At 66.6% G+C, this 56423-nt stretch carries 54 protein-coding genes and 2 tRNA genes (1 of these 56 running past the window's edge); 25 read left to right on the top strand and 31 right to left on the bottom strand.

The genetic code is table 11. The annotated features are described in order from the left end of the window. Together H4W26_RS00280 and H4W26_RS13575 are read left to right on the top strand one after the other, a co-directional pair. On the top strand, positions 1-466 hold the 3' portion of the coding sequence (locus H4W26_RS00280) for an NAD(P)-dependent oxidoreductase (RefSeq protein WP_192590212.1). Its footprint begins 179 nt before the window's first position; the window shows 466 of its 645 coding nt (coding positions 180-645); its start codon lies beyond the left edge, outside the window; the stop codon is at positions 464-466. A gap of 380 nt (positions 467-846) precedes the next feature. Next, on the top strand, positions 847-1620 hold the full coding sequence (locus H4W26_RS13575) for an Ltp family lipoprotein (protein WP_225939539.1): 774 nt from the start codon (positions 847-849) through the stop codon (positions 1618-1620). Between the two features lie 407 nt (positions 1621-2027). On the opposite strand, the gene H4W26_RS00270 is transcribed toward H4W26_RS13575, so the two are convergent. The 5 genes from H4W26_RS00270 to H4W26_RS00250 all read right to left on the bottom strand — a co-directional run bounded on the left by H4W26_RS00270 (position 2028) and on the right by H4W26_RS00250 (position 7687). Then, positions 2028-2100, bottom strand: a tRNA-Arg gene (locus H4W26_RS00270). Between the two features lie 79 nt (positions 2101-2179). Then, complete coding sequence (locus H4W26_RS00265; RefSeq protein WP_192590211.1) at positions 2180-2506, bottom strand: antibiotic biosynthesis monooxygenase family protein; 327 nt, start codon at positions 2504-2506, stop codon at positions 2180-2182. Positions 2507-2567: 61 nt separating this feature from the next. Further along, entirely contained in the window at positions 2568-4358 is a 1791-nt protein-coding gene (locus H4W26_RS00260) for a gamma-glutamyltransferase family protein (RefSeq protein ID WP_192590210.1), read from the bottom strand. An 85-nt stretch (positions 4359-4443) separates the two neighbouring features. After that, entirely contained in the window at positions 4444-6558 is a 2115-nt protein-coding gene (locus H4W26_RS00255; protein ID WP_192590209.1) for an intein-containing Rv2578c family radical SAM protein, read from the bottom strand. Between the two features lie 61 nt (positions 6559-6619). Next, positions 6620-7687: a YeiH family protein gene (locus tag H4W26_RS00250; protein WP_318779716.1), complete on the bottom strand. Its 1068-nt coding sequence runs from the start codon at positions 7685-7687 to the stop codon at positions 6620-6622. A gap of 38 nt (positions 7688-7725) precedes the next feature. Between H4W26_RS00250 and tgt the strand changes: the two genes are divergently transcribed. Then, complete coding sequence (tgt, locus tag H4W26_RS00245) at positions 7726-9027, top strand: tRNA guanosine(34) transglycosylase Tgt (protein WP_378626053.1); 1302 nt, start codon at positions 7726-7728, stop codon at positions 9025-9027. A gap of 33 nt (positions 9028-9060) precedes the next feature. Here tgt and H4W26_RS00240 read toward each other — a convergent pair whose 3' ends face one another. The 3 genes from H4W26_RS00240 to H4W26_RS00230 form a co-directional block, all read right to left on the bottom strand. Further along, entirely contained in the window at positions 9061-9543 is a 483-nt protein-coding gene (locus tag H4W26_RS00240; RefSeq protein WP_225939538.1) for a hypothetical protein, read from the bottom strand. A gap of 145 nt (positions 9544-9688) precedes the next feature. Continuing rightward, positions 9689-9922 (bottom strand): hypothetical protein, encoded by a 234-nt coding sequence (locus H4W26_RS00235; protein WP_192590207.1) that lies wholly within the window; start codon positions 9920-9922, stop codon positions 9689-9691. A gap of 54 nt (positions 9923-9976) precedes the next feature. Beyond that, the gene (locus H4W26_RS00230) at positions 9977-11587 is read right to left on the bottom strand and encodes a peptide chain release factor 3 (protein ID WP_192590206.1); all 1611 of its coding nucleotides are present in this window, start codon (positions 11585-11587) and stop codon (positions 9977-9979) included. A 213-nt stretch (positions 11588-11800) separates the two neighbouring features. Between H4W26_RS00230 and H4W26_RS00225 the strand changes: the two genes are divergently transcribed. The 6 genes from H4W26_RS00225 to H4W26_RS00200 all read left to right on the top strand — a co-directional run bounded on the left by H4W26_RS00225 (position 11801) and on the right by H4W26_RS00200 (position 18061). Next, complete coding sequence (locus H4W26_RS00225; protein WP_192590205.1) at positions 11801-12736, top strand: CPBP family intramembrane glutamic endopeptidase; 936 nt, start codon at positions 11801-11803, stop codon at positions 12734-12736. Positions 12737-12782: 46 nt separating this feature from the next. Next, complete coding sequence (locus H4W26_RS00220; RefSeq protein WP_192590204.1) at positions 12783-13883, top strand: NAD(P)-dependent alcohol dehydrogenase; 1101 nt, start codon at positions 12783-12785, stop codon at positions 13881-13883. Positions 13884-14083: 200 nt separating this feature from the next. After that, positions 14084-15127, top strand: coding sequence for an iron-siderophore ABC transporter substrate-binding protein (locus H4W26_RS00215; protein WP_192590203.1), 1044 nt, complete (start codon positions 14084-14086; stop codon positions 15125-15127). A gap of 5 nt (positions 15128-15132) precedes the next feature. Next, entirely contained in the window at positions 15133-16167 is a 1035-nt protein-coding gene (locus tag H4W26_RS00210; RefSeq protein WP_318779715.1) for a FecCD family ABC transporter permease, read from the top strand. Then, complete coding sequence (locus H4W26_RS00205) at positions 16164-17267, top strand: FecCD family ABC transporter permease (RefSeq protein WP_378626052.1); 1104 nt, start codon at positions 16164-16166, stop codon at positions 17265-17267. The genes H4W26_RS00210 and H4W26_RS00205 overlap by 4 nt, the downstream gene beginning before the upstream one ends. Further along, on the top strand, positions 17264-18061 hold the full coding sequence (locus H4W26_RS00200) for an ABC transporter ATP-binding protein (RefSeq protein WP_192590201.1): 798 nt from the start codon (positions 17264-17266) through the stop codon (positions 18059-18061). The genes H4W26_RS00205 and H4W26_RS00200 overlap by 4 nt, the downstream gene beginning before the upstream one ends. Positions 18062-18065: 4 nt before the next feature. On the opposite strand, the gene H4W26_RS00195 is transcribed toward H4W26_RS00200, so the two are convergent. The 3 genes from H4W26_RS00195 to H4W26_RS00185 all read right to left on the bottom strand — a co-directional run bounded on the left by H4W26_RS00195 (position 18066) and on the right by H4W26_RS00185 (position 20138). Continuing rightward, positions 18066-18962 (bottom strand): alpha/beta hydrolase, encoded by an 897-nt coding sequence (locus tag H4W26_RS00195; RefSeq protein ID WP_192590200.1) that lies wholly within the window; start codon positions 18960-18962, stop codon positions 18066-18068. Positions 18963-18990: 28 nt separating this feature from the next. Further along, positions 18991-19761, bottom strand: a complete 771-nt coding sequence (locus H4W26_RS00190; protein ID WP_225939537.1) for a class I SAM-dependent methyltransferase — start codon at positions 19759-19761, stop codon at positions 18991-18993. 182 nt (positions 19762-19943) lie between these two features. Beyond that, positions 19944-20138, bottom strand: a complete 195-nt coding sequence (locus tag H4W26_RS00185) for a hypothetical protein (RefSeq protein WP_192590198.1) — start codon at positions 20136-20138, stop codon at positions 19944-19946. Between the two features lie 112 nt (positions 20139-20250). Here H4W26_RS00185 and H4W26_RS00180 point away from each other — a divergent pair, with 112 nt between their 5' ends. Together H4W26_RS00180 and H4W26_RS00175 are read left to right on the top strand one after the other, a co-directional pair. Continuing rightward, a complete protein-coding gene (locus H4W26_RS00180; RefSeq protein WP_192590197.1) occupies positions 20251-20652 on the top strand; it encodes a hypothetical protein in 402 nt (133 codons plus the stop codon). A gap of 111 nt (positions 20653-20763) precedes the next feature. Next, on the top strand, positions 20764-21168 hold the full coding sequence (locus tag H4W26_RS00175; protein ID WP_192590196.1) for a hypothetical protein: 405 nt from the start codon (positions 20764-20766) through the stop codon (positions 21166-21168). A 67-nt stretch (positions 21169-21235) separates the two neighbouring features. Here H4W26_RS00175 and H4W26_RS00170 read toward each other — a convergent pair whose 3' ends face one another. Both H4W26_RS00170 and H4W26_RS00165 read right to left on the bottom strand, forming a co-directional pair. Continuing rightward, entirely contained in the window at positions 21236-22318 is a 1083-nt protein-coding gene (locus tag H4W26_RS00170) for an endonuclease/exonuclease/phosphatase family protein (RefSeq protein WP_192590195.1), read from the bottom strand. A 36-nt stretch (positions 22319-22354) separates the two neighbouring features. Further along, positions 22355-22597 carry a hypothetical protein gene (locus H4W26_RS00165; RefSeq protein ID WP_192590194.1) on the bottom strand — a complete coding sequence of 81 codons (243 nt, stop codon included), beginning with the start codon at positions 22595-22597 and terminating at the stop codon, positions 22355-22357. Positions 22598-22686: 89 nt separating this feature from the next. Between H4W26_RS00165 and H4W26_RS00160 the strand changes: the two genes are divergently transcribed. From H4W26_RS00160 to H4W26_RS00135, 6 genes are all read left to right on the top strand, one after another. Further along, positions 22687-23394 (top strand): NUDIX hydrolase, encoded by a 708-nt coding sequence (locus tag H4W26_RS00160; protein ID WP_192590193.1) that lies wholly within the window; start codon positions 22687-22689, stop codon positions 23392-23394. Then, the gene (gene nadA, locus H4W26_RS00155; RefSeq protein ID WP_192590192.1) at positions 23391-24668 is read left to right on the top strand and encodes a quinolinate synthase NadA; all 1278 of its coding nucleotides are present in this window, start codon (positions 23391-23393) and stop codon (positions 24666-24668) included. Before H4W26_RS00160 ends, nadA begins: the two co-directional genes overlap by 4 nt. Positions 24669-24677: 9 nt before the next feature. After that, a complete protein-coding gene (nadC, locus tag H4W26_RS00150; RefSeq protein ID WP_192590191.1) occupies positions 24678-25610 on the top strand; it encodes a carboxylating nicotinate-nucleotide diphosphorylase in 933 nt (310 codons plus the stop codon). Beyond that, complete coding sequence (locus tag H4W26_RS00145; protein ID WP_192590190.1) at positions 25607-26725, top strand: cysteine desulfurase family protein; 1119 nt, start codon at positions 25607-25609, stop codon at positions 26723-26725. Before nadC ends, H4W26_RS00145 begins: the two co-directional genes overlap by 4 nt. Positions 26726-26807: 82 nt before the next feature. After that, a complete protein-coding gene (gene mgrA / locus H4W26_RS00140; RefSeq protein WP_192590189.1) occupies positions 26808-27845 on the top strand; it encodes an L-glyceraldehyde 3-phosphate reductase in 1038 nt (345 codons plus the stop codon). Between the two features lie 167 nt (positions 27846-28012). Beyond that, positions 28013-28089 (top strand) — tRNA-Pro (locus tag H4W26_RS00135). A gap of 1079 nt (positions 28090-29168) precedes the next feature. On the opposite strand, the gene H4W26_RS00130 is transcribed toward H4W26_RS00135, so the two are convergent. After that, the gene (locus H4W26_RS00130) at positions 29169-29420 is read right to left on the bottom strand and encodes a DUF4287 domain-containing protein (protein ID WP_192590188.1); all 252 of its coding nucleotides are present in this window, start codon (positions 29418-29420) and stop codon (positions 29169-29171) included. A gap of 242 nt (positions 29421-29662) precedes the next feature. On the opposite strand from H4W26_RS00130, the gene H4W26_RS00125 reads away from it, so the two are divergent. The 4 genes from H4W26_RS00125 to H4W26_RS00110 all read left to right on the top strand — a co-directional run bounded on the left by H4W26_RS00125 (position 29663) and on the right by H4W26_RS00110 (position 33462). Further along, positions 29663-30667, top strand: a complete 1005-nt coding sequence (locus tag H4W26_RS00125; RefSeq protein ID WP_192590187.1) for an ATP-binding cassette domain-containing protein — start codon at positions 29663-29665, stop codon at positions 30665-30667. Then, a complete protein-coding gene (locus H4W26_RS00120) occupies positions 30664-31479 on the top strand; it encodes an ABC transporter permease (RefSeq protein ID WP_192590186.1) in 816 nt (271 codons plus the stop codon). Before H4W26_RS00125 ends, H4W26_RS00120 begins: the two co-directional genes overlap by 4 nt. A 112-nt stretch (positions 31480-31591) precedes the next feature. Then, positions 31592-32137 carry an acyl-CoA thioesterase gene (locus H4W26_RS00115; protein WP_192590185.1) on the top strand — a complete coding sequence of 182 codons (546 nt, stop codon included), beginning with the start codon at positions 31592-31594 and terminating at the stop codon, positions 32135-32137. A 95-nt stretch (positions 32138-32232) separates the two neighbouring features. Further along, positions 32233-33462, top strand: a complete 1230-nt coding sequence (locus H4W26_RS00110) for a serine hydrolase (protein ID WP_192590184.1) — start codon at positions 32233-32235, stop codon at positions 33460-33462. A 138-nt stretch (positions 33463-33600) separates the two neighbouring features. Here the strand turns inward: H4W26_RS00110 and der are convergent, their stop codons facing one another. The 9 genes from der to H4W26_RS00065 all read right to left on the bottom strand — a co-directional run bounded on the left by der (position 33601) and on the right by H4W26_RS00065 (position 43324). Beyond that, positions 33601-35097, bottom strand: a complete 1497-nt coding sequence (gene der, locus H4W26_RS00105) for a ribosome biogenesis GTPase Der (RefSeq protein WP_318779832.1) — start codon at positions 35095-35097, stop codon at positions 33601-33603. A 28-nt stretch (positions 35098-35125) separates the two neighbouring features. Continuing rightward, positions 35126-35863 (bottom strand): (d)CMP kinase, encoded by a 738-nt coding sequence (gene cmk / locus H4W26_RS00100; RefSeq protein WP_192590182.1) that lies wholly within the window; start codon positions 35861-35863, stop codon positions 35126-35128. Then, the gene (locus tag H4W26_RS00095) at positions 35842-37011 is read right to left on the bottom strand and encodes a prephenate dehydrogenase (RefSeq protein WP_192590181.1); all 1170 of its coding nucleotides are present in this window, start codon (positions 37009-37011) and stop codon (positions 35842-35844) included. The genes cmk and H4W26_RS00095 overlap by 22 nt, the downstream gene beginning before the upstream one ends. Continuing rightward, positions 37008-38012: a pseudouridine synthase gene (locus H4W26_RS00090; protein WP_225939535.1), complete on the bottom strand. Its 1005-nt coding sequence runs from the start codon at positions 38010-38012 to the stop codon at positions 37008-37010. Before H4W26_RS00090 ends, H4W26_RS00095 begins: the two co-directional genes overlap by 4 nt. Before the next feature lie 100 nt (positions 38013-38112). Further along, entirely contained in the window at positions 38113-38718 is a 606-nt protein-coding gene (gene scpB, locus H4W26_RS00085) for an SMC-Scp complex subunit ScpB (protein ID WP_192590179.1), read from the bottom strand. Continuing rightward, the gene (locus H4W26_RS00080) at positions 38711-39628 is read right to left on the bottom strand and encodes a segregation and condensation protein A (RefSeq protein WP_318779714.1); all 918 of its coding nucleotides are present in this window, start codon (positions 39626-39628) and stop codon (positions 38711-38713) included. Before H4W26_RS00080 ends, scpB begins: the two co-directional genes overlap by 8 nt. Further along, entirely contained in the window at positions 39628-40464 is an 837-nt protein-coding gene (locus H4W26_RS00075) for a ParA family protein (protein WP_192591916.1), read from the bottom strand. Before H4W26_RS00075 ends, H4W26_RS00080 begins: the two co-directional genes overlap by 1 nt. Before the next feature lie 206 nt (positions 40465-40670). Then, on the bottom strand, positions 40671-41324 hold the full coding sequence (locus tag H4W26_RS00070; RefSeq protein ID WP_192590178.1) for a trimeric intracellular cation channel family protein: 654 nt from the start codon (positions 41322-41324) through the stop codon (positions 40671-40673). A 74-nt stretch (positions 41325-41398) separates the two neighbouring features. Continuing rightward, positions 41399-43324: an AMP-binding protein gene (locus H4W26_RS00065; RefSeq protein WP_192590177.1), complete on the bottom strand. Its 1926-nt coding sequence runs from the start codon at positions 43322-43324 to the stop codon at positions 41399-41401. A 160-nt stretch (positions 43325-43484) separates the two neighbouring features. On the opposite strand from H4W26_RS00065, the gene H4W26_RS00060 reads away from it, so the two are divergent. The 4 genes from H4W26_RS00060 (at position 43485) to H4W26_RS00045 (ending at position 47872) form a co-directional block, all read left to right on the top strand. Then, entirely contained in the window at positions 43485-44159 is a 675-nt protein-coding gene (locus tag H4W26_RS00060; protein ID WP_192590176.1) for a GntR family transcriptional regulator, read from the top strand. Between the two features lie 50 nt (positions 44160-44209). Next, positions 44210-45727 carry an MmgE/PrpD family protein gene (locus H4W26_RS00055; protein WP_192590175.1) on the top strand — a complete coding sequence of 506 codons (1518 nt, stop codon included), beginning with the start codon at positions 44210-44212 and terminating at the stop codon, positions 45725-45727. 3 nt (positions 45728-45730) lie between these two features. Beyond that, a complete protein-coding gene (gene prpB / locus H4W26_RS00050; protein ID WP_192590174.1) occupies positions 45731-46648 on the top strand; it encodes a methylisocitrate lyase in 918 nt (305 codons plus the stop codon). 75 nt (positions 46649-46723) lie between these two features. Then, positions 46724-47872, top strand: a complete 1149-nt coding sequence (locus H4W26_RS00045) for a bifunctional 2-methylcitrate synthase/citrate synthase (protein WP_192590173.1) — start codon at positions 46724-46726, stop codon at positions 47870-47872. 189 nt (positions 47873-48061) lie between these two features. On the opposite strand, the gene H4W26_RS00040 is transcribed toward H4W26_RS00045, so the two are convergent. The 8 genes from H4W26_RS00040 to H4W26_RS00005 are packed head-to-tail and all read right to left on the bottom strand — an operon-like array spanning position 48062 to position 56261. Beyond that, positions 48062-49126, bottom strand: a complete 1065-nt coding sequence (locus H4W26_RS00040; protein WP_192590172.1) for a site-specific tyrosine recombinase — start codon at positions 49124-49126, stop codon at positions 48062-48064. A gap of 4 nt (positions 49127-49130) precedes the next feature. Continuing rightward, positions 49131-50834, bottom strand: coding sequence for a CTP synthase (locus H4W26_RS00035; RefSeq protein ID WP_192591915.1), 1704 nt, complete (start codon positions 50832-50834; stop codon positions 49131-49133). 35 nt (positions 50835-50869) lie between these two features. Continuing rightward, complete coding sequence (recN, locus tag H4W26_RS00030; RefSeq protein ID WP_192590171.1) at positions 50870-52633, bottom strand: DNA repair protein RecN; 1764 nt, start codon at positions 52631-52633, stop codon at positions 50870-50872. Continuing rightward, complete coding sequence (locus tag H4W26_RS00025) at positions 52630-53598, bottom strand: NAD kinase (protein WP_192590170.1); 969 nt, start codon at positions 53596-53598, stop codon at positions 52630-52632. The genes recN and H4W26_RS00025 overlap by 4 nt, the downstream gene beginning before the upstream one ends. Before the next feature lie 11 nt (positions 53599-53609). After that, a complete protein-coding gene (locus tag H4W26_RS00020) occupies positions 53610-54425 on the bottom strand; it encodes a TlyA family RNA methyltransferase (RefSeq protein ID WP_225939534.1) in 816 nt (271 codons plus the stop codon). Further along, positions 54422-54580, bottom strand: coding sequence for a hypothetical protein (locus H4W26_RS00015; RefSeq protein WP_192590169.1), 159 nt, complete (start codon positions 54578-54580; stop codon positions 54422-54424). The genes H4W26_RS00020 and H4W26_RS00015 overlap by 4 nt, the downstream gene beginning before the upstream one ends. Further along, on the bottom strand, positions 54577-55416 hold the full coding sequence (locus H4W26_RS00010) for an HAD-IIA family hydrolase (RefSeq protein WP_192590168.1): 840 nt from the start codon (positions 55414-55416) through the stop codon (positions 54577-54579). Before H4W26_RS00010 ends, H4W26_RS00015 begins: the two co-directional genes overlap by 4 nt. Continuing rightward, on the bottom strand, positions 55413-56261 hold the full coding sequence (locus tag H4W26_RS00005; RefSeq protein ID WP_192590167.1) for a tetratricopeptide repeat protein: 849 nt from the start codon (positions 56259-56261) through the stop codon (positions 55413-55415). The genes H4W26_RS00010 and H4W26_RS00005 overlap by 4 nt, the downstream gene beginning before the upstream one ends. Positions 56262-56423: the final 162 nt, after the last annotated feature.

Genomic DNA, 56423 nt, shown 5'->3' with positions numbered 1-56423 from the left:
CTCCAAGACGGATGTGGTGCTCCTGTCGCTGGCGCCGCGCGGTGAGATGCTCGGCAAGGTGATCCAGGTGGCCGCTGTCCTGATCCCGCTCGCGGCTCAGCATGGCGTGCGGGTGGGCGTGCTCGGCGGCGCCGGCTCGCTGAAGGTTTCCGAAGACGGCCCACGGCTGATTGACACCGACGCCTTCCCCGCTGAGTTCAAGCCCGAGTCCATCGAGATGATCGAGGTGCTCGAGGATCTGCGAGCTGCCGATGAGTCGCTGGAGTGGTTCTACATCAGCCCTGCCGCTGGCTTCGGCGGCTATAACCCGGGCGAGCGCAAGGGAACGTACCGCACCGGCAGCGATGTGCTGATCAACGACGACGCCGGCAATTCCGACCTCTCCGGAGCGGACCTGGGCATCGCGTTCATCGACGAGGTGGAGAAGCCCAAGCACCGGAATGAGCGCTTCGCTGTGGCGTACTGAGCCTGTGCAGTCCCGCAGTCACGCGCGGTGGACGCAGGTTAGCCTCGCGCAGGGTCGGCACCTCGCTGAGGTTGCCTACCGAGCGGAACGCGCTGGAATCCAGGGAGTTCCCTATCTCAAGCCACACCAAGAGTGGTGATGGGATTAGCCGAGCGGACTTAATCGGTTTGCACCGCCGCGTCGATTATTTGATCCAGAGTCACTGTCTGTATAGGTCGCCTCCTTCATTCCAATGCGAGGGCTGTCAGAACGCACGGATGCACCATGAACACGTGGCATCAGATACCAATTTCTCATTACCGTTAGCTCGGACACCCCTGGCAAGAAACCCCTTCATAAGGCAGTATTGAAGGCTCGTTCATTCACACCTGAGGGGAATCATGTCTACACCAACATATAATCAGCCCCCCTATCCAGATCAGCAGTCTTCTCCTGCCCCTGGAAAGGGACTGGGCATCGCTGCAATGGTGCTGGGTATCGTCGCCCTGGTGCTCGCCTTCATCCCCGTGATCGCTGCAGTCAGCTTCCTGCTTGGTCCGCTGGCTGTGATCCTGGGCATCGTGGCGTTTATCAAGCGCCGCGGGCGCGGACAGGGCCTCGCCGGCATCATCACGGGCGCCATTGCTGTCGTCGTGGCAATCATTGGATTCCTCATCGCAAGTGCGTTCTTCAGCGCCGTGGACGAGGAGATGCAGAACCAGGATTCGGCGACTACCGAGCAGACGGAGAGCTCCTCGGAACCTGAAGAGTCTGCCGGTGCCGAACCCTCTGAAAGTGCAGCAGAGGAAGAGCCCGAGGCTGTCGAGGAGGAAGCAGATCGGACCGAAGAAGATCTAGCGGAAGAGGTCGAAGAGGAAGCTCCGGAGACCAGCAGCGGACAGGACAACGCGCTCGCGTCTGCCGAGTCTTACCTCAGCTTCTCTGGCTTCTCCCGCTCGGGCCTCGTTGAACAACTGGAGTTTGAAGGTTACTCCACCGAAGAGGCTGAGTATGCCGTAGAAAATGTGGACGCCGACTGGAATGAGCAGGCCGTCCGCTCGGCAGAGTCATACCTGGAGTACAGCTCCTTCTCGCTTCAGGGCTTGATCGACCAGCTCGTATTCGAAGGTTACACGCAGGAACAGGCCGAGTACGGAGCCAACCAGGCGTACTGACTAGCTGCAACGTGCGTGGCCCCGTCCAGGACGCTTCCTGGGCGGGGCTTCACTTTTCCTGACCCAGGAAAAACCCTCGACGCCGAACCGAACTCTCGCAACCGGATGAGTGCACAAGAAGAACAATCACTCGTCGGGAATCCAGTGGCCAGGTGCGGCCGGGCACTCTCTGGTGTAACGTAGATCACCTAGCCCTCCCCCTGAGGACTAGCGCGGCCCGTCTGGTGAGTTGTCCCAGACGGGCTTTCTTGTGGTCATGTACCGTCCGTGGACGCCCGCCCCACGACTGGGCCTTGAGGAACTCACCAACTGGAGACACCGAGCCGGTTTCGGGGCCGCCAAAAGCGGACACAAAAAGGTCCGCATCCCTGCAGAAGCAAGAATGCGGACCCTTTTACCTCGTACTGTGCCCCCGGCGGGAATCGAACCCACGACCTTTGGTACCGGAAACCAACGCTCTATCCCCTGAGCTACGGAGGCCCGCCAGCTCTGCAATTCGAGGAAGCTGGTTCCTCGAGCAACTGACCGATTTAGATTACCAGCACGGCGACGGTTCCACCTAGCCGGTCACGGAGACGGTGTAGCTCCAGAGCTCGGCGGACATGCCCACGGGCTTCTTCGACTGCTCACCGGAGGGAGCCTCTCGCTCCCCGGAACCGTGGGACTTCTGAAAGTCCTGCGAGGTTCGCCAGTTCTCGAAGTCCTCCTCGGTGGCCCAGCGCGTGATGACCAGCCAGGTGGTTCGCTCATCGGTGGGCTGGAGCAGTTCGAAGCCTTCGAATCCGGACGTCCCGACCATGGAGTCGCGGCGCGCAGCGAACCTCTTGCCCAGTTCGTCGCCGGAGTTCTCAGGGACCGTGATCGCGTTGATCTTGATGACTGTCATGCGCTCATCCTCTCAAACTGCGCGGCGAGCAGGCCCCGCAGCCGCTGGAGGTCTGCCGAGTTCACCGTCCTGCGGCGTAGCCCTGCGCTCCACGGGCATTCGCGGCGGCACCCAGTCGCCCGCTCTTGGGATCCCGAGTCACGCAGGAGAGCCGCCCGAGCGCCCAGTCCCCCGCCAGAGTCACGCGGTGGCCGCGGGCGCGCAGTCCGGCGATGACCGCCTCACCGAGACGATCCTCCACGACCGCCCCGCCTGGCTCCCAGGCGCGCGGCCAGAAGGACCCTGGCATCGACGTCGTGTGCAGGGTGGGAGCATCAATGGCCTGCTGGGCGGTATGTCTGCCGATGAGCATGCGCAGCAGCATCGGCAGCTGCCACTGGTCCTGCTGATCCCCGCCAGGAGTGCCCAACGCCATGACGGGCTCCCCGGCCCGAAGGACGAGCGTTGGGGTCAGCGTGGTGCGCGGGCGCCGTCCAGGCTCCAGCCGCGAGGGTGAGCGCTCATCGAGCCAGGTCATCTGCAGCCGGGTGCCCAGGCAAAAGCCCAGCCCGGGGATCGTCGGTGATGACTGCAGCCACCCACCCGAGGGCGTCGCGGAGACGATGTTGCCCCAGCGGTCCACCACGTCGAGATGACAGGTGTCACCCTTCGTCTCCCCCGCCCTCGACACCGTGGGCTCTCCCGCACCGACTCCGCTGGTCGCCTCACGCGCGTCCACCAAGGGCGGGAACACCTTGTCCGCACCGGGGACCTCACCCGGACGGAACTCGACAGAAGCACGATCGCCGATCTGCTTCCGCCGCTGGGCTGCGTACTCCATGGAGAGCAGGTGCTCCAGGTTTACCCCGGTGTCCCCGTAGTAGGTGTCCCGATCTGCCAGGGCCAGTTTCTGGGCCTCCAGAATCAGGTGGGCGCCGGTCTCACTCCCCGGGTCGAGCTGTTCGTCCGGGTACCCCTCAAGAATCTTGAGCGTCTGCAGCAGCGCGGGACCCTGACCCCACGGACCGGACTTGGCAATCGTGTGGCCACGGAATTCGATGGAGACCGGCGGTTCGTAACCTGCCTGGTGGGAAGCAAAGTCCTGGGCAGTGATCACTCCCGCATAGTCACCCCCGTCGGAATGCCGGTGAGGGGTTCGCACGAATGCCTCCGTGGCCTGCGCAGCTGGTCCTGTCTTCCACTCGACTCGGGCTGCCTCGATCCGCTGCACCCGATTCTCGGACTCGTCTCCCGCGCCGATGAGCTCACGCAGGACACCTGCGTATTCCGGGTTCCTCATGATCTGACCCGGTTCAGGCACCCGTCCGCCGGGCATCCAGAGCTTGGCAGAGGAGGGCCAGTGCTCGGTGAAGAGCTGAGCGACGGCGCGGATCGCCTTGACTGCCCCGGGAAGGATCGCATGGCCGTCCTCCGCGTATCCGATCGCGAACTCGAGCACGTCACTGAGCTCCCAGGTGCCGTGATCGCGCAGGAGCACCAACCAGGCGTCGACGGCGGCCGGTATCGCCGCGGCGAGGGCCCCAGCTCCGGGGACGCTGTCCAGTCCGAGATCTCGGAAGTGCCGAATGCTGGCTCCCGCGGGTGCCGGGCCCTGGCCCATCAGCACCTGGGGCGAAGCAGGATCCTGGGCTGTGGCGAAGATTCCCACCATGTCTCCGCCCGGGCCATTGAGGTGTGGCTCCACCACGTGCAGCACGAACCCTGCGGCCACGGCGGCGTCGAACGCGTTGCCCCCGCGCTCCAAGACTGCTTGAGCCGACGCTGTGGCGAGCCAGTGTGTGGACGCGCTCATCCCGAAGTGCCCCTCAAGGGTGGGTCGGGTGGTGAAGGTTTCGGCGTGGGTGAAGGTCATGGCGCTCCTGGACGTCGTCGTGGCCGAGGCGTTGCCCCATGCGCAACATTAGTTGCTCAGTAGAACCACCCTAGAGCAGAGGTGCTCAGAACAGCGCCGGCTGCGCAGGGGCGGAGGCGGCATCAAGGGCGCCCTGACCACTCCCTAGAGCCTCAGACAGCGTGGAGTCAGGATCGCTGCGCTCGCGCCACATCAGATCCGTCGGCTTGTCGAACCCATGGCGACGCCGCGCCGCCCGTGCCGAATCCGCGAGCCAGTGCCGGTAGTCCTTGGAGGCATACGAGCCACCCCCATAGATGCGGCGATATTTGCCCAACAGGCCGGGGTACTCCCGCGCCAGCCACTGCATGAACCATTCCCGAGCACCCGGGCGAAGATGCAGCGCGCCGGTGGTCACGTAGCTGGCTCCTGCTTCGGCCAGCGCGGCGTGAAGAGCGTTGATTCGCTCGTCGCCGTCGGTGAGCCAGGGCAGAATCGGCATCGCCAGCACGGAACAGTCCAGCCCAGCATCGGTGATGGATCGGATGAGGTTGAGCCGAGCACGCGGATCCGGGGTGCCCGGCTCAACCTTCTGCTGCAGCTCTGGATCCAGCACCGCCAGTGAGACCGCGACGGACACCGGCACCTGCTGGGCGGCCTCCTGGAGCAGCGGCAGATCCCTTTTGAGCAGGGGCCCCTTGGTCAGGATCGAGAACGGAGTCCCGGAATCGGCCAGCGCCCTGATGATCCCGGGCATCAGCTGATATCTGCCTTCGGCACGCTGATAGGGATCGGTGTTGGTTCCCAGCGCCACGTGCTCGCGCTTCCAGGAGTGGCGGTTCAGCTCGGCCCGGAGCACCTGAGCCACATTGGTCTTCACGATGATCTGCGTATCGAAGTCCCGACCGGCGTCGAGGTCCAGATACTCGTGCGTCTTCCGCGCGAAGCAGTTGTGACTGACCACTCCATTTGCGATGAAGTCGCCTGTGCTCGTGGTGATATCGATCAGCTTCTGGACTCCATCGAGCGGCTCGATACTGGTGACACCCAAATCGCTCGAAGACTTCAGAGCGCCGCCGAGAATGTTTAGTTTACGGTCGATGCTCGGAGCCACGCTATGGAAAAAGCGCCTGTGGGCTGCCCGACCTCCACGGATCCTTAGTGCTGCGATCCCTCGGGCGTTGGCGGGTTCCACAACACCGTCCAGGTCCAGCGCTTCCAGAGCGGCATGTCCATGGGACAGCATTTTTGCATCTGAGTTCGTGAACCTGAGTGCACCCTGCGAGTACGAACCCTCGGCGTCAAAGAACCCCGCCAAGTACCCCTTTCGCCATTCAAGGCAGGGGTCGTCCGGCCATTCGATCATCTCGGTGATGGCACGATGATTCGCCCGAGTTGAGGTATATATGGCCTGCATAGGCCTCGTCAGTCCGGCCGTGACATACGGCTTGAGAACAGTACCAATACCCTCGAGTTCCAAATACTCCTTGCTGCGAATCAGCGCCTGTTCATCTTTGAGCGCGAGCCGAAAGATCGTCACTCGGTATGGCTTACCGGTCGATGAGCGCAGGTAGGTCCGATCGACCAGCATCCCGTCTCCGCGAATCATCCCCGTAAGGTAGCCACGACGGTACTGATCCGTCTCGCGAGGTGCTTCGTAGGCCTCAGGTGCCATGCCGAGACCGAAGCCCATCATCCTGTTGTTCACCGTCAGATAAGGCCGCTGGCCGCTTCTCTCAGTCGAGGACTCCGGAGACGTGACGTACTTCCACCCCCGATCGGTCAGGAACCGGTGGTCCCCGCTCGCCACGATCTCTGTGCCGTCGCGCAGCGTCACCCGGAATGCTGGCTTCTCCGTACCCCATTTCGCCTGCACCTCGGACTCCACGAAGCGCCGATACTTGCCGTCCAACTGGGTTCCGACCACGCGGTCACCGACCGCGACCTCGCGGAGCAGCTTCTGCCTGCCGTTTGCCATCAGGATCAGCGTCTCGGGACTCAGGCAGTACACACACTGGTGGAGGCACCCCCGGGTGGGGTTCACCGTCCAGGAGAAGGGCATGTTCGACTGCCCGGGCACCTTGTTCAGCGCGGTCTTCGCTGCCACCTCATGGAAGGTCACGCCCTCGAATTCTGGGGTGCGCACGGAACGCATCAAACCCTTGAGCGGAATGAGCGCGGCGCCGTCGCTCTCCTGCACTGCCTGTCCCTGCCACCTCATGAAGCTATTCGAACATAGTTTCGAATGGGTGTCGAGACCAGCGCGCCGAACCGCCAGCCGCTCAGCCCAGCAGCAGCACGCCCACCAGGGCAGTACCGACCGCCACCACCGTTCCCGCCCCGCCCAAGAGCAGGGCCGGTCCGCCCTGGCGCAGGAGCCGTCGCAGATCGACCGCGGCGCCCACCCCGACCATCGCCGTGGTCAGCAGCATCGTGGTCACGTCCGCGGTGAAGTCCAGTGTGCTCTGCGGCAGATCGGTGCCCGAGCGCAGGGCCATCATCGCCAGGAACCCCAGCACGAACAGCGGAACCAGCGGCGGCCTGCGGCCAGCAGTCGACTCCGCCTCGGTGGACCGACCGCGTCGCCCGGCAAGACTGATCCCGGCGACCACCGGCGCCAGCAGCACCACCCGGGCAAGCTTCACTAGAGTCGCCGTCGCCAGCGCCACCGCGCCGATCACTCCGCCGGCGGCGACCACCTGACCCACTTCATGCACGCTGGCCCCGATCCAGATGCCCATCTGCTCCTGGTCGAAGCCCAGGAGACCGCCCAATGCTGGCAGCGCGAGCATCGCCACGGTGCCGTAGAGGGTGACCACGGCGACGGCGGCTGCTGCGGCGGACTGCACCGGGGCGCCGTCGTCATCCTTCCCGTCTCCACGATCGATCGCAGCAGCCGCGGCGGCCACCGCCGAGGCGCCACAGATCGCCGTGCCGGTGGCCAGCAACATGGCGGTTCCCCGCGGCGTCCCGAACAGCCGGCCCATCCCAAGCATCCCGAAGAAGGTCACCGAGACCGTGACGGCGACGACGGCCAGCACCTCCCAGCCCAGACCCAGCAGATCACCCAGTGCCAGCTGGAGCCCCAGCAGCACGATTCCGGCGCGCAGCAGCTTCTTCGCCGCCCAGCCGAAGCCGCTCTCGGCCCACCACGGCACCCAGCCCAGGGTGCGCAGCGCGATGCCGGCGAGCACCGCCACCAGCAGGCCGGAGATCACCGGCGTGAGCTCGGCGATGATCCGATGCGCGGCGATGGCGATGATGAGCGCGAGCGCCACACCGGGGAGGATCTCAGCGGTGCGATGCCAGAGGCGCGACAGCGAGGTGGTCAGGGTCTGCAGAAAGGGCACCGGACCAGCATAGGACCCGCCTGCCCTACACTGATCGGGTGCCGAATCAGCCGAACGAAGATCTCCAGTCCACCGCCGAAGAGCAGGCGTCACGCCACCCATTGGCGGACCGGGAGTCCTTCGGCTTCACGGTGAAGGCCAAGATCGAGGGGGCGCTGGGCCGCACCGGCACCATCCGCACTCCCCACGGCGACATCCATACGCCGGCGTTCATCCCGGTGGCCACCAAGGCGACCATCAAGTCGGTCCGCCCCGAGGAGATCCTCGAGGTCGGCGCGCAGGCCACGCTGGCCAACGCCTACCACCTGAACCTCCAGCCCGGCACCGACGTGCTCGACGCCGCGGGCGGGCTGGGCAAGTTCATGAACTGGCCCGGGCCCACCTTCACCGACTCCGGCGGATTCCAGGTGATGAGCCTGGGCGCCGGTTTCAAGAAGGTCATCACCATGGACTCCTCCGTGGTCCCTGACGATGCCGCGGTCGCCCCGGACAAGGAGCGACTGGCCCTGGTCGACGACGACGGCGTGACATTCAAGTCCCACATCGACGGCTCCACCCACCGGTTCACCCCCGAGATCTCAATGAAGCTGCAGCATGAGATCGGTGCGGACATGATCTTCGCCTTCGACGAGCTGACCACCTTGTTCAACACCCGCAGCTACCAGGAGACGTCGCTGGAACGCACCCGGCTCTGGGCCGAGCGCTGCCTCGCGGCGCACCGCAGCCTCACCGAGGAACGCAGCCACCGCCCCTACCAGGCACTCTTCGGAGTCCTCCAGGGCGCACAGTATGAGGACCTGCGCCGCAAGGCCGCCCAGGACCTGGGGTCCATGGAGATCGACGGTCAGAGCTTCGACGGATTCGGCATCGGCGGCGCGCTGGACAAGGAGAACCTCGGGACCATCGTGGGATGGATGGCGGAGGAGCTCCCCGACGACAAGCCACGGCACCTGCTGGGCATCTCCGAACCAGAGGACATGTTCACCGCGATCGAGAACGGCGCCGACACCTTCGACTGCGTCTCCCCCTCCCGCGTGGCGCGCACGGGGCGGGTGTATCACCCGGATGGTCGGTTCAACATCCCGCAGGCGCGGTTCAAGAAGGACTTCTCCCCGATCGACGCGGACTGCACGTGTTACACCTGCACGAACTACACCCGCGCCTACCTGCATCACCTCTTCAAGGCCAAGGAGATGCTCTACAACACGCTGTGCACCATCCACAACGAGCACTACACGATCAAGCTCGTCGATGACATCCGCGCCAGCATCGAGCAGGGACGGTTCTATGAGTTCCGCGATGCCGTGCTGGGCCGTTACCAGGCAGGCTCCAAGCCCTAGGCTCCGTTGTTTTCCGGTACCAAAGCCTCCGGGCTACAGGCCGCCCAGCAGCTCCCGCCAGAGGAGCTTCCAACGCTCCACCTCTTCCGGGGAGCCCAGCTTGGTGTGGCCGACCCCCACCGAGGCCTTGCCGCCGGGCTTGTCCGAGATGGTCACCGCGACCCTGCTGCCGTCTTTGAGCGAAGCGCGCCAATACCTCCAGCGCTCTGAGCTCGAGGTCCCGGGTTCGCCCTGGAGCGGCACTCCCCCGAAGGACTCACGGCCCTGCACCAGCAGGAGCCAGGCGTTGAGAGCCGCGTCCATGTCTCCGGAGTAGGTCTTCGACACCGAGGCCTGGAACTCCCCGGGCCGAGATTCTCCCGGGCGGCGCAGCCCATGGTGCTGCTCGTAGGCCACCGCCACGCTCTGCGCCCACCAGCCGGGGTTATCGATGCCGGCGGGCATGTGGTCATAGACGAGTCCGACGATCTCTCGGTGCGGCAGAGCATCAGCTCCGGCGTCGTCGAGGACCTGCACCCATTGCGCCCAGGCGCGCCGGGTGGTCCGTTAGATCGCAGCCGTGCTGTGCTTCCTGACCATTCTTCGAGCCTACGCCGCGGCCCGAACGCGGGCCAGGGTCAGCGGGTCGGGACAGGGTGAGTGAGTCGGTGAGGGGTCGGGGTCAGCGAGTCGGGGACGACCCGTCGACCGGCATGTGCGGGAAGTGCTCCCACAGGTCACGCACCTTGCGGAACTGGAGGTCATCCTGAAGCTGTTCCAGCTCCTGGACCAGGGCCTGACGTGCACCAGCTGACTGGGCGGCCACCACCAGATCCTTCGGGAGTGTCGGTGTGGCCGTGTGATCGAATGCGGTTCTGACAGCTTCGACGAGCTCTACTCGTGTGACAGCGTGCATGGTGTTCCTTCCAAGAGGGTTCTGCATGGGTTGCCCGCAGCCCTCGGCGATCGGTCACATCCGTGCTGCGACCGAACCGCTTGTTCTGCTGCCCGGAGGATCCGGGAGCAGGTGCGGATGGTCGCGCTGGACGGTGCGCAACCTCCACGGGTCTCTGAACAGCGCCACGGGGGTCCCGTCGCTGCGATACAGCACTTCACAGTCCTGGCGCTCGCGCAGGATGTCTGCGGCGTCGTCGTCGATGTCCCGAGCCACGGAATAATCCAGCGGCTCGAAGGAGACGGAGGCCCCGAAATCGGATTCCATCCGGGCGGAGACCACCTCGAACTGCATCGGGCCGACGGCGCCCAGCACCGGACGCTGCTGGCCGCGGCGCTCGGAGAAGAACACCTGGATGACGCCTTCGCGGTCCAGCTGCTCGATGCCTTTGCGGAACTGCTTGTGCTTGCTGGCGTCGCCGGTCTTGCCGACCCGGAAGTGCTCCGGGGCGAAGGGTTTGAACGGCGGGAACATCACGCGCTGACCGGCGTAGAGGGTGTCACCCGGTCGGAGTGAGGAGGCATTGACCAGGCCGACGACGTCGCCGGGCCAGGCGGTGTCCACCGTGGTGCGGTCGCGGCCGAAGACCTGCTGCGAGTACTTGGTCGGGAAGGGCTTCTCGGACTGGGCGTGAGTGGCAACCATGCCACGCTCGAAGACCCCGGAACAGATGCGCATGAACGCGATGCGGTCACGGTGGGCCTTGTCCATGCCGGTCTGGACCTTGAAGACGTAGCCGCTGAAGTCCGAGGTGATCTCGTAGGGTGCACCCTCGGCGTCCTCGCGGGCCTGGGGGTGCGGGCCTTCCTTCATCAGGAAGTGCAGCAGCTCCTCGACGCCGATGTTCTGCACGGCGGAGGCGAAGAACAGCGGAGTGGCCTCCTGGGCCAGGAACGCCTCCCGGTCGTAGAACTGGTCGTCGACTTCCAGCAGTGAGGATTCCTCCACCGCCGTCTGCCAGTCCTCGGGGTACTCGGTCTCCGCGACCTCGGCGGAGAGCGGCTCGGCGAGGACCTTCTTCGCGCCACCGGGGGCACGCACGTAGCGATTCATGGTCATCGCATCGGGGTGGAGCAGACCGAGCATGTGCCCGGAGTCCCCGACGGGCCAGTTGCGCGGCATGGAGCGCATGCCGGTGCGGGTGAGGATCTCGTCGACCAGCTCCAGGGCATCCTGCCCGGGGCGGTCCCATTTGTTGATCACGGTGATGACCGGGAGCTTCCGGGCCCGGCAGACCTCGAAGAGCTTCATGGTCTGGGCTTCCATGCCCTTGGCGGCATCGATGAGCATGATCACGGCGTCCACGGCGGCAAGCACGCGGAAGGTGTCCTCGGAGAAGTCGGCGTGACCGGGAGTGTCCACCAGGTTCACGACGGCGTCACCCACCTTGAACTGCAGGACCGCAGAGCTCACGGAGATGCCGCGAGCCTTTTCCATGTCCATCCAGTCCGAGACCGTGCCGCGGCGTCCGGCCTTGCCATGGACCGCGCCAGCCTCGGTGATCGCGTCCGAGTGCAACAGCAGGGCCTCACTCAACGTGGACTTGCCCGCATCGGGATGCGAGATCACCGCGATGGTGCGGCGAGACAAGGCCTCCTCCAAGATCTGCTTGTTGTCTGCTTCCATCACACCTCTGACTCTACGCTGACGCCGGGAGAGAGTTGAATCCTAGGTGTGCCATGAGTGCCCCATCACATTCCCGGTGCCTGACCCCAGCTGGTGTGTCTGCCCTTCTTTTCTGGTTGTGTGGAGAACCTCAGGCACCGAAGTCCGCATACACTCCAGAGTGATCTGGGCGGGCATGAAGAGAGACCCGCTGCCTGCGGGAAGAAGAGAACTTTGATCCACGCGCTGCGGAGCACCCTATGGAACGCCGTCGACGGCAAAGCTCGCGTCCCCTGGCTGATTCTGGTGCCGCTCGTAGGCGCCTATGGCTGCCTGATCCTAGTCTCCGAGGCCGCCATCCTCCTGGAGATGCCGTTGCCACTAGCTCAGCTGCTCATCAGTGGCGCCCCGGTGGTGGCAGCACTCGGACTGCTACGACTGTCCAGTCACTTCCTCGGCGATCCGCGAACGCTCGCCGACTACGACGTCATGGTCAACGCCGGGTGGCTCCGAGAACTCCTGATGGGACTCGGCATCGGTGCCGTAGGCGTGGCAATTCCGTACCTGATCGGCCTTGCCACCGGCGTCCTGCGGGTGAGCGCCACGATGGACGGCGGGGATTTGCCCTTGGGGCTGGGGGTCCTGCTCGTCGTCGCGGCAATGTTGTGCACCGGATTCTGGGAGGAGCTCCTGCTGCGCGGGGTCTTCATCAGCAATGCTCGCGATGGCCTGCGACGCTGGCTGTCCCCCAGTCGTGCCCTCATCGGCGGTCTGACGATCAGCTCGTTGGTCTTCGGCCTGGCGCATCTAGGCCAGCCGGAGATACCCGCCTTCATCCTGACGTGGATCCTGGCTGGCGTCGTCTTCGGGCTCATCTATCTGTTCAGCGGGAATCTTGCTCTGGGCATCGGAGCGCATGCCGCCTTCAACATCACGGCGAACACGGTCTTCGTCCGCACCGACATCAGCGGCACCGAGCACTTCTCGGCCCTGACCCGAATCACCGTCGAGTCCGACGCCTCGATCCTCGGCGTGGGCGGCGCTGTGGAGGCCAGTGGATTTCTTCTCGTCCTGGCGCTGGGGTTGCTGTGGATCCGGCTCTCCACTGGAGTGATCACCCTCCAGGGGCTGCCGCTGTCACATCCGCCTCGGGCTCTGGCGCAGGAGTAGCGTGACGAGTGAAGATCCGTTCCAGAAATCTTGAGAAAGGAAGCACATGAAGACGAGAGCAGCTGTCGCCGTCGCACCGGAGACCGGTCTTGAGATCCGCGAACTGACCCTGGACGAGCCCCGCCCGGACGAGCTCCGAGTGAAGATAATCGCCTCAGGGGTGTGCCACACCGATGCCATCGTCCGGGATCAGTGGTACCCGGTGCCGCAGCCAGTGGTCCTCGGCCACGAGGGAGCGGGCATCGTGGAGCAGGTAGGCTCCGCGGTCTCCGGGTTCGAGGTCGGCGACAAGGTCGTCGTCGGACCCTCCTTCTGCGGCCAGTGCGAGCAGTGCCTCTCCGGTCACCCGATGTACTGCGTCGACTTCTACGACCGCAACTTCGGCGGGAAGCGCGGGGATGACTCCACGGCGTTCAGCACCGACGACGGCGAGGCGGTCGGCTCCCACTTCTTCGGCCAGTCCTCCTTCGCCGAGTACACCAACCTGCCGGCCCACGGCGCTGTGAAGGTCCCCCACGATGCACCCCTGGAGCTGCTGGGCCCGCTGGGCTGCGGCATCATGACCGGCGCCGGCGCTGTGCTGAACGTGCTGCGCCCGAAGCCAGGCTCCTCCGTCGTCATCTTCGGCACCGGTGCCGTGGGCATGGCGGGCATGCTGGCGGCCAAGGCCGCCGGTGCGACGACCATCGTCATGGTCGACATCGTGCCCGAGCGTCTCGAGTTCGCCAAGGAGCTCGGCGCGACCCACACCGTGAACTCCAAGGAGACCGATCCGGTCGAGGCCGTCCAACAGATCACCGATGGCGGTGCGGAGTTCGCACTGGACACCACGGGCGTGCCCCCGGTGTTCTCGCAGATGACCAAGTCGCTCGCGGTCCAGGGCCATGGAGCGCTGGTCGGCGCGGCGAAGCTCGGCACCGAGGCGCCCTTCGACATCGGCACGCTGCTGGTCTCCGGCATCACCGTGAGCATGGTGGTCGAGGGCGACGCAGTGCCCAAGGAATTCATCCCGCGGATGATCGCGCTCTACCAGGAGGGGAAGTTCCCCTTCGACAAGCTCACCAAGACCTACCGCTTCGATGAGATCAACACGGCGTTCGCAGATTCCGCCGCAGGGACCACCCTGAAGCCGATCATCACCTTCTGATCGACTCCAGCTCAGGGCGGCGCTCCACATCACGTGGGGCGCCGCCCTTTTGTGTTTCTGGACTCCATTAGGCATTTAGCCAACATTTGTATAGGTTAATTCTGCAAGGGCCCCCTTGCCCGAGAAGCGGAACCGTCGGCAGCCTCGAGCGCCCTCGCGTGACACGCCCTCGACCTCGACTCTGAAGGAGACCCTTACTCGTGCGTACATCAGGTGTGACGTGGATTCTGGCGCTGTCTGCGTTGACCGCTCTGGTCCTGTCCGGCTGTGGCGGGGATTCCGCTGCGGCGCCAGAAGAGTCGGCCTCGCCCTCCTCGGCGGCCACGGATGAGTTTCCGGTGACCGTGGAGCATGCTTTCGGCGAGACCGAGATCACCGAAGCCCCGGAACGCGTGGCGACCGTCGCCTGGGCCAACCACGAGGTTCCCCTGGCACTCGGGATCGTGCCGGTCGGGATGGCAGAGGCGAATTTCGGCGATGACGACGGCGACGGAGTTCTTCCCTGGGTCGAGGAGCGTCTCGAAGAGCTCGACGCCGAGACTCCCGTGCTCTTCGACGAGACCGATGGGATCGATTTCGAGGCAGTATCAGACACCGACCCGGACGTCATCCTGGCCCCCTACTCGGGGCTCACACAGGAGGACTACGACACGCTGACTGAGATCGCACCCGTGGTGGCGTTCCCCGAATCGGCCTGGGCCACGGAGTGGCGCGACGTCATCTCCCTGGACGCCAAGGGTCTGGGAATGTCCGAGGCCGGTGACGAGCTGATTGCGGATCTCGAGACGGAGATCGAGGAAGCTGTCGCCGAACACCCCGCCCTGGAAGGCAAGTCCACGATGTTCCTGACTCACGTGGACACCACGAACCTCAGCGAAGTGAACTTCTACACCTCCCACGACACCCGGACGGCGTTCTTCGAGGACCTCGGCATGACGATGCCGCAGAGCATCCAGGACGCCTCGGCCGACACCGACCAGTTCTCCGGCACGATCAGCACCGAAGAGGTGGACACCTTCTCGGATGTCGACATCATCGTGACCTACGGCGACGAAGAACTCGTCACCATTCTCGAAGAGGATCCGCTGCTCTCGCAGATGCCCGCGGTGGCCGACGGAGCGATCGTTCCGCTGCCCAGCGACGGTCCCATCGGCACCGCATCGAACCCCACTCCGCTCGCCATCTCCTGGGTGCTCGATGACTACCTCGATCTGCTGGACGAAGCAGCAGCACGCTCCGAGTGAACTCGGTGACGGCGACGGATACGCTGCGCAGCGCCACCCTTGATCGCAATCGACGCAGGCGCATCTCTTACCTGCTCGCGATCACGGGCCTGCTTCTCGTGCTTGCCACAGCCTCCGTCGCCGTCGGTGTCCGGACCATTCCACTGAACGAGGTGCTCTCAGGAATCCAGGGTTCGGCGGAGGACCTTCAGCAGGCGGTCATCGACAAACGCGTCATCAGAACCGTGCTGGCGATCCTGCTCGGCGCAGCCCTCGGGGTCGCAGGGGCGGTGATGCAGGGCGTCACCCGCAACCCTCTGGCAGATCCCGGCATCCTCGGGGTGAACATGGGAGCGGCCCTGGCGGTGATGGTCGGCATCGCCTGGTTCGGCATGTACCAGCCTGCGAGCTTCGTCTGGGTAGGGATCCTGGGAGCCGGCGCGACCGCAGTGTTCGTCTACGTGGTGGGCTCGCTGGGACGCGGAGGCGCCACCCCGTTGAAGCTCGCACTCGCCGGCGCGGCGACCACGGTCGCGTTCTCCTCCTTCATCAGCGCGATCGTGCTGCCGCGCAATGACATCGCCGACGGGGTCCGCTCCTGGCAGATCGGCAACGTCTCCGGCGCGACGGTGGACAATGTGCTCACGTTCCTGCCCTTCTTCCTCGCAGGCATGGTGCTGTGCTGGGCGTCGGCACGCGGGTTGAACTCACTGGCGCTGGGCGACGACCTCGCCGCCGGCCTGGGTGAACACGTCGTCCTGACCCGGGCCGCGGCCTCAGCGGGCGCCGTCATCCTCTGCGGGGCCGCCACGGCGATCGCGGGTCCCATAGGCTTCGTCGGGCTCGTGATACCGCACGTCGTGCGACTCATGGTGGGCGTCGATCACCGGTGGATGATGCCGTTCTCCGCGCTGGGCGGCGCCGTGCTGCTCAGCGCGGCTGACATCCTCGGTCGGGTCGTCGCCAGACCGGCAGAGATCGACGTCGGCATCATCACCGCTCTGATCGGCGGCCCGTTCTTCATCTACATCGTCCGAAAGCACAGGGTCCGCGAACTGTGAACAGCCTCTCTCCAACAACCTGGCCCACACCCGCCGCCACCAGCCTCAGCGCCACCTCGAGCCCCGCCTCGAGCGTCACGGCCGAGACCATCGCGGCGTCGAGGCGCCACCGCATGCGCCGGCGCCGGAGTGTGATCCTCGCGCTCGGCGTCGCAGTCCTCGCCGTCTATCTGCTCTCACTGATGGTGGGGCGCACGTTCTACCCGCTGACCGACGTGATCCAGGTGGCTCTGGGGGCCGACGTCGAGGGGGCGAACTTCACCCTGGGCACGATCCGGCTGCCCCGGGCCACTCTGGCCGTCCTGGTCGGATTCTGCTTCGGCCTGGCCGGGGTCTCCTTCCAGACGATGCTGCGCAACCCCTTGGCGAGCCCGGACATCATCGGCATCAGCTCCGGAGCCAGCGCGGCCGCCGCCATCGCCATCATCTTCTTCTCGGCAAGCGGAGCGACAGTCTCGCTGGTCGCGATCAGTGCTGGTCTGGCCGTCGCGCTGCTCATCTACCTCCTGGCCTACCGCGATGGCGTCTCCGGCACGCGTCTGATCCTGATCGGCATCGGCATCACCGCCATGCTGGACAGCCTCATCGCCTATTCCCTCTCCCAGGCCGCTGAATGGGACCTGCAGGCAGCTATGCGGTGGCTCTCCGGCAGTCTCAACGGCGCCAGCTGGGATGCGACCATACCGGTGGCCATCGCCCTGCTGGTGCTTGGGCCGGTCCTGCTCGGTCAGGCGAAGAACATCGGGGCGCTGCAGCTCGGGGACGACACGGCTTCTGGTCTGGGAGTGCGCGTGGAGCAGACCCGGCTCTCGCTGATCCTCTGCGCAGTAGGCCTGATCGCTTTCGCCACGGCGGCGGCGGGGCCCATTGCCTTCGTCGCGTTCCTCTCCGGCCCGATCGCCGCCCGGCTGATCGGACCTCACGGGTCTCTGCTGCTGCCCTCGGCGCTGGTGGGCACGCTGCTGGTGCTCCTCGCGGACTTCACGGGTCAGTACCTCTTCGGCACCCGTTACCCGGTCGGCGTCGTGACCGGGGTTCTCGGCGCCCCCTATCTGATCTACCTCATTGTTCGCGCCCACCGCTCTGGAGGATCCATATGACCGCGACCCATACGCTCTCGGTCGACTCGCTGTCACTGGGATACGGCGAACAGACTGTCATCGAAGGCCTGGACCTGGACATTCTTCCCGGACGGATCACTGCCGTAGTGGGCGCCAATGCCTGCGGCAAATCCACGCTCCTGCGCTCTATGGCGCGGCTGCTTCGGCCGACGACGGGCCAGGTGCTCCTGGACGGCAAGAAGGTCCACCACACGCCGGCTCGGGAGCTCGCCCGGACCATGGGGCTCCTGCCCCAGTCCCCGATCGCGCCTGACGGCATCACGGTGGTGGATCTGGTCAGTCGAGGACGTCATCCCCACCAGGGATTCTTCTCACGATGGTCCGGCGAAGACGACGCCGCGGTGGCAGAAGCTTTGAACACCACTTCGACTGCGCACTTGGCGGAGCGCTCGGTCGATGAGCTCTCCGGGGGACAGCGCCAGCGTGTCTGGATCGCCATGGCGCTGGCGCAGCAGACCGATGTGCTGCTCCTCGACGAACCGACCACGTTCCTCGACGTCAGCCACCAGATCGAGGTGCTGGATCTCCTGACGGATCTGAACCGGGCCCGAGGCACGACGATCATCATGGTGCTTCATGATCTCAACCTGGCGGCGCGCTACGCGGACCACATCGCCGCGCTCGTGGAGAAGAACCTCTACGCCTCAGGCACCCCCGAGGAGGTGCTGACCGCGGAGATGGTGCGCGAGGTCTTCAGGCTCGAGAGTCAGATCATCACAGATCCGGTGTCACAGAAGCCGCTGATGCTTCCGATCGGACGCCACCACAGCTGAGGCTCTAGACCTGCTGCGCCCGTCGCACCGACTCGGCGATCCGCTGGTAGACCGGGAGCACCACCTCGCGCTGGGCACCGAGCATGTTGAACGCATGACCGACACCTGCGAGATCCACGTGATCGATCAGTGCGCCCGCGTCTCGCAGCCGTGCGGCGTAGCGGGCAGCCTCGTCTCGGAGGATGTCTTTCTCTGCCGAGACGATCAACGCCGGGGCGATTCCCGTCAGGTCTTCGGAGTCGGAAGCACCTGCTGGTGACGCGAGCCGGTCATGCCGCAGCGCGACGTTCGGGCAGTAGGCCTTGTTGAACACCGGCCCCATCCGGACCAGGAACTTCTCCTGACCGGGCGACCACTTCCGCGCGGACGGGATGGTGAGATCCAGCGCCGGGTACATCAGCACCTGCACATCGATGTGTGGCGCGCCGCGCTCCAGCGCCAGCCGAGCCGCGCCGGCGGCGAGGGCGCCGCCAGCAGACTGACCTCCCACGGCCACCCTGGCGCCCTCCCACGGGCGCTGGGCTGAAGCAGCCCACGCGACAACGTCGTAGGCCTGCTCCACCGGCCCGGGGAAACGGGACTGTGGCGAGGGGATGTAGTCCACGTTGAGCACCGTCACCTGGGCGTGGTGGGCGATGAACCGGCACAGCGGGTCATCCTGTTCCGGATGTCGCATCACGAAGCCGCCGCCGTGGAAGTTCACATAGACTCCCCTCCCGGCGGCACCACCCGGTGGGGAGTAGGAGGTCGCGCACAGCTCGCCGTGCCGGGTGGGCACGGTGATCTCCTCGGTGACGGCCGGGATCTCTGCGAAAGCGACCTCGGCCGGGAGCCGCGAAGGCCCCGGCGCCTTCTGCAACAGCCGCGCCAGCCCGTCGGCGAGCCACTGGGGCATGGGCATGTCGGCTCCTCTCCTTCGGTGGTGCTGCTCATTCTGCCGCAGTGCACACCCAGATGATCCGGTTTGCTCGGGGTTCGAGGACCAGGTCCTCAGTGGATGTACCCACCAGGTGGGTGAGCACAGCACGATCCTCCGCGGCGAGGTTCTCGAGGCGCAACAGACGCGCGAGCCAGTGCTGCGCGTTCTCCCGGGCGGCGGCGGTGACAGGGGCCCGGGTACTCTGTGCGGTCTTGGTCACGGTGAACCCCGCGTCCTCGAGGGTGTTGGTCCAGTCCTCGTACTGATTCCACCCCTGCGCCTCCGCCGCTTCGTGACACCGTTGTTCCAGCGCCGCATGCTCGGGTGCACTGAGAAATGTGGGAAGAGTCGCAAGTTCGACGACGACCAGGGTCCCTCTCGGTGCGAGCGCGTTCCGAATCTCGGAGAGCAGCTGAGCGGGCTCGGTGACGTGGTGCAAGGAGGAGGCTGCCCAGACCAGGTCGACGGGCTGCTCGGAGATGTGCGGGAAGCCCTGATCCAGGTCTGCCGCCACTGAGGTGAACCCATGAGACTCCAGAAGACCGAGCATCTCGGGGTCGTTGTCCACCGCGATCACTTCGGCCTCGGGGAATCGTTCGCGCAGGAGCCTGCTGCCGGTGCCGGTGCCGGCTCCGAGATCGACGACGACGCGGGCGTCGGTCACGCCGGAAAGGTCAAGCGCCGCGGTGAGTCCAGCCTCGAAAACCTCCGCGTCCAGATCGAGGGCACGGCGGAGTTCGTGATTCGCTGACTGAGCGTGAGTGTAACGGTTCATGCTCATACCGTAGGCGCGAACCTCGCGATCGGCAGCCGGTCTTGCTGTTTCCGCAATAACTGGGTCGACAGAGCATTGCCCCAGCAAGGCACGATTACTTTCCACTCTGCCGAATCTTCTTCGCTGCGATGTGATCGGGAAAGTCCTCGTCGCCGATACCGCCCGGCTCGTAGAAAGATTCAACGAAGTTAGTTGCGCGCGGCCGCCTCCAGTTCTCTCCTTGTCATGAGGGCGCCCAGGGGAGCACACCCGACCGGGAAGCCGTACGTCCCCTCAGCCGGCCCATTGAGCCAGTGGAAGTCATAGCTCATGTGACCGTCCGGCTGGACTCTTTCGCTCACCCAAAATCGCTCATCGTTGAGCAGCAGCTCGAATGACTCCATGAGCACATTGTATTCACGCTTTCCAGCGGTTCTCGGCCACACTAGGGACCCCCTCTTGGCCTGCTGGTTTGAATTGATTCTCGTATTCTCCGCTATGTGTAAGCATGGAGCTGTGAGACAAAAAACCATACGCACCGGCGCATTGTTCTCTGTCCTTGTTCTGACGAACTTCGCGACGACCTCCTGCGGCGGCGTGGAGCCTGACGACACGTATGACAACATCGAAGATTTACGTGTCGCCCTGGATTCCGGAGGATTCTCCTGTGAGGTTCTCCAAACTCAGCACGAATTCGACGGTTATGGGGAGAGCATGAGCTGCGCCGAGGGGCACTCGATCATCGTGTGGGATCGGGATCTGCCCACTGGAATGCAGGATCTCAGCGAAGGGGAGATCGGCACTACGCGGCATCTTCGTGGAGAGAATTGGGACGTTTCCTCGTCCAACTCCGCACTGCTCAATGACATGCAGGAGACCGTCGGCGGGGAGCGGACCTCCCGCGGTTTCAAGCATTAATGCGGTGCTCCTCAGCGGGAAAACGTCTGAGGAGATTCTTATAGGGCCGTGGGGCCCGGTAATGTCCGCCAGATCTAGCGAAACTCATTTCAGCTATGCCAGGATCACCTGATGGCTTCCAAATATTCCATTGCCATCCTCGCCGTGGCAGGCTTGGCTCTCGCCTCTGTTTCCGGGTGCGCCGGTCCCTACAGGGATCTAGACGAGGACTCCTTGTCCGAACGGGAAGTTCCTGATTCATTGCCCGAGTACGCGCTGGAAGATTTCGATCATGACACCACGCGCTGGGTTGGCGAGTACAAGGAAGATCAGCTGTGGTTGAGCGAGGGTACGGCGACTCGCAGCGTCTGTCTGCTCGTGTACCCCGATGACGAGAACTGGATCGCAGGCTGCGGAGGGCTGCAGCTAGGCCTCGGCCGAGGTGCCGGCGCGGAGTACTTGGTCCTGCCTGACGACACAGACCCACCCAGCGACGCGACGGCGATCTCCTCCAACGTCTATGTTTTAGGTGATTGAACAGCTCGAGTCAGCAATGGAGCCAACGCGGAGGGGTGCCGACCTCAAGTCGTGAGGCCTTCGTCCTTCATTGGGCCCGAATAATCTCGGCCACGACCGGTCGATGGTCGCTTCGAGCCGCGTCTTCGTCCGCGAGGACCTCGAAGCTCGTAGTCTTCCAACGGGCTCCCGTCAGCACATGGTCGATCGGTGCCCCGACAATCTTCGGCACGCTTGTGGGCCACGTGCCGATGGCACCTGATCCGACGGCAGCCGCAGAATCCTCACAGACTCCGAGCTGACCTTGGGGCGCGGCGTCGTCAGCCCAGTGGTCGATGGTGGAGTTGAAGTCGCCGGCCATCACCACGTTGGGACCGCACTGTTGGGCCGCCCACCCGAGTCCGCCGCGCCACTCACCCATCATCTCCGGCAGCGGTGGCGCCGCATGCACGGCGACGAACACCGGCAGCGTCGCGTCCTCCGACCGCCAGACACCGCTGGGCAGCCTGGGTGTGCTGCCCGCCTCGGGATCGTGGTGATACTCCCCCAGCTCAGCGCCGAGGATCAACGCCGTCGGGGTGCTTCCACGCCCCGTGTCTCCGTCGGTCACGTCCCAGGAATACTCGTGCCCAGCCTCTGCCAGCAGCGTCGCCACCTCGCTGGCCGTCTCCGGGGTGGTCTCGGGAAGCATGGCCGCGTCCACGCCATGGTCGAGGATCACGCCGGCGATCTGCGCAGCTGAGGCTCCACCGCCCTGGGTGTTCCACCCCAGGACCGTGAGATGCGCGTCCCCGAGGTCAGTCCCGCCGACATCTCCCCCGCCGTCCCGCTGATCTGAGGCTGACGCGACGGCAGTCCCACGGTCCAGCACCACACTGAGATTCCAGATGCTTCCCGCCAACAACACCATGAGCACCACCAGCAGCGGGGTGCGAAGCTTCTTGGCAGCCAGAGACAGTCCCCCGGTGAGCAGGACCAGCACGCCCAACACCAGGGCGAGCGCTCCACGGAAGGAGATCATCTGCGCAGTGCCCAACACCTGCTGGACGTTGAAGAGTCGCGGTTCCACCGCGAGCGCGACGAGCAGCGCAGCGACCGCTCCCACCGCAACGGCGATGATCCAACGAGAGCGCTGGGAACTGCGCCCGGTCACGGGGCGGTCGCTGGGCATCACGGACAGCCTCCACGGGCGATGCAACGTCGGCCGCTACTCTCCGGCGCGGACGGAATCGGAGGAGCCGCGACGGGCCCGGTCCGCAGTCCAGCGCGCGAGGCCCCAGGTCACCAGCATCGAGAGGGCGACCGCAATCAGCCAACGCAGCAACATCGGCATCTCGGTGTTGACGTCCAGCAGGACGTTGACCGCGAGCGCCACGATCACGCTGATGACGACTGTCAGGTATTGACGCATGAGCCCATGTTCCCAGATTCCATCGACGGCGCGGGTCATCCCCTCGGTGGACCTCGCCGAGCACTTCAGGTTGACGTGACCTTATGAACTGGACCATAGTGTCACTGTCACCTTAAGGAGTCTGAGCCATGGCTGCGCCGTCGAACCTGCAGATCGAACTCGCCGTGAGCACGGTCGTCTTCGCCTTGCGCCCACATCCCGAAACGGGCGAGCTGACCCTCTGGCTGCCTCTGGTGCGCCGCATCCGTGAACCCTTCCTCGGCCAGTGGGCTCTACCGGGCGGACCGCTGCAGCCTGACCAGGACCTGGTCAGCTCTGCTCGGGCCACGCTGCTGGACACCACCGGCCTCGCGCCCCGGCACCTGGAGCAGCTCTACGCCTTCGGAGACGTGGACCGCTCCCCCTCCAGCACCCGCGTGGTCTCCATCGTCTACTGGGCGCTGGTCCGCGCGGATGAGGACACCGCGGCGGTGGAGGGCGAGAACCTCGAATGGTTCCCGGCCGATGACATCGCTGAGGAGGCCGGAGTGCTGGCCTTCGATCACGGCGTGATCCTGGCCTACGCGCTGGACCGGCTGCGCGCGAAGGTCACCTACTCCCCCATCGCGCACGCGTTCCTCCCGGAACGCTTTCCGCTGGCCGAGCTGCGGCGGGTCTATGAGGCGATCCTGAACCGGGCGCTGGATCCGTCGAACTTCCGCCGCCAGATCCTCGCGCAGGCCACCGTGGAAGATACCGGCGAGCGGATGACCGGCACCGCTCACCGCCCGCCGAAGCTCTACCGTTCGACTCCGCACCGCACCCGCTACACCCTCACCATCCAGGAGACGCCATGACCGCCTCGGTCAACGACCTGATCACCCTGACACCCAAGGACAGCTGCAACACCAAGCTGGTCGCGGGCCCCTGGGACTTCGACACCGTGCCGGGATACGGGCCCGGCTCCTCCCAGGCCGACCAGCTCCCGGACCCGGTCTCCCGCCCGGGGCAGCTGCCCGAGCGCTACCAGCTGATGAGTGACACCGAGCTGGACGAGCGAATCGTCGCCGCGAAGGCCACCCTCGGTGAGGAGCTGGTCATTCTGGGTCACTTCTACCAGCGTGATGAGGTCGTGAAGTACGCGGACTTCGTCGGGGACTCTTTCCAGCTGGCCAAGGCCGCGCTGAGCAGGCCGAAGGCCAAGACGATCGTCTTCTGCGGGGTGCACTTCATGGCCGAGACCGCAGACATCCTCTCCGAGTCGGACCAGACGGTGATCCTGCCCAACCTCGCCGCCGGCTGCTCCATGGCGGATATGGCCGATGAGTCCTCGGTGGAGACCGCCTGGGAAGAGATCTGCGAGACCTATGGTGTGGATCCGGAGCACGTGGTCCCGGACGCTGAAGGCAAGCTGCCCATCCTCCCGGTGACCTATATGAACTCCTCCGCCGCGCTGAAGGCCTTCTGCGGACGGCACGGCGGGATCGTGTGCACCTCCTCAAATGCCGCCACGGTGCTGGAATGGGCTTTCGAGCGCGCCCACCGGGTGCTGTTCTTCCCGGACCAGCACCTGGGACGCAACACCGCCAAGGCCATGGGGGTAGCGCTGGAGCAGATGCCCATGTGGAACCCGCGCAAGGCCCTCGGTGGGAACACGGAGGAGCAGCTGCGCGAGGCGAAGGTCCTGCTCTGGCACGGATTCTGCTCGGTGCACAGGCGTTTCACCGTGGACCAGATCACTCAGGCCCGGGCCGCGGACCCCCAGGTGAAGATCATCGTGCATCCCGAGTGCCCGATGGAGGTGGTCGACGCCGCGGACGCGTCCGGCTCCACCGACGCGATCCAGAAGTTCATCGCCGCCGCCTCCCCCGGAGACAGCATCGGGATCGGCACCGAGATCAACATGGTCAACCGGCTCGCCGCCCAATACCCGGACCGCAGCATCTTCTGCCTGGACCCGGTGATCTGCCCCTGCTCCACCATGTATCGCATCCACCCGGGCTACCTCGCCTGGGTGCTCGAGGAACTGGTCGAGGGCCGCGTGAACAACCAGATCAGCGTGGATCCGAAGGTCTCGAGCCACGCGAAGATCGCACTGGACCGGATGCTCGCCGCGAAGCCGAAGGCCTGAAGGGACATCGTGGACACCCAGCTCTCCGCCCGTGAGATCGATGCGGTCATCACCCTCGCGCTGGCCGAGGACATGCCCTTCGGCGATCTCACCAGCACAGCCTTCGTGCCTGCCGATGCCACCGCCCACGCCCAGCTGGTGGCGCGGGAGCCCGGCGTCCTGGCCGGCGGGGAGATCTTCGCCCGCACCTTCGCCGCGGTGGATCCGAGCGTCGTCGTGAGTCTCGAGGCCGACGACGGCGCACGATTCGGTCCTGGGGATGTTCTGGCCTCCGTACAGGGCCCGGCTCGGGCGGTCCTTGGCGCCGAACGGGTGGCGCTGAATCTGATCCAGCGGCTCTCCGGGGTGGCCACGCTGACCAGCGAGTACGTGGCGGCCGTCGCCGGCACAAGTGTCCGGGTCACCGATACGCGCAAGACGACTCCCGGGCTGCGCGCTCTGGAGCGTCACGCCGTGCGGTGCGGCGGCGGACACAACCACCGGTTCTCCCTCTCCGACGCGGTCATGGCCAAGGACAACCACCTGGCGCTGGTGGGAGATTCCCCGGAGGCGCTGACGGCGTCGATCAGGGCTGCCCGCGAGCGCCTGCCGCACACGACCCATATCGAGGTGGAGGTGGACCGGGTCGAGCAGATCCACGCCGTGCTGGCCGGCGGGGCGGACACCATCATGCTGGACAACTTCTCGCTGGAGGAGCTGCGTCGTGGGGTGGCACTCATCGGGGATCTGGCTCGGGTGGAGGCCTCCGGCGGGGTGAGTCTGGAGACCATCGGGGCGATCGCAGCGACAGGTGTGGACATCATCAGTGTCGGAGCGCTGACCCACGGGGCTCGAGCGCTGGACCTGGGACTGGACATGGGTGTGGGTGAGGCAGCCCGGGCCTCGCTCGATCCGCGACCGGCAGGCCAGGAGTCTCCGGACCAGGAGTCATCCCGCCCATGATCTACCTGGATGAGTCCGCCTCCGCTCCGGTCCGCCGCGAGGTCCTCGAGGCGATGTGGCCCCATCTCACCGGCTACGCCAACCCCTCCAGCGTGCATGAGCCCGGGGCTGCGGCCTCCCGGGCGTTGGAGGCTGCCCGCGCGGAGGTCGCCGAATACCTCAACGCCCGCTCAGCCGAGATCATCTTCACCTCCGGCGGCACCGAGTCGGACAATGCCGCGCTGAAGGGCATCGCGCTCGCAGACCCCCGCGGGCGCCATGTGCTGGTCTCCGCGCAGGAGCACCCAGCGGTGAGCGAGTCGGCGGCCTGGCTGGGCAGGATGGGCTACGAGGTGGAGACGGTCCCGGTGGACCGGGACGGGCTCGTCTCCCCCGCGGCGCTCGCGGAGCGGCTGCGTCAGGACACCACCCTGGTGTCCATCCACTACGCGAACAACGAGGTCGGCACGGTCCAGGACGTCAGCGCCCTGGCGTCGCTGTGCGCGGAACACCGCATCCCGTTCCATACCGACGCGGTGCAGGCCGCGGGGACACTCCCCCTGGATGTGCAGGGTCTCGGGGTCAATGCGATGAGCCTTGCCGGACACAAGCTCGGCACACCCAAGGGCAGCGGGGTGCTGTACCTGCGCCGTCGGACGCCTTTTGAACCGCTGATCCACGGTGGCGGCCAGCAGCGAGACCTGCGCTCCGGGACCGAGAACGTCGCAGGGGCAGTGGGGATCGCCACCGCTCTGCGACTGGCTGCCGCTTCAGAGGTAGAGGTTTTGGCGCGGAAGCGGGATGGGTTCGTCGCGGCGGTCGAGTCCGGCGTGCCGGGTGCGCGGCTCACCGGTCACCGGTCCCAGCGGCTGGCCGGGCACGCCTCCTTCGTGCTGCCCGGACGCAGCGGAGAGTCCACACTGCTGGATCTGGAGCGCCACGGCATCTTCTGTTCCTCCGGCTCGGCCTGTGCGGCAGGGTCTGATGAGCCCAGTCCGGCGCTGCACGCCATGGGGTACTCCGATGCCGAGGCCCAGACGGCGGTGCGGTTCAGCTTCGGTGAGGCCGTGAGTGCTGCCGAGCTGGACCTGGCCGCGCGAGCGCTTTCTGGTCATGGAGTCGCGGCACAGGCGTAAGGTGATCGAGGGCCTGCCTCCTGTGCTGATCGGCGGGCTTCGCGATCTTTGAACACCGACACCTCGAATTCCAGGAGCCACCATGTACGTTCCCGCTGAAGACCGCTACGACAACGCGGAGTACCGCCGCGTGGGCCGCTCCGGCCTGGTGCTTCCCCCGCTCTCGCTGGGGCTGTGGCACAACTTCGGTGACGACTTCGCCCTGGAGAATCAGCGCGAGATCATTCACACGGCATTCGACCACGGGATCACCCACTTCGATCTGGCCAACAACTACGGGCCGCCTCCAGGCTCGGCGGAGATCAACTTCGGCCGGATCCTGCGCGAGGATTTCGCGGGACTGCGCGATGAGCTGATCATCTCGACGAAGGCCGGCTGGACGATGTGGCCCGGTCCCTACGGCGGACCCACCGGCAGCCGGAAGCACCTGCTCTCCAGCCTGGACCAGTCGCTGAGCCGCATGGGCCTGGACTACGTGGACATCTTCTACTCGCACCGCCCAGACGCAGACACCCCGCTGGAAGAGACCATGTCCGCGCTGGACACGGCCGTCCGTTCCGGCAAGGCGCTCTACGCCGGCATCTCCTCCTACTCCGCCGAGGACACCCGCAAGGCCGCGGCGATCCTGAAGGACCTGGGCACGCCGCTGCTGATCCACCAGCCCTCGTACTCGATGCTGAACCGCTGGATCGAGACCGAGGGTCTGCTCGACGCGGTCGAGGAGGTCGGCGCGGGAGTCATCGGCTTCAGCGCACTGGCGCAGGGAATGCTGACCGATAAGTACCTCAACGGGGTGCCCTCGGATTCCCGCGCGGCCACCAAGGGGTCCTTCCGCGATGACTTCCTCACCGAGGAGAACCTCCAGCACATCCGTGCGCTCAACGACATCGCCTCAGCTCGTGGACAGAGCCTGGCACAGATGGCGCTGGCCTGGGCGCTGCGCGACGAGCGGGTGACTTCCCTCGTCATCGGCGCCAGCCGCGCCGAACAGCTCAAGAGCAACCTGGCGGCGCTGGACCAGCGCAGCTTCTCCCAGGAGGAGCTCGACGCGATCGACGAGCACGCAGTCGACGGCGGCATCGATATCTGGGGATCGGCTCGCAAGAGCACCTCAAGCTGATATCTAGCTGAGGCCGGGTCGGTGAGTGGGGTGCGGGCGCGACCTGCGCCCCACCCGCCGATCCGCTCCAGCAGGGTCTGTCTGCGTGGGCCGAGGTCGATGCGGCTCCGAGCCACATCATGCGGTAGACTTTCCTGGTGCTTCCGGCGGCTTCGCTGGAAGGATTTCGGGCTATAGCGCAGCTTGGTAGCGCGTCCGTCTGGGGGACGGAAGGTCGTGGGTTCAAATCCCGCTAGCCCGACCATGTGATGTCTCAGTACATCGGAAAGGCCCTGAACCCACGGTTCAGGGCCTTTCTTCTTACCCGGATCCACGGGGCTGGTAGTCCCGTGTGGGATCAAGGAACAGTTCTCTCAAGACCTCTCCGGTGCGTTTGTCCGCGATGATCACATGGCGATCTCTGATGAACGTCCCCGCGGGGGTCCCCGCATGGATTCGATCGATCCCGATGTGTCTCATTCACCCGTCGTAGGCCAGCTCTCGATGGATCTCCACCCCGCCGGGTATCCGCGCAGAGTCTGCTCCGGCAACAGCACCGCTGGCCCGACGTACGCGAAGATCCTCGGGTTCTTTCAGATATAGGGAAGCAGAGGCCTTCGTCCTATCCCCGGGCAATTTGTCTCAGCTCACCACATGGCCTCGGAGCCCCACTTCAACACTCCTCGCGTCATAGTTTCAGTAAAGATCACCCACCCCTGACGGTTGGGAAAATAGCATGACGAAACTCGCACATATAGACAAAAGTTCATATAGCCTGTTCTTTGATCTCCACTGTGACTAAGAACACGAGCCCCCATGCAGAAGCTATCCCTGTCGCTTACCACTCGCCTCATCCGCGCGCTCAAAAGCAAGAGTTTCCAAGGCATACCAACCGAGGCGACTCTCGACGGATATACGGTCCGAGTTCGCGGAATCGACATCCTCACCGGCGCACCGCAGGGCTACCGGCCCACAACTATCGAAGTCTGGCACGGGTCCATCAGCCACTCTGCCCCATTCCAGGTACATGACCCGCGTTGGCCAAAGTCCCAATGGAACATGCTGCACGCCGCTCTCAGCCAGTGTCTCAACGTCAAGCCACCCGCCCACTATCGGTAATTCGGTTGAGCCACCCGGTGGGACGACATTCGGTCAAATGAAACAAGACCGGCCAGTGGGCCAGCTGAGTGTCCTACACCCATGAAAGTCTTGGGACTCTGATCTTCCGAACCTGGGAACAGTGGACGCGACGGTGCACCGGTCGACCAAGACGCGGATGATCACAACTTGATAGCTCTCAACAGGAAACACCTCGGACCTTTCGGTTCGGGGTTTTTCATCTCTCTACTCGGCAAGCTTCGCCTTCACGTAGGCGACGATCGCGTTGGCATGACCGTGCCCGAGCTGGTGCTTCTCCTTCAGGTGATTCACCGTCTCCATGTGGGAGAGCCCGCTGTCCAGCAGCTGCACCGCCAGGTCGATCCAGTGCTGCATGGGTTCACCGTACTTCTCCTCAATGCTGGGGAAATAAGACGCTGGCCCCTTGGGCTTCTGGGAGGCGCTGATCTGCGGTGCGGTGACGCGGCTCTGGCTCATGAGGGGATTATGGACCGCAGCACGCACGGACCGCCAGTGCAATGGTCCGCGACCAGCAGAGAATTTGCTGGTCGCGCGGCCGCCGAAGTCGCTTGGCCTGGGAGGCAGATACACCTGACCGGCCCACCGGCATTGCCGGACGAATCACCGCGCTTCTATTCTTAGCCATCCGAAGACTTCGGCGCCGCGCAGAATCAACGTTGCCTGGCACACGACTCGTTGCATTCTGAAGGGACCCGATCATGGCGTCGAGCGAGACAGCGATCAGCGCAGAAGGTGTGGAGCGGCGCTTCGGCGACCTAGCCGCCGTCGACGGTGTCAGCCTGGAGGTCAAGACCGGCGAGATCTATGGATTCCTCGGTCCCAACGGTGCCGGAAAGTCCACACTCACCCGGGTGCTCTGTACCTTGCTGAAACCCTCGGCGGGCCGCGCGAGCGTCGCCGGCTACGACGTCGAAACCCAGCCCGGAGAGGTCCGGCTGCGCGCCGGCGTCGCCCTGCAGGAGGCCGCCCTGGATGATAAGCAGACCGGGGCGGAGATGCTGGCGCTTCAGGGCAGGTTCTACGGACTCACCGCCAAAGCCACCAAGGCCCGGGTGGACCAGCTGATCACCCTCGTGGACATCGGAGACGCGCTCGACCGACGGATCGGCACCTACTCCGGAGGCATGAAGCGGCGCCTGGACCTCGCGCTGGCGCTGGTCCATGATCCCCAGGTCCTCTTCCTCGACGAACCGACCACCGGATTGGACCCGGTCAGCCGCGCAAAGGTCTGGCAGGAGGTCCGCCGGTTGAACGACGACCTTGGGATGACGGTCTTCCTCACCACCCAGTACCTGGAGGAGGCCGATGAGCTCGCCGACCGGGTGGGCATCATCAACCAGGGCAAGCTGGTCGCCGAGGGGACACCTACCGAGCTCAAGCGCCTGATCGGCACAGATGTGGTGATCGTGACCGTGGAGGGTGATCCTGTGCTGACTCGAGAAGCGCTGGATCCCCTGCCCATGGTGGAGCACATTGAGGTGAACGGGCCATCGCTGACCTTGAGCGTCTCCGACGGTCCTTCGGCCATCAGCCCGATCGCCGTGGCTCTGGCCCAGGTGACCGAGATCGACGTCATCGAGCTCTCCCTGCGCCGACCCTCGCTCGATGATGTCTTCCTCTCCGTCACCGGTGAGCGCATCGCCGATTCCAGCGCGTTCATGGCCAGCGCCTCCGCCTCGCAGAACCCCCAGGAGCCGAAGTGAACTCATCCACCACCGCCGCTGCTCCCCCGGTCACTCGGATCGAACCGAAGAACGCCGGGTTCCTCCGAGACCTGACCTCCGTGGCATACCGGGCGCTGCGCGCGATCCCGCGAGATCCAGCCGCAGTGATCCCCGCGCTGATCATCCCGCTGTTCTTCTTCGTGGTGAACATCGGCGCCCTGGAATCGGTGGCACAGGGCATCGGCGTGGAAGACTTTCGCGCCTTCCAGCTCCCCGTGGCCATCGTCTTCGCCGTCACCGGCGTCTCCCGGGCGAGCGACCTGGTCACCGATATCAGCAGCGGCTATTTCGACCGGTTGCTGCTCACCCCGATGAGCCGGACCGCGCTCCTCCTGGGACTCATGGTCGCCGATCTCGCGCTGGTGATGGCGCTCTGCGTCCCGGTGCTGATCCTGGGATTCCTGGTGGGGGTAGAGTTCGCGACCGGAGTGCTCGGCGCCCTCGCCTTCGTCCTGATCGGAGGGCTCTGGGGCCTGGCCTTCACCGGCTTCCCCTACGCCATCGCGCTGCGCACGGGCAGCCCGGCGGCGGTGAACTCCTCGTTCCTGCTGTTCTTCCCCTTCGCCTTCCTCACCACGTCGTTCCTTCCGCTGGACGCACTGACCGGGTGGCTCGCCGCCATCGCCGACTACAACCCGATCACCTACCTGTTGGCGACGCTGCGCTCGCTGCTCTCGGAAGGGTGGATCTGGGCAGACCTCTGGCCGGGACTGCTGGCGATCTTCATCGTGGGCGCGCTGAGCTTCACGCTCGCCTTCGGGGCCCTGCGCGGACGAGTCTCTCGCGGCTGATCGACCCTTCAGCGTTTTACCTCCCCTAACGTGGTTTACCGGCCCGACGGTCGGCCCGGTAGACCACATAGGACGGGGTAAAACGTGGGGGTGGGGTGGGTAGGCTGGCTGCATGACCGACGCCACACCCACCGCTACCCACCGCGACACTCCAAACACCGCCACCGCCAGTCCAACAGCATCCGCCGAGACATCCCCTCCGCGACTGCGGACCCGGGTGCCGCTGCGCTGGGGCGATATGGACGCCTATGGGCACATCAACAACGTGGAGATCGTGCGGGTGCTCGAGGAGGCTCGCATCCGGGCCTTCGGGGCCCCGGCGAACACCGGCTACCCGGTGGGCGAGCCGCTCTCGGCGCTGTTCAATGAGCTTCCCGAAGGAGCACAGGCGCTCGTCGTCGAGCATCGGGTGCGGTATCTGGCCAGCCTGGAGTACCGCGATGTGCCCGCCGACGTCGACGTCTGGGTCACCACGCTCAAGGGCGCCGGTCTGACCCTGGCCTACGAGGTCCGCGACGGGGTCGACGGCACGCGCTGCGTTCTCGCCGAGACCCAGCTGGCCTTCCTGGACGCCCCCACCGGCCGACTGCTGCGGCTGACATCTTCGCAGCGCGAGCGCGCTGCGGCGTTCCTGGCGGACTCCCCCTTCCGCAGGTGAGGACACGCGCGCGGGTACGGCGCTGATCAGCCCTTACCCGTCATCGCCCACGTAAATCCCGGATCCCTCCGCCAAGCTTGGATACGATCAGAACGATGCTTCCCCGCGAAAACCTTCCCCGTCGCGGTCAGGAGGCCAGACCTGCTCGGCACAGTCCCGCGTACCGAGCCCTCGGTCTTGCCACCGCCGCTCTGCTGCTCACCTCATGCAGCCCTGCCGTGTTCCAGCCTGCTCCGGTGCCGGCCCATGGCGTGGATGCGGCGCCCGCGCTGGCCGGCACCGGTGAGAGCGGCGAGCAGCCCGGAAGCCCTGCAGACCCCCAGGACGAGGACCCCGCCGCAGACGACGCGCCCCTCCCGGCACTTGCTGCCGAGGTGAAGGACGCTCGGGATGCCCAGCGCGAGGCGGCCGCCGAGGGGGCCGCCGCCCTTGCCGAAGCCCGTGAGGCGCACCTGCAGGAGCTCGCGGAGGAGCAGGAGCGGCTTGCCCAGGAAGAGGCCGAAGCCGAGGCGGAGCTCGAACGGCAGCGTGAAGAGCAGGAAGCGGCCGATGAGGCAGCCCGCGCGGAGGAAGAGGCCCAGGCGGAGCAGGATGCCTCCCCCGAGCCCGCCCCGCAGCAGCCGGTGCCGGATGCGCCCGCGGACTCCACCTTCACCGGTGATCTCGATGCTTACCTGGCCGACCTCGCAGCTTCTCACTCCGGCGACATCTCGATCAGCCTCACCGAGATCGGCGGACAGGGTCGCAGCGCCTCGACCGCCGGGGGCGAATCACGGGTCAGCGCCAGCACCTATAAGCTCTTCGTCGCCTACGGCATCCTGGACCGGGTCGAGTCCGGTGAGATGGACTGGGACGACACCGTCGACGGCGGCCGCGACCGCGCCACCTGCCTGACCGAGATGATCTCGCTCAGCGACAACCCCTGCGCCGACGTGTTCCGCGATGAGCTGGGCTGGCGGGGCCTGCGCGACATCGCCGCCGAGACCGGCGGGCCGGCCACCGACTTCATCCCCGCCTACGCGCGCACCTCGGCCAATGACCTCACCGCGTTCCTCACCCGCCTCGAGACCGGCCAGCTCGGCCTGAGACAGGACAGCCGTTCCCGACTGCTGGGCGCACTGGGGAGCAACATCTTCCGCCAAGGCATCCCCTCGGGCAGCGCCGGCACGGTGCTGAACAAGGTGGGCTTCATCGACGGGTACCTCAACGATGCCGCGATCGTGCGACACCCGCAGGGCACCTACGTGCTCTCGATCATGTCCGAGGGCTCGGACTGGGAAGCCATCGCGTCGATCACCCGGCAGGTCGAAGCAGCGCTCTACTGAGCAGCGACCCCGCTCACCTCGACTGGCCCACCCCGCCAGCGTCCACCTCAGGTTCGGCGTGGACAACAGAGAATCTCCGGCGGGTGCAGACAAAAAGAGGCCCCAGCTGATGCCGGGGCCTCTCACTGTGCGACTCGGTTATTTGCGCTTGCGCTTCTCGCGCACGCGCATGGAGACCTCGATCGGTGACCCGGTGAAGTCAAAGGTCTCGCGCAGCCGGCGGGTGATGAACCGGCGGTAGCCGGGATCCAGGAACCCGGTGGTGAAGAGCACGAAGCGCGGAGGCCGCGTGGAGGGCTGGGTGGCGAATAGGATCCTGGGCTGCTTGCCGCCGCGCACCGGGTGCGGGGTGGCGGCGACCAGCTCGCCGAGGAAGGCGTTGAGCCGTCCCGTGGAGATGCGCCGTCCCCAGCTGGTCAACGCGGTGTCCAGCGCCGGCGCCAGCTTGTCCTTGTGCCAGCCGGTCAGCGCCGAGACGTTGACCCGCGGCGCCCAGGCGATGTGCGCCAGGTCCCGGGTGACCTCCCGCTCGAGGTAGTAGCGGCGCTCCTCATCCATCAGGTCCCATTTGTTGTAGGCCACCACCAGGGCGCGGCCGGAGTCCACGGCCATCTGGATGATGCGCACATCCTGCTCGGAGACCGGCTCCTCCACCGAGAGCAGCACGACGGCTACTTCGGCCTTGTCCAGCGCGCGCTGGGTGCGCAGCATCGCATAGTACTCAGAGCCCGAGGCCATGTGCTGGCGACGCCGGATGCCTGCGGTGTCCACGAAGCGCCAGGTCTCCCCGCCGAGTTCGATGAACTCATCCACAGGGTCCATGGTGGTGCCGGCGACGGAGTCCACGACCACGCGCTCGGAGCCTGCCAGCTTGTTCAGCAGCGAGGACTTGCCCACATTGGGCCGTCCCACCAGCGCCACCCGGCGCGGACCACCGGTGGGGATCATCCCGCCATGCTCGGCGAACTCCGGGAGCGCCTTGACCGCGGCGTCGAGCAGGTCACCGGTGCCGGTGCCGTGCAGCGCGGAGACCGGGTAGGGCTCGCCCAGACCGAGGTTCCAGAGGCTGTAGACCTCGCTCATCTGGGAGGGGGCGTCGATCTTGTTGGCCACCAGCAGGACCGGCTTCTTCTTGCGCCGCAGCATCCTGACCACGGCTTCATCCACGGCCGTCGCCCCGACCAGCCCGTCGACCACGAAGACGACGGCGTCGGCCTCGTCCACGGCCATCTCGGCCTGCTCGGCCACGCGCTTGTGCATGCCGCGGGCATCCTGCTCCCAGCCGCCGGTGTCCACCAGGGTGAAGTCCTTGCCGTTCCACTCCGCGTCATAGCTCACGCGGTCGCGGGTCACGCCCGGGACGTCCTCGACCACGGCCTCTTTGGAGCGGGTGATGCGGTTGACCAGGGTGGACTTGCCCACATTGGGGCGACCGATCACTGCCAGGGCCGGCGGTGCGGCGACGTAGGGCTCGAAGTCCTCATCGTCCTCGTCGAACTCCAGGACGGCGGCGTCTTCTTCGGCCAGCTCATAGTCGGAGAGCCCAGCCCGCAGGGCCGCGGCCCGGGCCTGCGCCTCCTCCTCGGTGATCGCGGCGACGCGTTCGGCGAGCCGATCGTCCTCCACGGGCGGGATGTACTCCGCGGACTCGGGGGAATTGTTCTCAGCGTGATTCGCCACGGGATGCTCCTGCAGATGGGGTCGAGAGTGGTTCGGCGGAGACCTGGTGCACGCGCTGGATCAGCGTGTCCACCGTCTCCTGAAAGGTCAGATCCGAGGAGTCCAGCACGGCCACGCCGTCGGCTGCCTCGGTGAAGTTTGATGCGGTGGAGTCGCGGGTGTCCCGGTCGATCACCTGGCGCTTGAGCGCCTCGGCGGTCTCGGTGCCGCCCAGCTGCAGCCCGCGACGGCGCAGCCGAGCCTCGGCGGAGGCGGTGAGCAGCACGCGCACCTGCGCATCCGGGGCCACCACCGTGGTGATGTCACGTCCCTCGGCCACGATGTAGCCGGATTCGTCGATCAGACGGCGCTGGGCGGAGATCAGCAGCGCCCTTGCGGGGCGGTTGGTCGCGATCTCGGAGACGCGCTCCGAGATCCGGGTCTCACGGATGGCGCCGGTGACGTCGGTGCTGCCGACCATGACGACCTGGTGCTCCGGGTCGGTGGAGATCTTCAGCGGCAGCTCTTCCACGGCGACGGCCACGGCCTGCTCATCGTCGAGGTCCACGCCCTGGGCCAGGCAGTACCAGGTGGCGGCGCGGTACATCGCCCCGGTGTCCAGGTAGGCAGCACCGAGCTGGCCCGCCACGGCGCGGCACACGCTGGACTTCCCCGAGCCCGAGGGTCCGTCCACTGCAATGATCAGCCGCTGTCCATCACTCACGAGAGCACTACCTTCCATCCAAATTCAGTCATTGCTGCGGCGAGCTCGTCTCGCCGTCCTGGCAGCACGGAGAGCTCCACCATGCCGACCTGATGGCCGGCGGAGTGCTCCATGCGCATGTCTTCGACGTTGACGCCCACCCGTGCCACATCATTGAGCACTGCGGCGATCTGTCCCGGTTTGTCATCGACGATCACGGTGAGCACCACGAAGGACTGCGGCGGAGCGCCGTGCTTGCCGGGCACCCGGGCCACGCCGGCGTTGCCCTCAGCGATCAGCTGCGCGATGTCGGCCTGCCCGCCGGGGGCGCGCGGATCCTCCAGGGTGCTGATGAGCCGTTCCACATCTTGGCGCAGTCCGTAGAGAATCTCCACCACGGGAGCGGCGTTGGAGGACAGGATCTGGACCCAGAGCCCCGGGTCCGAGGCGGCGATGCGGGTGACGTCGCGCAGCCCATTGCCGGCCAGCGCGAGCGCGGAGGTCGGAGCGTCCTGCAGTCGGGAGGCCACCAGTGAGGCGGCGATCTGCGGCAGATGGGAGATCAGCGCCACCGACTGGTCGTGGCGAGCGGGGTCCATCTGGTGCACGGTGGCGCCGAGACGTCGCCCGATCTCCCCGGCCCAGTCCACCGCCTCGGAGGCGGAGAGCTGCTCGCCGGTGACCGGGTCCACCGCCGGGCAGACCACCCAGGGCATCGAGGTGAACAGCTCGCCGCGTGCGGCCACCGGTCCCGATTTCTCCCGGCCCGCCATCGGATGGGTGCCCACATAGCGGCGCAGATCGTGGCGGGTGAGTGCGGCGTCGTCGTCGGCGGCCTGCTGCAGCAGCAGGTGCAGGATCTCCGCCTTGGTGGAGGCGATGTCCAGCACGACGGCGCCCGGGAAGCTGCGCAGCGCGGCTCCCACCTCCGCGGCGGTGGCCTCAGGCGGAGCGGCGACGATGACGATCTCGGGCGAGTCCGCGCCAGGCTCGGAGGACTCCAGCAGCCTCCCGGCGCCGATGTCGGCGGCGATGGACTGCGCAGTGGCGGAGGGATCAGAGAGCAGCACCTCGTGGCCGTCGGCGCGCAGGCCCAGGCCGATGCTGGTGCCCAGCAGGCCGGTGCCGCGGATGAGCACCGTCGGGGTGCGGCGCGCGCTGGCCGGTGGTGCGGTCAACAGGTTCATCCGGGCTGACCCCCGCTCTTCGGCTCAGCGGCAGACTCGCCGTTGCGTGGGGTCGCGTCGTCGGGGGCGCTGCTGGTCAGATCCAGCAGGTGGCCCAGCTCGAAGCGGCCGAGCTCGCGCACGGTGCCTTGGGGCTGGTCGCCGATGGTGAGCTCCCCGATGCCGGTGCGCACGAGGCGCAGCACGGGGTGTCCCACATGATCGAAGATGCGCCGGACGATCCGGTTGCGCCCGGAGTGCAGGGTGACCTGGAGCATGGTGCGGCTGCCGTCGCTGCCGAGGTGCCGGAAGTCATCCACCGCGATCGGCCCGTCCTCGAGCTCGATGCCGGCGCGCAGGGTCTTGCCCACTGCCTTGGTCACCGGTCCGGCGACTTCGACCACGTAGGTCTTGGGGACCTCGTAGGAGGGGTGGGTCAGCCGGTTGGCCAGCTCGCCGTCGTTGGTGAGCAGCAGCAGGCCCTCGGTCTCGGCGTCCAGGCGTCCCACGTGGAAGAGCCGGGCGGCGATCATGTCCGCGGTGAGGAAGTCATTGATGCAGGGCCGGCCGTGCGGGTCCGACATGGTGGTGACGACGCCGGCGGGCTTGTTGAACATGACGTACTGGTGCTCCACGTTGAGGCTGACGCGCACGCCGTCCACGTGGATGGTCACCTCATCGGGCTTCACGCGGATGCCGGGTTCGATCACTGCCTTGCCGTCCACGGTGACCCGGCCCTCGGAGATCAGCGCCTCGCAGACGCGCCGGGACGCGACGCCGGCCTGGGCCAGCACCTTCTGCAGGCGGATTCCCTCGGGATCATGCACGGCGGTGAAATTCTCCTCGGCCTCGTCGCGGCGGGGTTTGGTGCGCGAGGTCCCGGTGGAGATCATGCGCTGGGGGTCCTCGGAGGAGAAGGGTCCTCCCGATTGACCGGCCTTCGGGGTGCGCGCAGCCCGGGCAGCTCGGGGCTCTCGCCGCTGCGAACTGTCCGCGCGGCGGTCGGGGCCCGAAGAACTCATGGACTCCATTCTATGGGGAGTGTCCAATTCCTGGGTCCACTGCTGGGAGCACTGGTGGGCCCACTGGTGGCTCCCCTGCTTCGGGACGAGTCGGGATGGCTCAGCCTTCCCCGTTCAGCTCCCCCGCCGCCTCGATCCCCGGCAGGTGCGGGGAGAGCTGCGGCAGCTCCTGCACGGAGTTGATGCCCAGGCGCTCCAAGAGGTCAGCGGTGGTGGTGTAGAGGGTCGCTCCGGTGAGCGGGTCGGTCCCGGCGGTGTCCACGAGTCCGCGATGGACCAGGGTGCGCACCACCCCGTCCACGTTGACCCCTCGAATCGCCGCCACCTGGGATCGGGCGACGGGCTGCCGGTAGGCGATCACGGCCAGGGTCTCCAGCGCGGCCTGCGAGAGCCGGGTCGTCGCACCGCCGAGGATGAAGGCGGAGACCTGTTCGGCGTAGTCGGCACGGGAGTAGTAGCGGTATCCCCCGGCGATCTCGCGCAGCTCGTAGCCGCGACGGCGCGAGCCCTCGGTGATCCCGTCGATGTCCAGACGCAGCGCGTCCAGCACCGCGATGACCTGGTGTTCGGGGATCTCCAGCGCGACGCCGAGCTCGGCGGCGGAGATGGGCTCCTCGGTGATCATCAGCACCGCCTCGGCGGCGGCGAGCAGGTCCTCGCTGATGGTGTCGTCCTGTGGGTCAGCCATCCGGTTCTGTTCAGACATCGCTGCTGTGCTCCTTCTCCTCCAGCTCCCGAGACTGTGTCTCGTCCTGCACCGGTTCGTCCTGCGCTGGCTCGTCCCACTCAGCGGCGGCCCGCTGCATGGCCGGGATCTCCCCGGCCGCGGGACCGGACCAGGTGACGAGCAGCTCCCCGAGCGGGCTGTCCTGCTCGAAGGCCACATCACGATCGCGGTAGAGCTCCAGGAGACCGAGAAACCGGACGACGACGACCAGCCGGCTCTCTGCCCCGGTGATCAGCTCCGTGAAGCTCGCCGTGCCGGTCTCGCGCAGCAGCTGGGTCATCACCGCGATCTCGGCGGCGATGTCCACGGTCTGCGCATGCAGGTGTTCGAACCGCACATGGTCGGGCTCCATCGCGGGGCGGGCGAAGGCACGCTCGGCGATGGCCTTGAGGTCCTCAGGGGTGGTCTTGAAGACCAGTTCCGGCAGCAGCTGGGCCAGCTCGGGGTGCGTGCCGGGCTGACGGGGGAACCGATCGGAGTGCTGCTGGATCTGTTCGGCGATGTGGCCCGCGATGTGCTTGAACGCGCGGTACTGCAGCAGCCGGGCGAAGAGCAGATCACGGGCCTCCAGCGCGGCGAAGTCCTCCTCGGACTCGATCTCTCCGCCGGGGAGCAGCTGGGCGGCCTTGAGGTCCAGCAGGGTCGCTGCGATCAGGATGAAGTTCGAGGACTCGTCCAGCGCGCGGTCATGAGAGAGCCCGCGGACATAGTCCAGGAACTCGTCGGTCACAGCGGAGAGTGCCACCGCCGTGACATCCATCTCGCGCTTGGCGATGAGCCCCAGCAGCAGATCGAAGGGCCCGTCGAAGTTCGCCAGCGACACGGTGAAGGCCCCCTGCGTGGCGCCTGCCTCCAGCGCGGGGACCTCAACCGAGTCCGTGTCCGCCACTAAGGCGAACCACCTCGGAGGATCAGCTCGCGGGCCAGCTGCCGGTAGGCCTTGGCTCCCTCGTGCTTATGGGCGTAGGCGGTGATCGGTTCGGCGGCGACCGTGGCATCGGGGAACTTCACCGAGCGCTTGATCACCGTCTCGAAGACCTTCTCCCCGAAGGCCTCGACGATCCGGGCGATGACCTCCCGGGCATGCAGGGTGCGCAGGTCGACCATGGTGACCAGCACGCCGTCGATCTCCAGGTCCGGGTTGAGCCGATCCTGGACCTTCTCGATGGTGTCCACCAGCAGCGCCACCGCACGCAGCGCGAAGTACTCGGCCTCGAGCGGGATCAGCACGCCGTGGGCGGCGGTGAGCGCGTTGACGGTGAGCAGGCCCAGCGAGGGCTGGCAGTCGATGATGATGACGTCGTAGTCGTCGCGGACCTGGCGCAGCGCCCGGTCGAGGACCTGTTCGCGGGCCACCTCATTGACCAGCTGGACCTCGGCGGCGGAGAGGTCGATGTTGGCCGGGAGCAGGTCCACGTTCTCCACGTGGGTGGAGACGATCGCGTCGCGGGTCTTGACCCCGCGCTCCATGAGCACGTTGTAGACCGTGGTCTCGAGCTCATGTGGGCTGGTGCCGAACCCGGCGGAGAGGGCGCCCTGCGGGTCGAAGTCCACCATGAGCACGCGGCGGCCGTATTCGGCGAGCGCGGCGCCCATGTTGATCGAGGAGGTGGTCTTGCCCACCCCGCCCTTCTGGTTGACCATCGCGATGATGCGCGCGGGGCCGTGGCTGCTCAGCGGCTCTGGATCGGAGAATTCGTGCTTGGGACGGCCGGTGGGGCCCATGATCGCATCGCCGTGGATGGTGAAGAGCTCGGTCGGCTGCGCGCTGCTCGACTCGCTCGCTTCCCGGTCAGGCGTTTCGCCCCTCCGGGCACCCGGCTCGCTCACGTGATCCCTCGACTTCCTGATGCGGACAACAACTTATCCAGGTTACCCCGACTCGTGTCCCAGGCAAGGTGGTGGAACAAGTAGCGCTGGAAGGTTGCGGCTCAGTCTGCGGAAGGCCCCGAATTGCCCTCAGCCGCACTGAAGCGGCGTCCGGCCAGCGGCACCCGCCAGCCGCGGCGCAACGAGATCATGCGCAGCGCAAAGACCAGGAGCGCGATGACGGGTCCGGCCCAGACCAGCGAGAGTTCCAGGCTCAGCGCGGTCACAGTGAGCGCGGCGCCGAGCATGGCCGGCACGGCGTAGACACCGCGCGGGTTGAAGATCTGCGGGGTCTCATTGGCGACGACGTCGCGCATGGCACCACCGCCCACCGCGGTGGAGATTCCAAGCAGCACGCAGGCCAGCTCGGTGAGACCTGCTTCCCAGGCGATCACGGTGCCGGTGAGGCAGAACAGTGAGAGTCCGACCGCATCGAAGACGAGCAGAGTGCGGCGCAGCCTGGTCTCATGCAGCAGCCCGGTCATCACCAGCACCACGGCCACCAGCACCGGCGCGAGGTAGACCGGGTTCTCCAGCGCGAGCGGCGGACCGTAGCCGATGAGCACATCGCGGATCACTCCCCCGCCGAGCCCTGCCATCGAAGCCAGCAGGACCGAGCCGACCACGTCGAAGCCCTTGCGCGCTGCCAGCAGCGCCCCGGAGACGGCGAAGGCGAACGTGCCGATCAGCTCGACGGCCAACAGCAGGATGTCCATGCTCTCCCCTCGTTCACCCGGGGCAGGTCCGCGCCGGGGCAGGCTCGCGCAGGCGCTCCTGCGTCCCGGACAGCCTACCGGTGGGGGCGCAGCACCGGGGTCAGGTCCTCGAGCACCGAAGCATCCTCGATGGTGGAGGGAACGCGCGGGGTCTCGCCGTCGGCGATCTGCCGCATCGTCTTGCGCAGGATCTTCCCAGATCGGGTCTTGGGCAGCGCGGTCACCACGGAGACGCTCTTGAAGTCCGCCACCGGCCCGATCATCCGGCGCACCAGGTCGGTGAGCTCGGCGGTGAGCGTCTCGGGCTGATCCTCGCGCCCGCTCTTGAGCACCACGAAACCCGTGGCGCGTTGACCCTTGAGCTCGTCGGCCAGACCGATCACGGCACATTCGGCTACGGCCGGGTGCGAGGCGAGGACCGCTTCGATCGCACCGGCGGAGAGCCTGTGTCCGGAGACGTTGATGACGTCATCGGTGCGTCCCATGACAAAGAGGTAGCCGTCCTCGTCCAGGTAGCCGGAGTCCCCGGTGGCGTAGAACCCGGGAAACGCCGTCAGGTAGGAATCGATATAACGCTGGTCATCGCCCCAGAGCGTGGGCAGCGTGCCCGGCGGCATCGGCAGGCGCAGCGCGATGTTGCCCTCCTCCCCCGCGGGCAGCTCCTCGCCGGCGGCGTCGAGGATGGACACGTCGTATCCGACCATGGGCAGCGTGGCGGAGCCCTCTTTCACCGGCAGCGGATCCAGCCCGACGGGGTTCGCGGCGATCGGCCACCCGGTCTCGGTCTGCCACCAGTTGTCGATCACCGGGACGTCCAGCGCCTCCCCGATCCAGCGCTGGGTCGCGGGGTCCAGCCGCTCCCCCGCCACGAAGAGGTGCTCCAGCGAGGAGATGTCGTAGTCCGCCACCAGCGCCGCCTCCGGGTCGGTCTTGCGGATGGCGCGCAGTGCGGTGGGTGCGGTGAAGAGCGCGCTGATGCGATGTTCCTGGACCATGCGCCAGAACGCTCCGGCATCCGGGGTGCCCACGGGTTTGCCCTCGTAGAGCACCGTGGTGGCCCCCACCAGCAGCGGGGCGTAGACGATGTAGGAGTGGCCGACCACCCAGCCCACGTCCGAGGCGGTGAGGATTCGCTGCCCGGGTCCGACGGCGTAGATCGCCTGCATCGACCAGCTCAGCGCCACCGCCGTGCCGCCCTGGTCACGGACCACGCCCTTGGGCCTGCCCGTGGTGCCGGAGGTGTAGAGGATGTAGAGCGGATCGGTGGCGGCGACGGTGACCGGCCCTGCGGGCCCAGACTGGGCGCTGCGCTGCTCCCAGTCGTGCCATTGTGCTTGCGTGTCTGCGGCACCCTCCTCCGCCCGGGCCTCCTCTTGCACCGAATGCGCGAAGCCCTCCCGGTGCTGCACCACCACATGGCTGACCTTGTGGCTGGACAGGCGCAGCGCCTCGGCCACTGTGGGCAGGTACTCCACCCGACGGCTGGGCTCGATGCCTCCGGAGGCGGTGATCACGACGTCGGGGGCCGCGTCCTCGATGCGGGAGGCGAGCTCTCGGGCTGCGAAGCCGCCGAAGACCACCGAGTGCACGGCTCCGAGCCGCGCGCAGGCAAGCATGGCGATCGGTGCCTGCGGAATCATCGGCAGGTAGATGATCACCCGATCGCCCGCGCCGACGCCGAGGTCGCGCAGCATGCCGGAGCAGCGCGCCACCTCTTCGGTGAGCTGGGCGTAGGTGTAGCTGCGTGAGTCAGGTGTGAGCGCCGAGTCGTAGATCAGCGCGGTCTGCTCGCCGCGTCCGGCCTCCCGATGACGGTCCAGGCAGTTGTAGCTCAGATTGAGCTCGGTCCCTGGGAACCAGCGGTAGACCGGGGCAGCGGCGTCGTCGAGGGCTTGACGCGGTGCCGTGACCCAGTCCACTGCGCCGGCAGCCTCGAGCCAGAACTCCTCGGGATTCCGCAGCGAACGGGCGTGCAGCTGCCGGTAGGTCTGGCCATTCATGGGCGAGCTCCTGCTCATCGAGGGTGTTCATGGGGCCTTGCACCCCAGCGTATGAGCCAAATCACACCACGTAAAGGGATATGTATACAGATATTGCTCTCAGTGGGGAATGTGGGAGATTTAACCTGGTATTCACCCACATCTGTATACACTGGGGGTTATGCGAGCCAGTGACCGTGCTTATGCGAGGCTCCGTCAGGAGATCCTCGACGGCGACCTCGAACCCGGCAGCCTGCTCGGTGAAGTTGACCAGGCGGAGCGGCTCTCCATCTCGCGCACCCCCTTGCGTGAGGCGCTGTCCCGACTGATCGCCGATGGCCTCGCCGTGCAGGCCAGCGGGCGCGGCACCGTGGTCAGCTCCATCGAGACCAAAGATGTGGACCTGCTCTTCGAACTGCGCCTGCCTCTGGAGGTCCAATCAGCCCGGCTGGCTGCTGAACGGGGGGACCCGCAGGTGTTCACCGCGCTGGCCGAACGCTTCACGGCCGCCGAGTCCACGCTGGGCCCCCCGAGGAGCATCGCCGATGTCGCGGACGACTCCGCCTATTACGATCTGGCCGCCGAGCTCGACGAGGCGCTCTCCGCCGCGGCCGCGAACCCCTACCTCAATCACGCGCTGCGCAGCATGCGCGCGCATCTGGTGCGCGCCCGCCGACTCGCCCAGCATGAACCGGCCCGGCTGACAGCCTCCGCACGGGAACATCGTGAGGTCTGCCTGGCCGTCGCCTCCGGAGACCCGGAGACCGCCGGCGCCGCGATGCTCATCCATCTGCGCCGCAGTCATGCCTACATCAGTGCCCAGCACGCCGCACATGAGCCCCAGATGTCGACCTGACCACCACGCCTCCACTCCAACCCCGAACCCCTCCGAGAGGAACCCCGCGAATGCTCACCCATCACGTCCGGGTCTACCGCAGCGAAGAGAACCTTCCGCGCGAGGACCAGCTGGCCTACAAGATCGCCCGCGTGGCCACCGACTCCGTCGCCGTGGATCCCGACGTCACGGAGATGGTCATCAACCGGATCATCGACAACGCAGCCGTCGCCGTGGCCTCGTTGAACCGTGCGCCGATCATCGCGGCCCGGTCCCAGGCCCTGGATCATTCGATCTCGGCGCACGGTTCCGGAGCCTCCATCTTCGGGATCCCCACCAAGTCCAGCCCCGAATGGGCGGCCTGGGCCAACGGCGTCGCGGTTCGGGAGCTGGACTATCACGACACCTTCCTCGCCGCAGAGTACTCCCACCCCGGGGACAACATTCCGGCCATCCTCGCCGTGGCGCAGCACACCGGACGCTCCGGCGTCGAGCTCATCCGCGGCATCGCCACCGGCTACGAGATCCAGGTGGACCTGGTGAAGGCCATCTCGCTGCACAAGCACAAGATCGACCACGTGGCACACCTGGGACCTTCCGCCGCGGCAGGCATCGGCACCATGCTGAACCTGGACGCGGAGACGATCTTCCAGGCTGTCGGACAGGCCCTGCACACCACGACCGCCACTCGGCAGTCCCGCAAGGGCGAGATCTCCACCTGGAAGGCCCATGCTCCGGCCTTCGCCGCGAAGATGGCCGTGGAGGCCGTGGACCGCGCCATGCGCGGACAGACCTCACCGGTGCCCATCTACGAGGGTGAGGACGGGGTCATCGCCTGGCTGCTCGACGGGCCGGAGGCCTCCTACGAGGTCCCCCTGCCGGCTCCAGGCGAAGCCAAGCGCGCCATCCTGGACACCTACACCAAGGAGCATTCCGCGGAGTACCAGGCCCAGGCGTGGATCGACCTGGCGCGCCGGCTCCACCACGCCCACCCCGAGCTCGCTGACCCCAGCCGGGTGAAGTCTGTGGTGATCTACACCAGCCACCACACCCACTACGTGATCGGCTCCGGCGCGAACGACCCGCAGAAGTATGCGCCGACCGCGTCCCGCGAGACGCTGGACCACTCGATCCCCTACATCTTCACCGTCGCGCTGCAGGATGGCGCCTGGCATCATGTGGATTCCTACGCCCCGGAACGTGCTCAGCGTCCGGACACCGTGGAACTGTGGCATAAGGTCACCACCAGGGAGGATCCGGAGTGGACACGTCGCTACCACTCCACCGATATCGCCGAGAAGGCCTTCGGCGGGTCAGTGGAGATCACCATGCACGACGGCCAGCTGATCAGCGATGAGATCGCCGTCGCCGATGCCCATCCGCTGGGAGCCCGCCCGTTCGCCCGTGAGCAGTACATCACCAAGTTCCGCACGCTCGCCGGAGGCGTGATCTCCGAGGAGGAGGCCGAGCGCTTCCTGACCGCCGTGCAGCGACTGGAGTCCCTGCCCGCAGGGGAACTCGACCAGCTCAACATCCGCGCAGCCGCCGGCGTCATCGATCCGGCCGCCGCACCGAAGGGACTGTTCTAGACCATGCTCTACTCCTCCACCACGCCCGCCCAGAAGCGCCTGGACCTACGCGCCATGCTCACCCCGGGGGCGGCACGCCAGTTCCCCGGGACCTTCACGCCCCTCTCCGCCCCGCTGATCGAGCAGAAGGGCTTCGACGGGATCTACATCTCCGGAGCCGTGCTGGCGAACGAGCTCGGTCTGCCCGATATCGGACTGACCACGCTGACCGAGGTCGCCCAACGCGCCGGGCAGATCGCCCGAGCCACGAACCTCCCCGCGCTGGTCGATGCCGACACCGGCTTCGGCGAGCCGATGAACGTGGCCCGTTCGGTCCAGGAGCTCGAGGACGCGGGGCTTGCCGGCTGTCATATCGAGGACCAGTTCAATCCCAAGCGCTGCGGGCATCTGGACGGGAAGAACCTGGTCGATCTGCAGACGGCCACTCAGCGGGTCGCCGCGGCGGCCCGCGGACGCCGGGATGAGAACTTCCTGATCATGGCACGGACCGACCTGCGCGCAGTCGAGGGTCTCGACGCTGCGATCGAGCGCGCCAAGGCACTGGTCGACGCCGGTGCCGATGCGATCTTCCCGGAGGCGATGAAGGACCTCAGCGAATTCGCCGCCGTCTGCGATGCGGTGGACGTGCCGGTTTTGGCGAACATGACCGAGTTCGGGAAGTCCCCGCTGTTCACCCGGGACCAGCTGGCCGACGCCGGGGTGGCCATGGTCATCTATCCGGTCACCTCACTGCGCTCCGCGATGGGCGCGATCGAACGCACCCTGGACACGCTGGCCGCCGAAGGTTCCCAGCACAGCGCGGTGGATCAGATGATGACCCGGGCACGGCTCTACGAACTCGTGGATTATGAGGGGTACAACGCCTTCGACACCGGCATCTTCAACTTTGACGTCCCCGACGTGCACGAGAGCCCATCCTGACACCGAGCCAGTCCGGCTCAGCAGCACGGTCCGGACCCGCACGGTGTGGACCGCAACGACTCAAGGAGGTCACCTATGACCGAGCAGACCAGCCCCGACACGATCTATAAGGGACTCGACGGTGTGATCGCTGACTACACCGCCATCTCCAAGGTGAACCCGGAGTCCAACTCGCTGCTCTATCGCGGGTACCCGGTCCAGCAGCTGGCCGCCCAGCTCTCCTTCGAGGAGGTGGCGCTGCTGCTCTGGACCGGTGAGCTTCCCTCGCAGGAACAGAAGGAGGAGTTCATCGCGCTCGAGCGCGCCCACCGCGCGCTGGATCCCCGGGTGAAGTCGGCGATCGACCTGCTGCCCCTGGACGCTCACCCGATGGACGTGGCACGCACCGCGGTCTCCGTGCTGGGCGCGAATCACCCGCAGTCAGGGGACTCCTCCCCCGAGGTCGAGCTGCGCAAGGCCCAGGAGCTCTTCGCCGCGTTCCCCGCCGTCGTCGCCTATGACCAGCGCCGACGACGGAAGCAGGAGGTCGTGGAGCCGCGCGAGGACCTGGACTATTCGCAGAACTTCCTCTGGATGACCTTCGGCGAGGAGGCCCCGGAGGAGGTCGTCGATGCCTTCCGCGTCTCGATGGTGCTCTACGCCGAGCACTCCTTCAACGCCTCCACCTTCACCGCGCGCGTGGTGACCTCCACCCTGGCGGACCTGCACTCGGGGGTGACGGCCGCAATCGGTGCGCTGAAGGGACCGCTGCATGGCGGCGCGAACGAGGCCGTGATGCACACCTTCGAGGAGATCGGGATCGACAAGGCCGAGACCCGCGAGGAGGCCGCCGCCCGCGCCAAGGCGTGGATGGAGGAGGCGCTGGCCGAGAAGCGCAAGGTCATGGGCTTCGGGCATCGGGTGTACAAGTCCGGAGACTCCCGGGTCCCCACCATGAAGCAGGCGCTGGACGCGATGGTGGAGTACTACGGCCGCGGCGAGCTGATGGGCCTCTACGATGGGCTGGAGACGGCGATGGCCGAGGCGAAGAACATCCTGCCGAACCTCGATTATCCGGCCGGGCCGACGTATCACCTGATGGGCTTCGACACGGAGATGTTCACCCCGCTGTTCATCGCCGCGCGGATCACCGGCTGGACCGCGCACATCCAGGAGCAGCGCGCCGACAACTCGCTGATCCGTCCGCTGAGCGCCTACAACGGTCCGGACGAGCGCCACCTCTGAGGCCTCCCCCACCCCTCCCACCCATCCTTTGGGCAGAAATTGTCGGAATGACGCGTGCACGCAGCGCTATTCCGACAATTTCTGCCCAACAGATGGGAAATGGGGCCGCGGGAGAGGTCGCAGCGAGAAAGGGGGCCGCGGGATAGCCCCGGCACGGAAGACCCTCGGGGGTCAGCGGGATCCTCGGGCTCAGCGGGCGCGAGGGTGGGCGGTGGCGTAGCTCTCCTGGAGCGCCTCCGCGGTGACCTTGGTGTAGATCTGCGTAGTGGTCACCGAGGCGTGGCCGAGCATCTCCTGCACCAGCCGGATGCCCGCGCCGCCTTCGAGCAGGTGGGTGGCGCAGGAATGGCGCAGCGTATGCGGCGAGACCTCCTGCTCGATCTCCGCGGCCGCGGCGTGGGTCTGCAGCACCGTCCAGGCTGACTGCCGGGAGAGCCTTCCGCCGAGTCGGTTCAGGAACAGAGCCGGCGACGGCGCCCGGCGGCCGATCCGCGCGGCCAGCGCAGGCCTGCCGGCAGTCAGGTAGTCGTTGATGGCCCGCTGGGCATAGCGGCCCACGGGGACCATGCGCTGCTTGTTGCCCTTGCCGGTCACCCGGACGATGACGAGACCGTCGGTGCCCACGGGCCCCCTCGCGTCCCCATCCCCCGATCCCCCGGCGGCCTCGGCGCGGATCTCGTGGATATCATCCACATCCAGGCTCACCGCCTCGCTGATCCGAGCGCCGGTGGCGTAGAGGAACTCCAGCAGCGCGCGGTCGCGCAGGCCCAGCTCGGTGTCCCGGCTGGGAGCATCCAGCAGCCGCTGCACCTCAGCCACGCTGAGTGCCTTCGGCAGAGATTGGCGCGGCTTGGGGGCGGCCACGTGCTTGGCCGGATCATGGGTAGTGCGGCCCTCGCCGGCCCAGTAGCGGTGCGCGCCCCGCACGGAGGCCAGCACGCGAGCCATGGACCGCTGGGACAGGGTCGAGCCGCCGTCGGCGCCGGTGGGCAGCTGCTGGAGGAAGTCGGCGATCAAGGACTCGTCGACCGCGCGCAGCTCGCTGATGTCTCTCTCCAGCAGGAAGGCGCCGTAGCGCAGCAGGTCATTGCGGTAGGAGCTCAGCGTGTTCGCCGCGGAGCCGCGTTCGATCCGCAGGTGGGTGAGGTAGTCCTCGATCTCCGCCCCCACAGGCGAGGACGGCACCTCCAGACGTCGCTGGAGGTGCCGTCCTCGTGCCTGCTCAGGACCGGCGGACCCGTCCTGTGGTGTCATATGCTCAGCCGCGTCCGCCCTGAGCGAGCTGACGGTCCAGACCAGCACGGATCAGTCCTGCGAACAGCGGGTGCGCGTTGGTAGGACGTGACTTCAGCTCCGGGTGTGCCTGCGTGGAGACGTAGTACGGGTGGACCTCCTTGGGCAGCTCCACGAACTCCACCAGGGTGCCGTCCGGAGAAGTGCCGGAGAAGACCAGTCCCGCCTCGGCGAGCTGATCGCGGTAGGTGTTGTTGACCTCGTAGCGGTGCCGGTGGCGCTCGGAGATCAGCGTGCTGCCGTAGGTCTCGGCGACCACGGAGCCCTCGACCAATTTGGCGTCGTAGGCGCCGAGCCGCATGGTGCCGCCCAGGTCGCCGGCGCCCTCGACGATCGCCTCCTGCTCGGCCATCGTGGCGATCACCGGGAAGGGCGTCTGCGGGTCGAACTCGGTGGAGCTCGCCTCGGTCAGGCCCACCACGTTGCGCGCGTACTCCATGACCATGGTCTGCAGTCCCAGACACAGGCCCAGCGCGGGAATGCCGTTCACCCGAGCGTGGCGCAGCGCCCCGATCTTGCCGTCGAGACCGCGCACACCGAAGCCGCCGGGCACGCAGATGGCGTCCACCCCGTCCAGCGCCTTGGCGGCGCCTTCTTCGGAGGCGCACAGGTCAGAGGCGACCCAGCGGATCTTGGTGCGGGTGCTGTGCGCGAAACCGCCGGCGCGCAGGGCTTCGGTGACCGAGAGGTACGCGTCGGGCAGGTCGATGTACTTGCCGACCAGCGCAACCTCCACCTCGTGATCGGGGTGATGCACGGCGTTGACGAGCTTGGACCACTTGGACCAGTCCACGTCCTTGAACTTAAGATCCAGCGCCTGGACCACGTAGGCGTCGATCGCCTGGCGGTGCAGGATGCGCGGGATGTCGTAGATGCTGGGGGCGTCGGCGCAGTTGATGACCGCGTCCTCGACCACATCGCACATCCGAGAGATCTTGCCGCGGATCTCCGAGGGCAGCTCGCGGTCGCTGCGCAGCACGATGCCGTCGGGCTGGATGCCGATGGACCGCAGGGCCGCCACCGAGTGCTGGGTAGGTTTGGTCTTCAGCTCCTGGCTGGGCCCGATGTAGGGCACCAGGGAGACATGGAGGAAGAAGACGTTCTGCCGGCCGATGTCCTGGCGGACCTGACGGGCGGCTTCGAGGAACGGCTGCGACTCGATATCGCCGACCGTGCCGCCGATCTCGGTGATGATCACATCCGGGGCGTCCTTGCCCTCGGCGGGAAGCCGCATCCGGCGCTTGATCTCGTTGGTGATGTGCGGGATCACCTGGACCGTGTCGCCGAGGTAATCGCCGCGGCGTTCCTTCTCGATCACGGTGGAGTAGATCTGACCCGTGGTCACATTGTTGAGCCCGTCGAGATTCTCATCGAGGAAGCGCTCGTAATGTCCGATGTCCAGGTCAGTCTCGGCGCCGTCTTCGGTGACGAAGACCTCGCCGTGCTGGAAGGGGTTCATCGTGCCGGGATCCACATTGAGGTAGGGATCCAGCTTCTGCATGACCACTGAGAGGCCACGGGCCCGGAGCAGATGCCCCAGTGAGGAGGCAGTCAGGCCCTTGCCGAGGGAGGAGACCACACCTCCCGTGACAAAGATCTGTCGACTAGTAGGGAGGCTGTTCTGATTCCTGGAACTATTTCTCTGCACCACGGAGTTCGATCCTAACAGTGAACGGGAGGTGGATATAGCCCCACGCGCGTGAGCTACAGCGCAGCGGCCGTGCTGATGAGTTCTCGGGCATGGGCGCGTGCGGATTCTGAGTCCTCCTGGCCGGCGAGCATGCGGGCCAGTTCGCTGACTCGCTGCTCCTCGGTCAGGGCGGTGACGTCCGAGGCGGTGAAGCCTCCGGAGACGGAGTCGTCCTGGACGGAGGACTTGAACACTCGGATGTGGTTCTGCGCGTAGGCGGCGACCTGCGGCAGGTGGGTGACCACGATGACCTGCCGGTGCTTGGCGAGCATGGCCAGCCGGCGGCCGATCTGGACCGCTGCCTTGCCTCCGACTCCAGCGTCGACCTCGTCGAAGATGAACGTCTCGGTCTCGGAGCCCTCGGCGAGCACGACCTCCAGTGCGAGCATCACCCGGGAGAGCTCACCTCCAGAGGCTCCCTTGCCCAGCGGCAGCGGATCTGCGCCGGGGTGCGGTGCCAGCAGCATCGCCACCGTGTCAGCCCCGTCCGGTCCGAGCTCAGCGGTCTCCGCGACGTCGATGACCATGCGGGCCTGCGGCATGGCCAGGGCAGCGAGCTCCTCGCCGACAGCTGTTCCGAGCTGCTCTCCTGCCTCCCGACGACGACGGCGCAGCTCCTCGGCCTGGGCCCACAGTCCGGCCTGGAGCTCGTCGATCTCCGCGCTGAGCTCCTCGATCCGGTCAGCGTCGGACTGCAGGTTGTGCAGCCGGGCGCGGGCGTCGGCTGCCCAGGCCAGGACGGCGTCGATGTCGGGGCCGTAGAGCCGGATGAGCCGTTCAAGGTCAGCGCGGCGCTGGTGGACCTCGGCGAGCCGTTCGGGTCCGGACTCATCGAGGTTTGCCGCGTAGATGCCTAACTCCGAGGCGGCGTCGTTGAGCAGGCTGGAGACCGAGGAGATCTGTTCGGCGATCTGACCCAGCTCCTGATCCTGGTCCTGCACGGCCGCCAGTGCGGTGGCGGCGGACTCTACCAGGGCCACGGCATGGGGGACGTCGTCGAGAGCTTCGGCGGCGTCGGGGCCGGAGAGGGAGTGCTGGGCGGAGCGGGCGGCCTCGCGCAGCGATTCGACGTTCTCAAGCTTCAGGGACTCGGTCTTGAGCTCCTGGTCCTCCCCGGGAAGCGGCTCCACCGCGTCGATCTGCTCGAGGGACTGTTGGAGCTGTTCGGCCTCGCGGCGTCGTTCTCGTTCGTTGCTGGTGATCTCGTCGAGCTCGGTGACTTTCTGCTGGTAGCCGGTGAACTGTTCGCGGTAGGCGCTCAGGGCGCGGGCAAACTCGCCTCCGGCGTGGCGATCGAGGGCCCGTCGCTGGGCGCTGGCGGAGCGCAGCCGCAGCTGGTCGCTCTGTCCATGGACCGTGACCAGTGAGCTGCCGATCTCTCCGAGCAGGGCGATGGGCACGTTGCGGCCGCTGATATTGGCCCGACTGCGACCCTTGCCGCTGAGCGTGCGGCCGAGCAGGAGTTCCACATCAGCGGGCGGCTGAGCCGGGGAGGCTGTGTCCGTCCCGGGGGTCTCCAGCCAGGCTCCCGCCTCCTGGGCGAGACTGACGCAGCGGTGGGTGCTGGGCACGGTGATGCCGGCATCCACGGTGGCCTGTGGGGCCCCGGTGCGGATGGCGCTGGCCTCGGCGCGAGCGCCGAGCAGCAGTCCCAGCGCGGTGACCACCATGGTCTTGCCCGCGCCGGTCTCACCGGTGACCACGTTGAGTCCGGCGTTCAGTGGAAGTTCGGCGTGTTCGATCACGCCGAGATCGCTGATGGTGACGTAGTCGATCACCGTTCGGCAGCCTCCTCGCGGTGGAATGAGTCAGGAGATTCGACCTGGTTGGCCGGGTCGACGGGTCCGCGCCACCCGGTGGTGGGCAGGTTGAACTTGTCCACGAGCCGCTCGGAGAACGGGGTCTGGTGGACTCGGGCGAGCAGCACGGGTTCCGTGGAGCGGGTGACCTCCACGCGAGATCCTGGTGGCAGTTCCATGAAGCGTCGTCCGTCGCACCACAGGACGCCCTGTTCGTCTTCGCGCTGGAGCACCTCCACCGCCATGATGGAGTCGGGGTCGGCCACCAGGGGGCGGGAGAAGAGCGCGTGGGCGGAGATGGGCACCATGACCAGGGCCTGCACTTCCGGCCAGACCACGGGCCCCCCGGCAGAGAAGGCGTAGGCGGTGGAGCCGGTGGGGGTGGCCATGACGACGCCGTCGCAGCCGAACGCCGAGACGGGCCTGCCGTCGATCTCGATGACGAGGTCGATCATGCGTTCCCGGGACTGCTTCTCGATGCTGGCCTCGTTCAGCGCCCAGCTGCTGCCGACATGCCGGCCGGCGTGCCAGACCTGTACGTCGAGGGCCATGCGGCGCTCCACGGTGTAGTTCTGGTCCACGACCCACTGCACGGAGGCGTCGAGTTCGGTGCGCTCGGATTCGGCGAGGAATCCGACGTGGCCGAGGTTGACGCCCATCAGCGGCAGTCTCGCCTTTCGGACCAGGTCGGCGGCGCGCAGGATGGATCCGTCGCCGCCCAGGACCATGCCGACCTCGCAGTCGGCCATGGCCACATCGCGTTCAGCGACTGCGATGGGCAGCCCGCTCAGGCGCTCCCCCATCACGTGGTTCAGCGCGGTCAGGTCGTGTTCAAGCATCACGGGGCGCAGACCGGCTCCGTGGAGGCGCTCGGCAACGGAGACAGCGGCTTCCACAGCGTCACGCCTGCCGATATGGGCAAGCACCAGGATCTCTCTGGTCATGGAGGCCTCCTTCAGTCGAACTCGACCTTGCCCAGCCTATCGTTGATCCGCTCGGCTGCCTCGGCAGGTGTGCATGATGCGGTGTCCTCGCGGCGCAGCTGCAGGAAGAATTCGGCATTGCCGTCCTGGCCCTCCAGCGTGGAGCGGTGGACGTCTCGCAGTCTCAGCCCGTGGGCTGCGGCGGCCTCGATGACGCCCTCCACAGCTTCTCGGCGGAGATTGGGGCTGCTGACCACGCCGGTGCGCCCGAGCCGATCACGGCCGATCTCGAACTGGGGCTTGACCATGAGCAGAAGGTCTCCGCCGGGAAGCGCCTGCGCCGCCAGCGCGGGCAGCACCAGTCGCAGAGAGATGAAGGACAGATCGGCGACGATCAGGTCGAACGGCTCGCCCAGATCTCCGCGGTGCATGTGGCGCAGGTTGAGGCCCTCGTGGTTCTCCACCCGAGGGTCTGCGGAGATCTCGGGGTGCATCTGTCCGTGACCGACATCGACAGCGACCACATGGGCTGCTCCGGCGGCAAGCAGCACCTGCGTGAAGCCCCCGGTGGATGCTCCTGCGTCCAGGCACCGACGCCCGGCGACGGTGACCTGTGGGGAAGCGCCCAGCGCTCCGCTGAGCTTGTGCGCGGCGCGGCTGACCCAGGTGTCCTGGATGTGGACCTCAAGTCGCTGGGTGTCGCTCACCAGGGCGGAGGCCTTCTGGGCGGGAACACCTGCGATGCTGACCTGGCCCTGCTGGATCAGCTGAGCCGCCCGGGTCCGGCTGGGGGCGAGTCCACGGGCGACCAGCATCTTGTCCAGGCGCATCTTGCCGCTGGGACTCATGAGCGGTCGTCGCTGGTCTGCTTCAGTCGCTGGCTCAGTTCCTGGACGAGCGCGTCGGCCCGGAGGACTTCGGTCTCGAGTTCGTCGAGGCTCAGCTCATCGCCAGCCTCTGTGGGCTGCTCGGCGCTGGCCTCTGTCGAATGCTCGGCGCTCACGCGTCGGTTCCCTGTGGTGCCCTCTGCTGCAGGGGGCGGTGGGCGCCGTCGAAGAGCTGACCAAGATGCTCCAGGATCCACTTGGGCTGGGAGTCGGGGTCGGCGCTCTGTGCGCTGGCCTCGGAGTCGATGCCGGTGAGCACCAGGGCGGTGTCGAAACCGGCACGGTTGCCTCCGAGAACGTCGGTGTCGAGTCGGTCCCCGATGACCAGGGGTGCGTCCATCTGCAGAGAGCGGGCGGCCTGCGTGAACATCACTGGCTCGGGCTTCCCTGCGGCCTGTGGCTGTGTCCCGGTGGCGCGCCCCACTGCCTCGATCAGCGCTCCGTTGCCCGGTGCGATGCCGCGTTCGCGGGGGATGCTGAGGTCGAGGTTGGTGGCGAACCACTGCGCACCGGCGTTGATGGCGTAGGAGGCCTCGGCGAGGTCCGCCCATCCCAGCGAGGGGTCGAAGCCCTGGATCACCGCGGCGGGGTCCTCCTCAGCGGTGCTGACCAGGTGGTACCCGGCTTCCTTGACCAGACTGCGCAGGTAGTCACTGCCGGTGACCATGACCTTCGAGCCAGGCTTGACCGACTCTTTCAGGAGGCTGATGCCCGCCGGGGCGGAGCCGAAGACTTCGTCGGTGCGGGCGGGGATGTCGAGGGACTGCAGGTGCTCCGCAACCTGTTCTGCGGAGCGGGAGGCATTGTTGGTGACATACGCGCGGGGTACGTCGAGCCTCACGAGCTCCCGGACAGCGTCGGCAGCGCCGGCAATGGCAGCAGGGCCTGCGTAGAGGACCCCGTCGAGGTCGAAGAGCACCCCGTCATACGAGTGGACAAGTCCCGAACTCACGCACGTCCTCCGTGGGAGCGGTCCTGACCGCGTTCCCGGCCCCGCTCTCCTGAGTGGCCCAGGACATCTTTCACCTTGGGCAGGTCTGCTGGCTCGTCATCGAAGTCGAGGATCTCGGGGTCTTCGAAGGCGCCGGTTCCAAGCGCACGTTCGGCCGCAAAGGCCTGTTCGTACCAGCGCTGGGCTTCGTCCTCGCGCCCAGCGGCTTCCAGGGCCACGGCGTAGGCAGTGAAGAGCCGCGGCGAGAAGCCGAAGGCGCGGTTGATGTCGAGTTCGGGAATCTCGAGGGCGGTGACGGCGGAGCCGTAGTCGCCGAGGTCGGTGAAGGCGCCGGAGACGACCATCGCCATCTCGGCGCGGACCGGACCCTTGAGATCTGCGGCCTCAGGGGACTCAGCGAGTTCGATCGCCTTCTGCGGGCGTTCAAGTCCGCGTTCGCAGTCGGCCTGCACGGGAAGGTGTGTCTGGTCTCCACTGATCCGACGGTAGGTGCGCAGCTCGCGCAGCGCTTCGGCGTAGTCGCCGGCAGCGTAGGCGGTCAGGCCCACGGCTTCACGGACGACGCCGAGGCGGCCTCCGCGGCGTGACGCGGCGAGGGCGTGTTCGAACGCGAGCTCGGGATCGATGTCCACGAGGCGTCCAGCCATCACGAGGTGGCGGGCGACCCAGGGACGGTTGGTGTCATTGAGCGTGCGCAGCTGCAGCAGCGCGGGCCGGTCCAGCTCTTTGCCGGTGACATCTTCGTCGATCTCAGGAGAACGAGTGCGGTCCTCACTGTTGGACCGTCGCAGGTCGCGCGGGTTGCGCGGCGCCCTGGGGCGATCACCGTAGGACTCGTCGTGCATGGGTGCTGATTCTCCTTGAATAACGTGCGCTGGGCCCTCTCAGGATACCGCTTCATGAGGGAAGCTGCCCGGGGCCGCGGTGAGGACTGACTGGGTCCGAGACGGCCAGCAGATGGCGCCTTGACGGGTGGCGCTGATTCCAGCAGAACTATCAATCTTCTT

Source organism: Nesterenkonia halotolerans, assembly GCF_014874065.1.
GTDB lineage: Bacteria > Actinomycetota > Actinomycetes > Actinomycetales > Micrococcaceae > Nesterenkonia > Nesterenkonia halotolerans.
The sequence above is the reverse complement of the archived record's forward strand: the minus strand, read 5'-3'. Positions and strand labels throughout refer to the sequence as shown.

Excerpts from the sequence above, each read along its gene's own strand:
- H4W26_RS00095 (WP_192590181.1), bottom strand. The coding sequence starts at position 37,011 with ATGAACCTGTTGACCGCACCACCGGCCAGCGCGCGCCGCACCCCGACG.
- nadA (WP_192590192.1), top strand. The coding sequence starts at position 23,391 with ATGACCGCCTCGGTCAACGACCTGATCACCCTGACACCCAAGGACAGC.
- H4W26_RS00165 (WP_192590194.1), bottom strand. The coding sequence starts at position 22,597 with ATGACCCGCGCCGTCGATGGAATCTGGGAACATGGGCTCATGCGTCAA.
- H4W26_RS00055 (WP_192590175.1), top strand. The coding sequence starts at position 44,210 with ATGCTCACCCATCACGTCCGGGTCTACCGCAGCGAAGAGAACCTTCCG.
- H4W26_RS00170 (WP_192590195.1), bottom strand. The coding sequence starts at position 22,318 with ATGCCCAGCGACCGCCCCGTGACCGGGCGCAGTTCCCAGCGCTCTCGT.
- H4W26_RS00065 (WP_192590177.1), bottom strand. The coding sequence starts at position 43,324 with ATGAATGGCCAGACCTACCGGCAGCTGCACGCCCGTTCGCTGCGGAAT.
- H4W26_RS00005 (WP_192590167.1), bottom strand. The coding sequence starts at position 56,261 with ATGCACGACGAGTCCTACGGTGATCGCCCCAGGGCGCCGCGCAACCCG.
- H4W26_RS00190 (WP_225939537.1), bottom strand. The coding sequence starts at position 19,761 with ATGAGCATGAACCGTTACACTCACGCTCAGTCAGCGAATCACGAACTC.
- H4W26_RS00195 (WP_192590200.1), bottom strand. The coding sequence starts at position 18,962 with ATGCCCATGCCCCAGTGGCTCGCCGACGGGCTGGCGCGGCTGTTGCAG.
- H4W26_RS00115 (WP_192590185.1), top strand. The coding sequence starts at position 31,592 with ATGACCGACGCCACACCCACCGCTACCCACCGCGACACTCCAAACACC.
- H4W26_RS00220 (WP_192590204.1), top strand. The coding sequence starts at position 12,783 with ATGAAGACGAGAGCAGCTGTCGCCGTCGCACCGGAGACCGGTCTTGAG.
- H4W26_RS00145 (WP_192590190.1), top strand. The coding sequence starts at position 25,607 with ATGATCTACCTGGATGAGTCCGCCTCCGCTCCGGTCCGCCGCGAGGTC.
- H4W26_RS13575 (WP_225939539.1), top strand. The coding sequence starts at position 847 with ATGTCTACACCAACATATAATCAGCCCCCCTATCCAGATCAGCAGTCT.
- prpB (WP_192590174.1), top strand. The coding sequence starts at position 45,731 with ATGCTCTACTCCTCCACCACGCCCGCCCAGAAGCGCCTGGACCTACGC.
- H4W26_RS00230 (WP_192590206.1), bottom strand. The coding sequence starts at position 11,587 with ATGGAAGCAGACAACAAGCAGATCTTGGAGGAGGCCTTGTCTCGCCGC.
- H4W26_RS00260 (WP_192590210.1), bottom strand. The coding sequence starts at position 4,358 with ATGACCTTCACCCACGCCGAAACCTTCACCACCCGACCCACCCTTGAG.
- scpB (WP_192590179.1), bottom strand. The coding sequence starts at position 38,718 with ATGTCTGAACAGAACCGGATGGCTGACCCACAGGACGACACCATCAGC.
- H4W26_RS00090 (WP_225939535.1), bottom strand. The coding sequence starts at position 38,012 with ATGAGTTCTTCGGGCCCCGACCGCCGCGCGGACAGTTCGCAGCGGCGA.
- H4W26_RS00255 (WP_192590209.1), bottom strand. The coding sequence starts at position 6,558 with ATGAGGTGGCAGGGACAGGCAGTGCAGGAGAGCGACGGCGCCGCGCTC.
- H4W26_RS00110 (WP_192590184.1), top strand. The coding sequence starts at position 32,233 with ATGCTTCCCCGCGAAAACCTTCCCCGTCGCGGTCAGGAGGCCAGACCT.
- H4W26_RS00130 (WP_192590188.1), bottom strand. The coding sequence starts at position 29,420 with ATGAGCCAGAGCCGCGTCACCGCACCGCAGATCAGCGCCTCCCAGAAG.
- H4W26_RS00185 (WP_192590198.1), bottom strand. The coding sequence starts at position 20,138 with ATGGAGTCATTCGAGCTGCTGCTCAACGATGAGCGATTTTGGGTGAGC.
- H4W26_RS00025 (WP_192590170.1), bottom strand. The coding sequence starts at position 53,598 with ATGACCAGAGAGATCCTGGTGCTTGCCCATATCGGCAGGCGTGACGCT.
- mgrA (WP_192590189.1), top strand. The coding sequence starts at position 26,808 with ATGTACGTTCCCGCTGAAGACCGCTACGACAACGCGGAGTACCGCCGC.
- H4W26_RS00235 (WP_192590207.1), bottom strand. The coding sequence starts at position 9,922 with ATGCACGCTGTCACACGAGTAGAGCTCGTCGAAGCTGTCAGAACCGCA.
- H4W26_RS00200 (WP_192590201.1), top strand. The coding sequence starts at position 17,264 with ATGACCGCGACCCATACGCTCTCGGTCGACTCGCTGTCACTGGGATAC.
- H4W26_RS00175 (WP_192590196.1), top strand. The coding sequence starts at position 20,764 with ATGGCTTCCAAATATTCCATTGCCATCCTCGCCGTGGCAGGCTTGGCT.
- H4W26_RS00125 (WP_192590187.1), top strand. The coding sequence starts at position 29,663 with ATGGCGTCGAGCGAGACAGCGATCAGCGCAGAAGGTGTGGAGCGGCGC.
- H4W26_RS00045 (WP_192590173.1), top strand. The coding sequence starts at position 46,724 with ATGACCGAGCAGACCAGCCCCGACACGATCTATAAGGGACTCGACGGT.
- cmk (WP_192590182.1), bottom strand. The coding sequence starts at position 35,863 with ATGGAAGGTAGTGCTCTCGTGAGTGATGGACAGCGGCTGATCATTGCA.
- H4W26_RS00060 (WP_192590176.1), top strand. The coding sequence starts at position 43,485 with ATGCGAGCCAGTGACCGTGCTTATGCGAGGCTCCGTCAGGAGATCCTC.
- H4W26_RS00040 (WP_192590172.1), bottom strand. The coding sequence starts at position 49,126 with ATGACACCACAGGACGGGTCCGCCGGTCCTGAGCAGGCACGAGGACGG.
- H4W26_RS00075 (WP_192591916.1), bottom strand. The coding sequence starts at position 40,464 with ATGGGCCCCACCGGCCGTCCCAAGCACGAATTCTCCGATCCAGAGCCG.
- H4W26_RS00070 (WP_192590178.1), bottom strand. The coding sequence starts at position 41,324 with ATGGACATCCTGCTGTTGGCCGTCGAGCTGATCGGCACGTTCGCCTTC.
- H4W26_RS00160 (WP_192590193.1), top strand. The coding sequence starts at position 22,687 with ATGGCTGCGCCGTCGAACCTGCAGATCGAACTCGCCGTGAGCACGGTC.
- H4W26_RS00020 (WP_225939534.1), bottom strand. The coding sequence starts at position 54,425 with ATGAGTCCCAGCGGCAAGATGCGCCTGGACAAGATGCTGGTCGCCCGT.
- H4W26_RS00265 (WP_192590211.1), bottom strand. The coding sequence starts at position 2,506 with ATGACAGTCATCAAGATCAACGCGATCACGGTCCCTGAGAACTCCGGC.